Below are 42,003 nucleotides of genomic sequence, written 5' to 3'. Positions count from 1 at the left end.
TGTACTCACCCTCTCGGGCTTTCCTCCGGGCGCTTCCCTTCGGTATTTCGTGTTTCCGACTCTATCAGACCGTTTTACCGGCCGATTTCCTCGGGATCTTGCTTCGCTTTCCGGCCTTTCGGCTTTCCGGCGAGTCCGACTCTATCAGATCCTTTCGGGCCTGATTCCCAGTCAGGGGGCTTGTCTTCCCGGCCTGTTGGGCCGTTCCGACGAGTGAGACTTTAGCGGAATCCCGGCTCCCGAGCTAATCGGGGTCCAGGTCCTCCATTCTTTCGAACGGAGATTCCTCATTTCGCAAAAGCGCGCGCAAACAGTGTCACGACGACAGAGAGAAACCAGTCGTCGTGCGTTTGAGTGGGTCTTGCGGAATGGCTGTCCGGGGACCGACCGGGGTCGGCGCTCACGTCGGACAACTCGGAGCACACTACGGACCGGCCCGGGGCGTGTCAACTCCGTGCCCCGGGCCTGTGCCGGTGGCAGCTGTCAGCTGTTGTTGCCGGAGGCCAGGGCGCGGCTGCGGTCGCGGGCCGCTTCGAGGGCGGCGATGAGCGCGGCTCGTACGCCGTGGTTCTCCAGCTCGCGGATCGCGTTGATGGTCGTACCGGCCGGGGACGTGACGTTCTCGCGGAGCTTGACCGGGTGTTCGCCGCTGTCGCGGAGCATCGTGGCCGCGCCGATCGCGGACTGGACGATGAGGTCGTGGGCCTTGTCGCGCGGGAGCCCAAGGAGGATGCCGGCGTCCGTCATGGCCTCGACCAGGTAGAAGAAGTAGGCCGGGCCCGAGCCGGAGAGGGCGGTGCAGGCGTCCTGCTGGTTCTCCGGGACGCGGAGGGTCTTGCCGACCGAGCCGAAGATGTCCTCGGCGTGCGCCAGGTGGGCCTCGGTGGCGTGGGTGCCGGCGGAGATGACGGACATCGCCTCGTCGACGAGGGCCGGGGTGTTCGTCATGACGCGGACCACCGGGGTGCCCTCGGGGAGACGTTCCTCGAAGTACGTGGTGGGGATGCCGGCCGCGCCGCTGATGATCAGGCGGTCGGCCGGGACGTGGGGGGCCAGTTCGGCGAGGAGGGTGCCCATGTCCTGGGGCTTCACCGTCAGGATCAGGGTGTCGGCCTGCTTGGCGGCCTCCTGGTTGGTGACGGGGGTGACGCCGTGCCGGGTGCGCAGTTCCTCGGCGCGCTCCGGGCGGCGGGCGGTGACCAGGAGATCCTCCGGGGCCCAGCCGCCGCGGATCATTCCGCTGAGCAGGGCTTCACCGATCTTGCCTGTGCCGAGTACGGCGACCTTGTGGCTCATGGGCGTGGACCTCCCGTGGTGCGTGGCTTGCGTCGTCCCGTTCCGTGCATGGGGTCCTGGGCATCCTCGCATCGGGCGGGGCGGGGCCCTGCGGGTGTCCGGTGGGCGGACGCGGGTCAGGGGGTGCGGCGGCGCAGGGTGGCCGCGCCGACGACCAGGACCAGGACGGTGCAGCCGGCGACGATCAGGACGTCGCGGAGGTAGGTGGCGGTGGGGTCGGTGTGGCGCAGGACCTCGTTCATGCCGTCGACCGCGTAGGACATGGGGAGGACGTTCGAGGTCGCCTTCAGTACCGGTTGCATGGTGTCCCTGGCGGTGAACAGGCCGCACAGGAGGAGCTGGGGGAAGATCACCGCCGGCAGGAACTGGACCGCCTGGAACTCGGAGGCCGCGAAGGCCGAGACGAAGAGGCCGAGGGCCGTGCCGAGCAGGGCGTCGAGGAGGGCCACCAGGAGGAGCAGCCAGGCCGAGCCGGTGACGTTCAGGTCGAGGACCCAGAGGGCGAGGCCCGTGGCGAGCGCCGACTGGACGACCGCGACGGTGCCGAACGCGAGGGCGTAGCCCGCGATCAGGTCGCCCTTGGCCATGGGCATCGCGAGGAGGCGTTCGAGGGTGCCCGAGGTGCGTTCGCGCAGGGTCGCGATCGAGGTCACCAGGAACATCGTGATCAGCGGGAAGATGCCGAGCAGCGAGGCGCCGATGGAGTCGAAGGTGCGGGGGCTGCCGTCGAACACGTAGCGCAGCAGGAGCAGCATCAGGCACGGGACCAGGAGCATCAGGGCGATGGTGCGGGGGTCGTGGCGGAGCTGGCGCAGGACCCGGGTCGTGGTGGCGGTGGTGCGGTGGATGTTCATGCCGGTCGGCCGCTTTCTTCCGTCGGTCGCGTTCGGTCGGTTCAGCCGGTCCGGGCCGCGTCCACCAGGTGCAGGAAGGCCTCCTCGACCGTGTCCGTGCCGGTGGTGGTGCGCAGGGCCTCGGGGGTGTCCTCGGCCAGGAGTTCGCCGTCGCGCATGAGGAGGAGGCGGTCGCAGCGCTCGGCCTCGTCCATGACGTGGGAGGAGACGAGGAGGGTGGTGCCGTGGGTGCGGGTGAGGTCGTGGAAGAGGCGCCACAGGTCGCGGCGGAGGACGGGGTCGAGGCCGACCGTCGGTTCGTCCAGGACCAGGAGGTCGGGGGTGCCGAGGAGGGCCACCGCCAGGGAGACCCGGCTGAGCTGGCCGCCGGAGAGGGTGCCGGCCAGGGCGTGGGTGTGGGTGGTGAGGTCCACGGCGGCCAGCACACGGTCGACCTCCGCGCGGCGGCCGGCGGCTGCGGTGCGGCCGGTGCCGGGGAGGAGGACCGCGGCGAAGTAGTCCAGGTTCTGGTGGACGGTCAGGTCGAGATAGACGGACGGGGCCTGGGTGACGTACCCGACCCGTGGGCGCAGGCTCGGGTGGCCCGCCGGGTGGTCGAGGACGGTGAGGGTGCCGGTGACCTTGGCCTGGGTGCCGACGAGGGCGCGCAGCAGGGTCGACTTGCCGCAGCCGGACGGGCCGAGGAGGCCGGTGATCCGGCCGCGCGGAACGGTGAAGGCGAGGTCGCGCAGGACCCGGCGGGTGCCGCGGACGACCGAGAGGCCGGTGGCGTGGACGGCCGGGCGGGCTCCGGTGTCCCCGGTGCCGGGGGCTCGCCCGCCCGTGCGTTTATTCATCACCTGATGAATATCCCGCTCGCGGGTCGTGCCGTCAAGGTCATGGGCGGCGTACGACGGTGAGCTCCACGGCGTAGGCGTCGTCGACCGTGCCGTCGGGGAAGTGGCGCAGGAGGTGGGCGCGTTCGTCCTCCAGGACCGGTTTCGACCGCTCCGGGCCCAGCACGACGAAGTACGAGCGGCTGGCGAGATGGGCGAGGTGCAGGTCGAGCGGGATGCGGCGGGTCCAGTGCAGGCGGCGGAAGGCGGTGGTGGGCGGCAGGGGCAGGCCGAGGGAGGTGATGATGCGGGCGGCGTCGGAGCTGACGCCGTGGCGGTGGTAGCCCGGCAGGCGTTCCTGGAGGCGGCGTTCCTGGGCCGCGGACCACTCGACGTCCGGGTCGGGGACGTTCCACCACAGGGCGAGCGCGCCGCCGGGGCGCAGGACGCGCAGGGCCTCGGGGACCGAGCGGGCCGGGTCGGTCCAGTGCCAGGACTGGGCGTACGTGATGAGGTCCGCGGTGGCGTCGGCGAACGGGAGGGCGTCGCCGTAGGCGCGGACCAGCGGGACGTCGGGGAGGGCCGTGCGGAACTGGGCGCCCATGCCGGGTCCGGGCTCCACGGCGATGACGTCGGCGCCCCGGTCGCGCAGCAGGGCCGTGGCGATGCCGGTGCCCGCGCCGACATCGAGGACCCGTTTCCCGCGCAGGGAGGTGCCGGCCAGGTCCTCGACGGTGTCGAGGAGCGCGGGCGGGTAGCTCGGGCGGGCCGTGGCGTACTGGGCGGCGACCCCGTCGAAGGAGAGCGCGAAGTCGGAGTCCGGGCGGGCGTCCAGCGGCGTTTCGTCTGTCATGACGCCATCGTGTCCGTGCGCGGCGCCCGCTGTCAGGAGGCGGTCAGCCCTTGCGCTGCTTGCCGCCGGACTTCTTCCTGGCCGGGTTGCCGGTGCGCCGGGTCGTGCGGCGCTCGTACTGCTCGCGCGCGGTCTCGTACTCGCGGCGCCGCAGCTTCTCGCCCGGGGCCTCGGTCAGGCAGCGCAGGCCGTACGCGGCGAGGACGCCGACGAAGCCGATCGCGAGGAAGCCGCGCATCGACGCCTGCTTCTCGGGGTCGGGGCGTTCGGAGAAGCCGCCCCAGGTGCGGCTGAAGCCGAGGGCGCTGCAGATCGCGAACGCGGCGACGAGCAGCACGTTCACGAAGGAGCCCACGTCGGCCATGGCCAGGCCCTGGTAGGCGAAGCGCAGTACGAAGCAGCCGGCGACGGCCAGCACGAGGGCGCCGATGCCGACGCCTGCGCGGCGCAGCCCGTAGTGCCCGGTGCGGTCGACCCAGGTCGTACCGAAGAAACGGATCTCCTCGGGGCGGGGGCCGGGGGTGCTCGGAGTGGGGGTGCCGGTTTCGTCGCTCACGGGTCGATTATCACCGGGCCGGGCGCGCGGGTGCGTAGGGCCACCGCCCGCCCGGCCCGGTGCGGCCCGTCAGGAGCAGCGCGGTGCCACGTAACCGTCGCTGCCCGTCTTCACGTAGGAGTCCGAGACGTACTGGCCGCTGCCGATGTTGTCCCAGATGTTCGTGGTGCCGTAGGTGCCGGTGATCCACTCGCCGGGCTTCTGGCAGGTGATCGGCACGCTGGCGCCGAGCGGGAGGGTGCGGACCAGCTGGTACTGGGTGCCGGGGCCGCTGCGCACCTTGAGGCGGACGCCCGGGGCGACCGGGTAGCGGACGGCCGTGGCGGCGGCGCTCTCCACGGTGCTTTCCACGGCGCTCCCGGCGCCGCTCGTGTCCGCCGTGTCGACCATGTCGGCTATGTCGGTGTTCTCAACTGCCATGTGAATCTCCCCCGTTGACGTCCGTGACGCGCGTCGCGCCGTGCGACGCGCGCAGGCTAGCAAGCCCCTCCGGCATCGCACGCATCATCGACTAGGCTCCGTGCGTCGCGCTTGCGGACTCAAGTACACGGGGGTGGACGATGCCGCCGCTGCGCAGCACCGGACCCGGGCCGGAAGCGGAGCGTCCGGGGTATGCCGGTCGCTATCGCCTGGAGGAATGCCTGGGAACGGGCGGCATGGGCGTGGTCCATCTGGCCACGTCCCCCTCGGGGCTGCGGCTCGCCGTCAAGATCGTGCATGCCCAGTACGCGGCGGATCCCGAGTTCCGGGCCCGTTTCCGGCAGGAGGTCAGTGCCGCGCGCCGGGTCAGCGGTGCCTTCACCGCGCCGGTCGTGGACGCCGACCCGGCCGCCCGGCTGCCGTGGATGGCCACGCTGTTCATCCCGGGTGACACGCTCGCGGAGCGGGTGAAGCGGAACGGTGCGCTGGGCGTCGTCGAGGTGTGCAGGCTCGGGGCCGGGCTCGCGGAGGCGCTGCACGACATCCATCGCGTCGGTGTGGTGCACCGCGATCTGAAGCCGAGCAACGTGCTGCTCGCCGCGGACGGCCCGAAGGTCATCGACTTCGGCATCTCGCGTCCCGTGGACAGTGAACTGCGTACGGAGACCGGCAAGTTGATCGGCTCGCCGCCCTTCATGGCGCCGGAGCAGTTCCAGCGGCCGCGCGAAGTGGGCCCGGCCGCCGATGTGTTCGCCATGGGGGCCGTGCTCGCCCACGCGGCGAGCGGGCGCGGGCCCTTCGACTCCGACAGCCCGTACCTCGTCGCCTACCAGGTGGTGCACGACGAGCCGGAGCTGTCCGGTGTCCCCGGCCCGCTCGTGCCGCTGATCCGGCGCTGTCTGGCCAAGGATCCGGCCGAGCGGCCCTCCCCCGCCGAGATCATGGACTCCCTGCGGCAGCTCCCGGAGGAGCTGCCGGCGTCGGTGCCGCTGATACCCGCGCAGCGCGGGCCGGGCCCGGGTGAGCGGGCACGGCCCGACACCGGCAGCACGCGGGTGCGGACGCGGCCGGGTCGTCGCCCGGCGGAGACCGGCACCGGAACCGGTTCCGGTGCGGCGGCGAAGCGCGGGCGGCGGCCACGGGTGGTTCTGGCCGCCGCGATCGGTGTGCTGCTCGTCGGCGGTGTCGCGGCGCTGGTCACCGGCGCGCTGGCCCCTGACGGTCAGGAGGGCCCGGCGGCACAGGGGCCCGCCGCCTCCGCGGACGCCTTCACGCCCTGGAGCGTCCGGCTCGACGCGTCGGGCGGCACTCCGCCCGTCTGCACGGCGGGCGCGGGCGCGCTGTACTGCGTGACGGACGACGGCGTCGTCGCCCGGCTCGATCCGGCGGACGGACGGATCCTGTGGCGGCACCGGGCGGGCGGGGCGCCGCAGGCACCCACGACGCTGTCCGGCGGGCTGCTGCACGTCGTCGCGGACGACCGGCTGACGGCGCTCGATCCCCGTACGGGCACGGCGCGCTGGACCCGTGACACCGCCGGCGTCGACGCGGTCGAGACGTCGGCGGGCACCACGCTGCTCATCGCGGCGGACGGCACCGTGCGAGCCCTGGACAGTGCGACCGGGCGGCCGCTGTGGACCCGGAGCCTGGGCGGCGGGGGGACGGAGTGGCTGGCCGACGGCGCGGGGACGTTCTTCCGGGTGCGGACCTCGCAGGACGGCTCGGCGACCGACGTCAGCGCGGTGTCCGCGAGCGACGGGCGGGTGACGTGGTCGACCCGCGCGGCGGGCGATCTGCACCCCTTCGCGGCCGGGGACGGCGCGCTGCACCTGCTCTCGCTCGACCTGCGGCAGCTGGCCGACGGCGTGGTCAGCGTCGACACCCGGACCCACCAGGCACACCGGGTCGCGCTGGACCCGCCCGTCGATCTGGCGGAGGCCGCCGAGAGCGGCGGGACCGTCCACGTCTACGCGGCCGGCGGGCGGCTCGTCGCCGTCGATCCCCGGCCGGGCACGCCGGGGAAGGACGCGGTGCGCTGGCAGCGGGACACCGGGGTCAGCCGGCCCTCCCGCCCCGTGGCGGCGGACGGCGTCGTCTTCTACACGGCGCCCGACGGGCGGCTGCTCGCCGTGTCGGCCCGCACCGGCGCCCCGCTCGGGCAGACCCGGCCCCGGCCGTCGGCGCACCCCGACCAGACGCTCGGGGATCTGCCGACGCCCGTCGTGAGCGGCGGGAAGGTGTTCGCGGGCGCGCCCGACGGCACCGTCTTCGGGAAGGACGCGGCCCGTCCCGAAGACTGGTGACGCGGTGCGTCAGCCGGTCAGCCCAGCTTGGACACGTCGCGGACCGCGCCCTTGTCGGCGCTGGTGGCCATCGCGGCGTACGCGCGCAGGGCCTGGGAGACCTTGCGCTCGCGGTTCTTCGGGGCGTACACCCCGTCGAGGGCGGCGCGGCGGCCGGCCAGCTCCTCGTCCGCGACCAGCAGTTCGATGGTGCGGTTCGGGATGTCGATGCGGATGCGGTCGCCGTCCTCGACGAGCGCGATCGTGCCGCCGGAGGCCGCCTCGGGCGAGGCGTGGCCGATGGACAGGCCCGAGGTGCCGCCGGAGAAGCGGCCGTCGGTGACCAGGGCGCAGGCCTTGCCCAGGCCGCGGCCCTTCAGGTACGAGGTCGGGTACAGCATCTCCTGCATGCCCGGGCCGCCCTTGGGGCCCTCGTAGCGGATGACGACGACGTCGCCCTCCTTGACCTGCTGGGTGAGGATCTTCTGGACGGCCTCCTCCTGCGACTCGCAGACGACGGCCGGGCCCTCGAAGGTCCAGATCGACTCGTCGACGCCGGCCGTCTTCACGACGCAGCCGTCCTCCGCCAGGTTGCCCTTGAGGACCGCGAGGCCGCCGTCCGCGGAGTAGGCGTGGGCGACGTCGCGGATGCAGCCGCCCGCGGCGTCCGTGTCCAGGGTGTCCCAGCGCTCGGACTGCGAGAAGGCCTCGGCGGAGCGGACGCAGCCGGGGGCCGCGTGCCACAGTTCGAGGGCTTCCTCGGAGGTCGAGCCGCTGCGGATGTCCCAGGTGTCCAGCCACTCCTTGATGGAGGGGGTGTGGACGGTGGTGACGTCCTCGTTCAGCAGACCGCCGCGGTACAGCTCGCCGAGGATCGCGGGGATGCCGCCGGCGCGGTGCACGTCCTCCATGTAGTACGTCTTCGAGCCCGCGACGTTCGGCGCGACCTTGGCCAGGCAGGGGACGCGGCGCGAGACGGCGTTGATGTGGTCGAGGTTGTAGTCGACCTCGGCCTCCTGCGCGGCCGCCAGCAGGTGCAGGATCGTGTTGGTGGAGCCGCCCATGGCGATGTCGAGCGCCATCGCGTTCTCGAACGCCGCGTGCGTGGCGATGTTGCGCGGCAGGACCGAGGCGTCGTCCTCGCCGTAGTAGCGCTTCGTCAGCTCGACGGCCGTCGCGCCCGCGCGCTCGTACAGCGCCTTGCGGGCGGTGTGCGTGGCGAGCACCGAGCCGTTGCCCGGGAGGCTCAGGCCGATGGCCTCGGTGAGGCAGTTCATCGAGTTGGCGGTGAACATGCCGGAACACGAGCCGCAGGTCGGACAGGCGTTCTCCTCGATACGGAGGATGTCCTCGTCGGAGATCTTGTCGTTGACCGCCTCCGACATGGCGTCGACCAGGTCGAGCGTGCGGACCGTGCCGTCGACCAGGGTGGCGCGGCCGGACTCCATCGGGCCGCCCGAGACGAAGATCGTCGGGATGTTGAGGCGGAGCGCCGCCATCAGCATGCCGGGCGTGATCTTGTCGCAGTTCGAGATGCAGACCAGCGCGTCCGCGCAGTGGGCCTCGACCATGTACTCGACCGAGTCGGCGATCAGGTCGCGCGAGGGCAGGCTGTAGAGCATGCCGCCGTGGCCCATCGCGATGCCGTCGTCGACCGCGATCGTGTTGAACTCACGGGCGATGCCGCCAGCCGCCGTGATGGCGTCGCTCACGATGCGGCCGACCGGCGCCAGGTGCGTGTGGCCGGGCACGAACTCGGTGAACGAGTTGGCGACGGCGATGATCGGCTTCCGGCCGATGTCCGCACCGGGTACACCGGAGGCGCGCATAAGGGCGCGGGCGCCCGCCATGTTGCGGCCGTGGGTGACTGTGCGGGACCTCAGCTCGGGCATCGCCGCTCGCTCCTTCAGTTCGGGCCTGCGGAGCAGGCCTACAGACCTTCAGACCTTCAGACAGAAAAGACTGGTTCACGAGCCTACGCCGCCCCTCCGGGATCCGGACCAGGTGTCCGGATGGCGGGACGGCCGTCTCAGAGATCAGTCCGGATGATCTCTACGGTCCCGTGAGGTGCCGCTGGACCACCGGCGCGAGCCGGGCGATGAGGTCCTCGGCGTCGGCGGACGCCAGCGGCTCCGCCTTGATCACGTAGCGGAGCATCGCCGTCCCCACCAACTGCGCGGCGGCCAGCGAGACCCGTAGCTCGGCCTCCCGCTCGGGCACGTCGAGGCGGCGGGCCAGCCGGGAGAGCAGCTGGGCCGCGATCAGGCGCCGGAAGACGGCGGCCGCGGTCTCGTTGTTGACGGCGGAGCGGACGATGGCGAGCAGCGGGGCCCGGGTGGCCGGGTTCTCCCAGACCCCGAAGATGAAGCGGGTCAGCCGCTCCCCGACCGCTTCGAGCGGCCCGTCCTCCACCGCGGCGGGTGCTTGCAGCGCGGGGGCGAACGCCACCTCGATCGACGCGGCGAAGACCTGTTCCTTGGTGCCGAAGTAGTGGTGCACGAGCGCCGGGTCGACGCCGGCCGCCTTCGCGATGCCGCGTACGGACGTCTTCTCGAAGCCGCGCTCGGCGAACTCCTCGCGGGCCGCGGCGAGGATCAGCTCGCGCGTGGCCGGGCCGGTCTCCGTGCGCGTACGGGGCGGGCGGCCGCGGCGGCGCGGGGGTTCCGGCGTCGGGCTCGGGTCCGGCGTCGGGCTTGGAGTCGGATGCGGGCTCGGGTCCGGGGGCGTCATGGACGCGGCACCCGGACCGCGGAGGCCAGGTGCAGGCGCGTGAAGGCCAGGGCCTCGGCGAGGTCCGCCTCGCGCTCGGCGCTCGACATGGCCCGCCGGGTGTTGACCTCGATCACGACGTGGCCGTCGAAGCCGCCGGTCGCGAGGCGTTCGAGAAGCTCGGCGCAGGGCTGGGTGCCGCGGCCGGGGACCAGGTGCTCGTCCTTGTTGGACCCGTTGCCGTCCGCGAGGTGGACGTGGCCGAGGCGGTCGCCCATGCGGTCGATCATGTGCATCGCGTCGGTGCGGGCGGTCGCCGTGTGGCTGAGATCGACGGTGAAGTGACGGTAGTCGTCCTTCGTGACGTCCCAGTCGGGGGCGTACGCGAGCATCTCGCGGTCCCGGTAGCGCCACGGGTACATGTTCTCAACGGCGAACCGGACGTCCGTCTCGTCCGCCATCCGCCAGATGCCGCCGACGAAGTCGCGGGCGTACTGGCGCTGCCAGCGGAAGGGTGGGTGGACGACGACCGTCGAGGCGCCGAGCCGTTCGGCCGCGCTCTTCGCTCGCTGCAGCTTCGTCCACGGGTCGGTGGACCAGACGCGCTGTGTGATCAGCAGACACGGGGCGTGGACGGCCAGGATCGGGATCTGGTGGTAGTCGCTGAGGCGGCGCAGGGCCTCGATGTCCTGGCTGACGGGGTCGGTCCAGACCATGACCTCGACGCCGTCGTAGCCCAGGCGTGCGGCGATCTCGAAGGCCGTCGCCGTGGACTCCGGATAGACCGAGGCCGTCGACAGGGCGACCTTCGCATCCGGGATGCGCACCACTGGTTCTGCCACGGGGACAGAGTACGGGCCTTCTCGATGGGGTGGGGAGGCGGTCCTTCGGGGGTGGGGGGCGCTTGGCTGGAACCGGGGGTGGGGTGGGCCGGGGTGTGGGGCTTGCTGGGGTACGGCTTGCTGGATGCGGGGCCGGGGGCGCCGGGGCCGGAGTGCGGGGCGTGCTGGGGTGCGGGGCGCACTGAGGTACGAGGCTGCCGGGGTGCGGGGCCGGGGTCCGGGGCGTGCTGGGGTGGGCGGCCTGCCGGGGTGCGGGGCCGGGGCCGGGGTGCGGGTTGTGCGAGCGCTTGCCCCGCGCTGGGGGCCGCCTTGCCCACCCTGCCGCCCTTGGCGGCAGATTGCCCAAGGCGGCGGCGGGGGGGGGCAGCCGGGTTGCCCGAAGCGGCGGCGGGGGGCAGTCGGGTTGCCCGAAGCGGCGATGGAGCGGCCCAGTTACCCGCGGTGGCGGGAGGACGGCGCCGTTGGCCGCGGTGGCGGGAGGGCGGCACCGTCGTCCGCGGCGGGAGGGCGGCACCCTTGTCCGCGGCGGCGGGAGGGCGGCCAGTTACCCGCGGAGGCGAAAGGGTGGCGCCGTTGGTCGCGGTGGTGGGGTCGCGTGGTCAGTTCGGTTGGGGGTGGGGAGGCATGTGGTCCAGGTGGCGGAGGATGACGCCCTCTCGGAGGGCCCAGGGGCAGATTTCCAGGGTTTCCACGCCGAAGAGGTCCATCGCGCCCTCCGCGACCAGCGCCCCGGCGAGCAGCTGGCCCGCGCGGCCCTCCGAGACACCGGGGAGTTCCGAGCGTTCGGTCTCCGTCATCGCGGCGAGCCGCGGCACCCAGTCCTCCAGGGATCTGCGCTTCAACTCCCGCTGGACGTAGAGCCCTTCGGTGGAGCGGGCGGCCCCGGCGAGCCGGGCCAGCTGCTTGAACGTCTTGGACGTGGCGACGACGTGGTCCGGCGCCCCGAACCGGCTGAACTCCCCCACCGTGCGCGCGATCTGCGCCCGCACGTGCCGCCGCAGCGCCTTCACGTCCGCGGGGTCGGCCGGGTCGCCGGGCAGCCAGCCCGCCGTCAGCCGCCCGGCGCCGAGCGGCAGCGACACCGCCGCGTCCGGCTCCTCGTCGATCCCGTACGCGATCTCGAGGGAACCGCCGCCGATGTCGAGGACGAGGAGCTTGCCCGCGGACCAGCCGAACCAGCGGCGGGCCGCCAGGAAGGTGAGCCGGGCCTCCTCCGCACCGCTGAGCACCCGCAGTTCGACGCCGGTCTCGTCCTTGACGCGGGACAGCACGTCATCCGCGTTGGTCGCCTCGCGCACCGCCGACGTGGCGAACGGCAGCAGGTCCTCGACGCCCTTGTCCTCGGCGGCCTCCAGGGCGCCTCTGACCGTGCCGACGAGGCGCTCCACCCCGTCGGGGCCGATCGCGCCGCGCTCGTCGAGGAGTTGGGCCAGCCGCAGCTCCGCCTTGTGCGAGTGCGCGGGCAGCGGCCGGGCACCCGGGTGCGCGTCCACCACCAGCAGATGGACCGTATTCGAACCCACGTCGAGGACACCGAGTCTCATGTACGGAACGCTACTGCGCCCGTGAGGTCCCCTGGCAGGGAAGGTCCGACCGAACTCCTCCGCGCGCTTACTCTGGAACGGTGCCAAAGACGAAAAAGGCCAAGGCCGACAAAAGCGGTAAGAGTGAGAAGAAGGCCAAGTCGGCACTGCTGAAGCAGGGCCAGGACTTGAAGCAGGACGAGAAGGCCATCGACTTCCCGCGTGCCTGGGTCGAGTTCCCCGATCCGGCCGACGACGAGCAGGTCTTCCGCTGTGATCTGACATGGCTGACCTCTCGTTGGTCGTGCATCTTCGGCAGTGGCTGCCAGGGCATCCAGGCGGGACGCGCGGACGACGGCTGCTGCACGCTGGGCGCCCACTTCTCGGACGAGGACGACGAGAAGCGCGTGGCCGGGTTCGTGGCCCGGCTCACTCCCGACATCTGGCAGCACCACGACGTCGGCACGGAGACCGGCTGGGTGTCGAAGGACGAGGACGGCGAGCGGCAGACCCGCCCGTACAACGGCTCGTGCATCTTCCAGAACCGCCCGGGCTTCAAGGGCGGCGCGGGCTGCTCGCTGCACATCCTCGCCCTCAAGGAGGGGCGCGAGCCGCTGGAGACGAAGCCGGACGTGTGCTGGCAGCTGCCGGTCCGGCGGACGTACGAGTGGATCGACCGGCCGGACGACACGCGCGTGCTCCAGGTCTCGATCGGCGAGTACGACCGGCGCGGCTGGGGCCCGGGCGGCCACGACCTGCACTGGTGGTGCACGTCGGCGACCTCGGCGCACGGCGCCGGCGACCCGGTGTACGTCTCCTACGGCCCGGAGCTGACCGAGCTGATGGGCGCCGAGGGGTACGCGAAGCTGGTCGAGCTGTGCGAGGAGCGGCTGGCCGCCCTGCCCAAGGGGCTCCCCCTGCTCGCCCCGCACCCGGCGGACCCCGCCTCCTCCTGACCTCACCCGCCCCGGGGCCTCAGGGGGACTGCGTCGGCGCCGTCGAGTCCCCCGGGCCCGGGCTCGCCGTGTCGGACGGAGTGGGCTCGGGCTCGCTCGTCGCCGGGTCGCTCGGCGTCGGGGTGGGGTCCGGGTCGGACGTGCCGGGGTCGCTGGGCGTCGGCGTGGGGTCCGGCTCGGACGGCGATCCCGAGCCGCCGCCCGGATGTCCCGAGCCGTGGCCGGGGCCGGGGTGGTGGTGGCCGCCGCCCGGACGCCGCCCGTAGCCGTCGAGGGAGATGACCGCCCCGGACGGATCGACGGCGATGCGCGCGCTCCAGTGCCCGGCCGGCTCCCGGTCGTGATCGACGTACACCCGGATCGTGCTCGAACCGCCGGGCTTCAGCGTGCCCGACGTCTGGCTCAGCCAGAGCCAGGAGGCGCCGGTCGACGCCGACCAGTGCACGGGCGCGCTGCCGGACGCGGTCAGCGTGATGAGCGTCGCGCCGCCGCTGGGCTGGGCCGTCACGGTGAGCCGGCCGGGGCCCGAACTCGCGCGCGTGGGCGGCGAGATCACCTCCACGGAGACGTCGGGCGAGCGGCTGCCCGCGGTGAAGCGGGGGTCGGGGGTGGTGCTGGCGTTGCCCGCGTTCTCGTAGCCGAATCCGCCGTTCTCCCCGGCTCGCTCGCCGTCCAGGCCGCCCGCGTCCTCGGCCTCGCTGGCGCTCACGGAACGGCCGTCGCTGCCCTCGCCGGTCAGCGGAGCGCCCCGGTAGGCGGCCCACAGGGCGAAGACGGGGGCGGCGACGACGGTCGCGACGACCGTCGTGGTGAGGGCACGCGCGCGCAGCCGGTCGCGGCGGGCCGCACGGTCCTTGGGGTCCATCGGGAAGCCGCGCCGGTCGAAGCGCGGAGCCCGCAGGTGCGCGCCGTGGGCGGCGTGCATCGCGTGGTGCAGGGCGGCGCGCGGGGCCTCGGCGAGCGGCAGCGCGGCGGGGGTGACGGAGGTGCCGGGCCAGGCGCCGGGGACGGCGCGCTCCGCGGTGCGGCGGCAGCGCGGGCAGTCGTCCACATGGCGCACCAGCTCGCGGCGGAGCGCGGCGGACAGCAGCAGCTGGTGGTCGCCTGTGAGGCGGTTGACGCTCGGGCAGGTGCCCGTCTCGACGACGGCGAGGGCGGCGCGGGTGCGCTCGACCTCGCAGGCGGCGACGGAGAGCAGCTCGCGCGTGGCGCCCGGGTCGGAGCCGAGCACGGCGGCGACCTCGGCGGCGGACAGCCGGTGGCGGACCGCGAGCTCCAGCGCCTCGCGCTGCTCGGGGGTGGTACCCGCGGCCTCCGGCCAGGCCAGCAGCGCCAGCTGCTTGCGGCGCTCCTCCTGGAGGAGGCCGTCCTGCGGCGCGTCCGGGGCGCTCGGGGTGTCCGGGGCGGATCCGGCCGCGTGCGCCCGCTGCCTGCGGCGCTTGGCCTCCGCCAGGCGGTGCAGGCAGGACCAGCGGGCCAGCGCGTACAGCCAGGCCCTGCGGTCGCTCTCCGCGTCGGGGCCGCGGGAGCCGCGCCGCTCGGCGAGGGCGAGGGCGTCCCCGAGGGCGGCGATCGCCTCGTCGTGGTCGCACAGGACGGAGAGGCAGTAGGTGAACAGGCCGTCCAGACACGGCTCGTAGCGCGCGGGCGGGCGCTGCTCGGCAGCGCGCGGCACCGGCCGCCTGGCCCCGGCGCGATGCGCCCGGTGTGCGCCGGTGGTGTGTGTCGGGGTTTCCGGCCTGCTGCTTGTCACCTGTGCGACCGTAGGCGGCGGCCAGTGCCCCTTCCGCCCCCTTGAGCACTTTTAATCCTTACGGGTGAAACGATCCCTCAAAAGAGGACAGGAACACCGGATTCCACGCTGACGCCCTGGCGGCCGACTGTCAGTGGCGCCCGCTACGGTTTCGCCCATGGCTGCCCGTACCAAATCCGCGAACAGCGGCAAGCAACGACCGTCGTACCGCTGCACCGAGTGCGGCTGGCAGACGGCCAAGTGGCTGGGCCGCTGCGCCGAGTGCCAGGCCTGGGGGACGATCGAGGAGTACGGCGCCCCGGCGGTGCGCACGACGGCGCCCGGCCGCGTCACCACCTCCGCGCTGCCCATCGGCGAGGTGGACGGCCGGCAGGCCACGGCCCGCACCACCGGCGTGCCCGAGCTGGACCGGGTGCTCGGCGGCGGCCTGGTGCCCGGCGCGGTGGTGCTGCTCGCGGGCGAGCCCGGCGTCGGCAAGTCCACGCTGCTGCTCGACGTCGCCGCGAAGTCGGCGAGCGAGCAGCACAAGACGCTCTATGTGACGGGCGAGGAGTCGGCGTCCCAGGTGCGGATGCGCGCGGACCGCATCCACGCCATCGACGACCATCTGTACCTGGCGGCCGAGACGGACCTGTCCGCCGTCCTCGGCCATCTGGACGCGGTGAAGCCGTCGCTGCTGATCATGGACTCCGTACAGACGGTGGCCTCGCCGGAGATCGACGGGGCGCCGGGCGGCATGGCCCAGGTCCGCGAGGTGGCCGGAGCGCTGATCCGCGCCTCCAAGGACCGCGGCATGTCCACACTCCTCGTGGGCCATGTCACGAAGGAGGGCACGATCGCGGGCCCGCGCCTCCTGGAGCACCTGGTCGACGTGGTGCTGAACTTCGAGGGCGACCGGCACGCGCGCCTGCGCCTGGTCCGCGGCGTCAAGAACCGGTACGGGACGACGGACGAGGTCGGCTGCTTCGAGCTGCACGACGAGGGCATCACGGGCCTGGCCGACCCGAGCGGCCTGTTCCTGACCCGGCGCGACGAGCCGGTGCCGGGCACCTGTCTCACGGTCACCCTGGAGGGCCGCCGCCCGCTGGTCGCCGAGGTGCAGGCGCTCACCGTCGACTCGCAGATCCCCTCTCCCCGGCGCACCACATCGGGCCTGGAGACCTCCCGCGTCTCGATGATGCTGGCGGTGCTCGAACAGCGGGGCAAAATCAGCGCCTTGGGCAAAAGGGACATCTACTCCGCGACGGTCGGCGGTGTGAAGCTCACCGAGCCCGCCGCGGACCTCGCGATCGCGCTGGCGCTGGCCTCCGCGGCGAGCGACACCCCGCTGCCCAAGAACCTGGTGGCGATCGGAGAAGTAGGCCTGGCGGGCGAGGTCAGACGGGTCACGGGCGTGCAGCGGCGGCTCGCCGAGGCGCACCGTCTCGGCTTCACCCACGCCCTCGTACCGGGCGATCCGGGCAAGGTCCCGGCCGGTATGAAGGTCCTGGAAGTCGCCGATATAGGGGACGCCCTGCGGGTGCTGCCGAAGAGCCGTCGGCGAGAGGCCCCACGGGAGACGGAGGACCGCCGGTAGACTTTGCCCAGGTCTCGCCCGTGCGTACGAACGCGACGGACGAAGGCGAAGAACCCCAGGGCACCCCAAAAGCCTGCGATCCGGAGGAGTGCAGTGGCAGCCAACGACCGGGCGACAGCTCCCGGCAAGTCCGGCGGGAGTTCCGGTGCGGACACTCTGATGCGCGCCTCGCTGAGCGCGGTGGCGCCCGGTACGGCCCTGCGCGACGGCCTGGAGCGCATCCTCCGGGGGAACACCGGAGGTCTCATCGTCCTCGGCTCCGACCGGACGGTCGAGTCGATGTGCACCGGCGGTTTCGTCCTGGACGTGGAGTTCAGCGCCACGCGCCTGCGCGAGCTGTGCAAGCTGGACGGCGGCATCGTGGTCTCCTCCGACCTCAGCAAGATCCTGCGGGCCGGTGTGCAGCTGGTGCCGGATCCGACGATCCCCACCGAGGAGACCGGCACCCGGCACCGCACCGCCGACCGCGTCAGCAAGCAGGTCGGCTTCCCGGTGGTCTCCGTGTCCCAGTCGATGCGGCTGATCGCGCTGTACGTGGACGGGCAGCGGCGGGTCCTGGAGGACTCGGCGGCGATCCTGTCCCGGGCGAACCAGGCCCTGGCGACCCTGGAGCGCTACAAGCTCCGGCTCGACGAGGTGGCGGGCACGCTCTCCGCCCTGGAGATCGAGGACCTGGTCACGGTCCGGGACGTCACCGCGGTCGCGCAGCGCCTGGAGATGGTGCGCCGCATCGCCACGGAGATCGCCGAGTACGTGGTGGAGCTGGGCACCGACGGCCGCCTGCTGGCGCTCCAGCTCGACGAGTTGATCGCGGGCGTGGAGCCCGAGCGGGAGCTCGTCGTACGGGACTATGTGCCCGAGCCGACCGCCAAGCGCTCCCGCACGGTCGACGAGGCGCTCTCGGAGCTGGACTCGCTGCACCACGGCGAGCTGCTCGAACTGCCCATCGTGGCGCGAGCGCTGGGGTACACGGGGTCTCCGGAGGCGCTGGACTCGGCGGTCTCGCCGCGCGGGTTCCGGCTCCTGGCCAAGGTGCCGCGGCTGCCCGGGGCCATCATCGACCGTCTCGTGGACCACTTCGGCGGGCTGCAGAAGCTGCTCGCCGCCAGTGTCGACGACCTCCAGACCGTGGACGGGGTCGGGGAGGCGCGGGCCCGCAGCGTGCGCGAGGGGCTTTCGCGGCTCGCGGAGTCTTCGATCCTGGAGCGGTACGTGTAGCTCCGCCGGCTGGGCGGGGGCCTGGTTCAGGGGGCCTTTTCACGGCTGACGGCCGGTGGCCGCTTCTCGCGCGGTTCCCCGCGCCCCTAGTCGTCCTTCAGGACGAACGACGTCTGGGTGCCCGTCAGTTGAGGGGCCTTCACCTCCACCAGGTAGGTGCCCGCCGTCGCCGTGCCCGCCGCCGGGGTCGCGCACTGCGGGGCGCTCGGGCGGCGGTCCCAGGTGAGGGTGTGGGTGACCTTGCCGCCGGCCGGGACGCGGAGCAGCAGGCCCCCGGCGTTGCCGGACGGGCAGTCCTTCGACGACCAGAACTCCTTGTCGCCGTCCGCCTTGGTGATCGTCACGACCGCCGTGCGCGGGCCGAGATCGACCTTGCAGGACGTGTCCGTGGAGTTCTTCGCGGCCAGCTCGATCCGCGGCTTCTCCCCGGGCGCGTACGAGTTGTGGAGGCTGCGCACCGACAGGGTCACGCCGCCCGCCGTGCAGTCGGGCAGTTTGGAACCGGCCGGGACCTGGTCGCCCGAGGCCGTACCGCCGCCGCTGCCCGCGCCGTCGCCGCCCGCCGAGTCGCCCGAGCCGTCGCCGGAACCACTGCCCGATCCGCTGCCGCCGGAGCCGCCCGATGTGTCGCGCCCGCCGGGGTGTTGGCTGATCGCGGGGCCGGAGCCGGAGGGGCCGGGCGTGATGGACTCCGTCGGGTGCTTGCCGTTCGCACCCCCCGCTCCGTTGTTCCCGCCTCCGCCGCCCAGGTTGACGATCCAGAGGACCAGCAGCGCGAGCAGCGCCACAAGGGACGCCAGAACTGCCCTCCGGCGCCAGTAGATGGAGGAGGGAAGCGGCCCGATCGGATTGCGCAGAGATCCCACGGCTCAAACCTTACGAGAGATCGGGCGGTTGTCCGGTGTCCACCCGCCGCACCGGACGGCAAGTTTTCAGGATCATCATCATGCCCCCGTCCGGCGCGGACACACGGCGACCCCTGTCTTTCGTCAGGTGGGGGCCGCGACGGCCGCCAGATGTGGCACTCACCTTGTATTGCATACTGTCCGGCACCATGGGAACCATTGACTCCGATCTCTATCGCGACATCCTGCAGTTCGCCCACGACACTCCGTCGTGGTTCCAGCACCTGATGGAGGTGTGGACCGAACTGGGGCTGCTGCTGTTCGCCGTGCTCTTCGTCGTCGCCTGGTGGCGGGCGCGGCGCGGTGATCCGCGGGCCCTCGCCGTCGCGGTGCTCGCTCCGCTGGGCACCGCCGTGGCGTACGTGATCAGCGAGGTGGCCAAGTCGGGGATCGACGAGGACCGGCCCTGCCGGGCGGTGAGCGGGGCGCTGGCACCGCTGATCGACTGCCCCGCCTACGGAGACTGGTCGTTCCCTTCCAATCACTCCACCATCGCCGCGGCGGCGGCCGTGGGGCTCGCGCTGGCCTGGCCGAAGATCGGCTGGCTGACGGTGCCGATGGCGATCATGATGGCGTTCTCCCGGGTCTTCGTGGGGGTGCACTACCCGCACGACGTGGCGGTGGGCCTGCTGCTCGGCACCTTCGTCGCGATCCTCTTCTCGCGGCTGTGCGCGTCGTCGGGGGCGCGGCTCGTCGAAACGATGCGCGGGTCGCGGAACGGTCTGGTGCTGTGGTTCGCGGGACCGGGTCCCGCCAACCGCGCCGCGGGGGCCGGCACGCCGCCGCGCCGCGGGGCGCATCGCCGCTGATCCCGGACATCGTGTGCCGAGCGGGCCTGCTGACGTGACGTCATCTCACGTCAGCAGGCCCGCTTCGTACGCCACGATCGCCGCCTGGACGCGGTTCCTGACCTCCAGGCGGTCCAGGACGGCGCTGACATAGGCCTTCACCGTGCCCTCGACCAGGTGCAGACGCGCGGCGATCTCCGGGTTGGACAGACCGGCGCCGACCAGGCCGAGGACCTCGCGCTCGCGCGGGGTCAGCGCGTCGACGCGCTGCCGGGCGGCGGCCTCGCGGGCCAGCCGGCCGCCGCCGAGACCGTCGATGACGTGCCGGGCCACTCTCGGCGACAGGAACGCGGCGCCGTCCGCCACCGCCCGTACCCCCGCCATCAGTTCGTGCGGGTCGCCGGACTTGAGCAGGAAGCCGGTGGCGCCGCCGCCGAGCGCCCGCGCCACGTACGCGTCCTCGGAGAACGTCGTCAGCATCGCCACCGCCGTGCCCGGCACCGTCGCCGTGATCTCCTGCGCCGCCGCCAGGCCGTCCAGGCGCGGCATGCGGATGTCGAGCAGTGCCACGTCGGGGCGGTGCGCCTGGGCGAGGGCGACCGCCTCGCGGCCGTCGGCGGCCTCCGCGACGACCTCGAAGCCGCCGCCCGCCGCGAGGATCGCGGCGACACCGGCCCGGATCATCGCCTCGTCGTCGGCGAGCAGCACCCGGATCGGTCCGCCGTCGGGCCTGCCGGGGGTGTTCACCGTGCCCATTCGCGCTCCTCTTCCTGTATCTGGTCGGCGGTGCCCGCCCTGGGGATGGCCGTCTTGTCGATGAGTTCACGGCGGGTGCCGCCCGTGGCGAAGCAGAGCCTGAAGTGCTCGACGGGCACGAAGAGTTCACCGCTCGCCCGGTAGTAGCGGCAGTCCGCGCCGGCGGGCGGCGGGGTGGGGGCGCGGTCGACGGGCGGGTCGGTGATCTCGCGCGCGGGCAGCCGGGACCGCGCGTCGGCCAGGGGCGTGCCGAGGCGCAGCTGCGCGTACGCCCGCGGGGTGAGCACGGAGTGCGTCTTGGTGTACGCGTACCAGGTGAACGCCCCGCCGATCAGGACGGTTCCCGCGGCCGCGGCCGCGCCGAACGCGAGTCCCACGCGGCGGCGCGCGGTGCGGCGGGCCTGCGCGAATCCTTCGGGGGCGGCCGTGCCGGGGGCGGCGGGGGCCTTGGAGCCGGGCGCGGGCACGCGGGCCGTGACCCGGAAACCGCCCTCGTGAGGGCCCGCGTCGAACGCGCCGCCGAGCGCGGTGATCCGGGCCCGCAGACCGAGCAGCCCGGTGCCGTTGCCGCGCGCGGGCGGGGTGCGGGGCGGTCGGGTGTTGGTGACGGTGACGACGGTGGCCGTGCCGTCGGGGCGGGCTTCCACGGTGACGGGGGCGCCCGGCGCGTACTTGGCGGCGTTGGTGAGGGCTTCCTGGACGACGCGGTAGGCGGTGCGGTCGGTGGGGGCGACGGCCCCCAGGAGCCTGACCGGGAGGCCAGAGTCCGCGGCCCGCCCGATCAGGTCCGCCACGCTCTCGCCGGCCGGGGAGAGCGGAGCGGGCTCGTCGTCCTCCTCGCGCAGCAGGCCGATGATGCCGTGCAGCCGGTCGGTGGCGTCGGAGGCGGCCGAGCGGAGTTCGGCGGCGGCCGTGCGGTGCTCGTCGGCGAGGCCGGGGGCGACCTGGAGGGCGCCCGCGCGCAGGGCGATCAGGCTGAGTTCATGGCCCAGGGAGTCGTGCATGTCCTGGGCGATCCGGGCCCGTTCGCGCAGCCGGGCCCGGTCGGCGACGATCCGCTGCTCGCGCTCCAGCTGCCCGGCCCTGGCCCAGCCGGCGGCGGTCAGCTCGCGGCGCTGACGCCAGTACCGGCCCACGAGCCAGGGGAACACCGCGCCGAACAGCAGCGTCCCCATGAGCACCAGCCACTCCGCGGCCGGGTCGACCTGCCGGACGGCGATCTTCGCGGTCCCGGCGACGGCGAGCACCGCGAAGACGGCCGGGGCCCAGCGGCGCGAGGAGCCGGGCGGGCGCAAGCCCATGAGGTACGCGAAGACGGCGAGCGCGATCCCGTACGAGAGGGTGAACAGGGACGAGGCGACGACGAGCCCCGGCAGGGCCGAGAGCAGGAAGGCGGTCGCGGGCAGTCTGCGGTGCAGGGCGGTCGCGGCGCCGAGCACCGCGATCCCGGCGAGCTGCCACCAGCCGCTGCCGGGTTCGCTCAGGCGCAGCCGCTCCACGGCGAACACCGGCAGGCACAGCGCCGCCCAGAGCGCGAGGTCCTGGAGGACGGCGACACGGCGTCGGGGGTTCACTCGGTCGACGGTACAAGCGCGGCCGCCGCGGCCGCCCCTGCCGATCGTCAGGTCCTCGCCCCGGCGCGGGTCCGGGCCCGGCGGCCCGGTAACAATCCACGGCCGCCGGGTGACGGCCCGGGCGGCGCCCGCCCCGGGCCCGCCTCCGGTCGTGGCAGGATCGGCGGTGCCATGACTGCGCCCACGAAGACTCCCGAGAACGCACCCGCCGAGCGGACCGATCTTCACGAACCCGTCATCGACTGGTTCTCCGAGCACGCCCGCGACCTGCCCTGGCGTCGCCCAGAAGCCGGCCCGTGGGGCGTGATGGTCAGCGAGTTCATGCTGCAGCAGACCCCGGTGAGCCGGGTCCTGCCGGTCTACGAGCAGTGGCTCGCGCGCTGGCCGCGCCCCGCCGACCTGGCCGAGGAGGCCCCCGGCGAAGCCGTCCGTGCCTGGGGCCGGCTCGGCTATCCGCGCCGCGCCCTGCGGCTGCACGGCGCGGCCGTCGCCATAACGGAACGGCACGGCGGCGACGTACCGACCGGCCACGCCCAGCTGCTCGCCCTGCCGGGCATCGGGGAGTACACGGCCGCCGCGGTCGCCTCGTTCGCGTACGGGCAGCGCCACGCGGTGCTCGACACGAACGTGCGGCGGGTCTTCGCCCGTGCCGTCGCGGGCGTGCAGTACCCGCCGAACGCGACGACCGCCGCCGAGCGGAAGCTGGCCCGCACGCTGCTGCCGGAGCAGGACGACACCGCCGCCAGGTGGGCCGCCGCCTCGATGGAGCTGGGCGCGCTCGTGTGCACGGCGAAGAACGAGGAGTGCCACCGCTGCCCGATCGCCGCGCTGTGCGCGTGGCGGCTCGCCGGGAAGCCCGCGCACGAGGGGCCGCCGCGGCGCGGACAGACGTACGCCGGCACGGACCGTCAGGTCCGGGGCAAGCTGCTCGCCGTGTTGCGGGACGCGGTCGCTCCGGTTCCGCAGGCGGCGCTCGACCGGGTCTGGGACGAGCCGGTGCAGCGGGCCCGGGCGCTGGACGGCCTGGTCAGCGACGGTCTGGTGGAGCCGCTCGCGGGCGGTCTGTACCGGCTTCCGGCGGGCTGAGGGCGGCCCGGCCGGCCGGAGGGTCTCAGACGATTCTCAGCTCCGTTACAGAACCGACGGACAGCCGTGCGTTCGTCGAAGGCTGGAACGGACAGTGCCGTGACAACGCCTCCGTAGCTTCTTCTCATCACCGCACGCGACCAGTGCGGACCACGGGGAGCAAGCGGGAAACGGGAGGCGGTTCATCATGGCGCACGGCGGTGAGGTGCTCGAGTTCGAGGAGTACGTCCGGACGCGGCAGGACGCTCTGCTGCGCAGCGCCCGGCGCCTGGTGCCGGACCCCGTGGACGCCCAGGACCTGCTGCAGACGGCGCTCGTGCGGACGTACGGGCGGTGGGACGGGATAGCGGACAAGCGTCTTGCCGACGCCTATCTGCGCCGCGTCATGATCAATACGCGGACCGAGTGGTGGCGGGCCCGGAAGCTGGAGGAGGTCCCGACCGAGCAGCTTCCGGAGTCGACGATCGACGACTCCACCGAGCAGCACGCGGACCGCGCCCTCCTGATGGACGTCATGAAGGTGCTGGCTCCGAAGCAGCGCAGTGTCGTGGTGCTGCGACACTGGGAGCAGATGTCCACAGAGGAGACGGCCGCCGCCCTCGGAATGTCGGCCGGAACCGTGAAGAGCACGCTGCACCGGGCCCTCGCCCGGCTCCGCGAAGAGCTGGAGAACCGGGACCGGGAGGAACTGGTGGCGGGCGCGCTCGACCGGCGTGAGGAGCGGGAGCGTTGCGCGGCCTAACCGGGTCCGGGGTGGGGCTCCGTGGAGCCTTGGGGAAGATCTTGCGACAGGCCCTTCGGGCGGTGAAGGCGGGGAGACCGGTACTGGCCGGGCTCGCCGCCCTCGGGCTTTTCGCCGGGGCGCTCGTGGCCTGCTCGGCGGGTGGCACCGGCGCCCGCGACGAGGGGCCCGCCCGCACCGAGCCGGCGGGGTCGACCGCGCCGGCCGGCACGGTGAGTCCCGAGCCGGACTCCGCCGCCGCTTCCCCGTCCCCGTCGCCGACCCCCGCGTCGGTGAACGCGGTGCGGCTGGTGAAGAGCGATCCGAAGGTCAGCGCCGACATCAAGCGCGACCTCAAGCCGTGCGTGGCCAAGGAGTACCCGGTCGACGTGAGCTACGGCAACCTGACCGGCGGTACGGCCAACGACATCGTGGTCAACGTGATGACCTGCGGCGATGCCGTCGGCATCGGCACGTACGTGTATCGCGACGACGACGGCTCGTACAAGAATGTCTTCCAGGCCGAGGAACCCCCGGTGTACGCGGAGATCGACCGAGGTGATCTCGTGGTCACCAAGCAGGTGTACGAGAAGGGCGACTCCGTGGCCTCACCGTCGGGCGAGGAGATACTCACGTACCGCTGGAGCGGCGGCCGCTTCACCGAGGTGGAGCGCACGCACAACGACTACAGCCACGCGGTGGACGGGGAGTCGCCGGCGCCCGCGCAGGACGGCTGACGGGCCGGCGGACGGCCTTGACCGGTACGGGAACGGAAGGGACAGCACCAGATGGCTGAGCGCAGGGGCGAGCAGACCCACGTCCTGTTCGTCGAGGACGACGACGTCATCCGCGAGGCCACCCAGCTCGCCCTGGAGCGGGACGGTTTCGTGGTCACCGCGATGCCGGACGGGCTCGCGGGCCTGGAGGCGTTCCGCGCGGACCGGCCCGACATCGCGCTGCTCGACGTCATGGTGCCGGGGCTCGACGGGGTCTCGCTGTGCCGCCGGATCCGGGACGAGTCGACCGTTCCGGTGATCATGCTCTCCGCGCGCGCGGACTCCATCGACGTCGTCCTGGGGCTGGAGGCGGGGGCCGACGACTACGTGACGAAGCCGTTCGACGGGGCGGTGCTCGTGGCCCGGATCCGGGCCGTGCTGCGCCGCTTCGGGCACGCGGGCGGTCCGGCGGCGGGCGGCTCCGGCGGTGCGGAGGCGGCGGACGCCGAGTCCGGTGCCGTGCTGCACTTCGGCGATCTGGAAATCGACACGGAGGGCATGGAGGTGACGAGGGGCGGTACTCCGGTGGCGTTGACACCGACCGAGATGCGGCTGCTCCTGGAGTTCTCCTCGGCGCCCGGCACGGTCCTCTCCCGCGACAAGCTGCTCGAGCGCGTGTGGGACTACGGCTGGGGCGGTGACACCCGCGTCGTCGACGTCCATGTGCAGCGACTGCGCACCAAGATCGGCCAGGACCGGATCGAGACGGTCCGCGGCTTCGGCTACAAACTGAAGGCTTGAGCCGACTCGACGGCACGGGCCGGGCACGACCTGGTGGAACGGGATGGGACAGCAGATATGAGGGGGCCGGCGGGCAGGCCCGGGACGGCGCGGTTGCGGCATCTTCTGCCGCGGCGGCTGCGGCGCAGCCTGCGCAGTGGCGTGCGCTGGAAGATCAGCGTGGCGATCGCGCTGGTCGGTGCGCTGGTGGCGATCGCGCTCAGCCTGGTCGTGCACAACGCGGCACGGGTCTCGATGCTGGACAACGCCCGGGACGTGCAGGACGAGCGGATCCAGTTCGTGCAGCGCCAGTACCAGGCGCGCGGCGGCAATCTGCCGGTCGGCTTCAGGGTCGGCGATCCGGCGCTCCCCGCCGAGCTGCGCGCCAAGGTGCTCGACGGCCGCCGCGCCACCTATGTGTCCGAGCCGTCCGACGGGGTGCCGGACATCTGGGCCGCGGTGCCGCTCGCCAACGGCGACATCCTCTCGGTGCACACCCGTTTCACCGATCGCAGCGCGACCGTGATGAAGGACCTCGACCAGGCGCTGATCATCGGCTCCATCGCGGTCGTCTTCGGCGGCAGCGCGCTCGGCGTCCTGATCGGCGGCCAGCTCTCGCGGCGGCTGCGCAAGGCGGCCAGCGCGGCCCGGGACGTCGCCCAGGGGCAGACGCACGTCCGCGTACGGGATGCCATCGGCGGGGTCGTGCGGGACGAGACCGATGACCTCGCGCAGGCCGTGGACGCCATGGCCGACGCGCTCAAGCAGCGTCTGGAGGCCGAGCGCCGGGTCACCGCGGACATCGCGCACGAGCTGCGCACCCCGGTCACCGGGCTGCTCACCGCCGCCGAGCTGCTGCCGCCCGGGCGGCCGAGCGAGCTGGTCAAGGACCGGGCGCAGGCGATGCGCACGCTCGTCGAGGACGTGCTGGAGGTGGCCCGGCTGGACAGTTCGGCGGAGCGGGCCGAGCTGCAGGACATCATGCTGGGCGAGTTCGTGAGCCGCCGGGTCGCGGCCCGTGCCTTCGACGGCATCACGGTCAGCGTCATACACGAGTCCGAGGTGACGACGGATCCACGCCGTCTCGAGCGCATCCTGTTCAACCTGCTGGCGAACGCCGCCAAGCACGCGCGGCCGCCGATAGAGGTCAGCGTGGAGGGCCGGGTGATCCGGGTCCGCGACCACGGGCCCGGGTTCCCCGAGGACCTGCTGGAGGAGGGGCCGAGCCGGTTCCGCACCGGCGCGGCCGACCGTGCCGGGCACGGGCACGGACTCGGGCTGACCATCGCGGCGGGCCAGGCCCAGGTCCTGGGTGCCCGTCTCACGTTCCGCAACGTACGCCCGCCGGGCGCCGATCCCGGTACCCCGGCCGAGGGCGCGGTGGCGGTTCTCTGGCTGCCCGAACACGCCCCGACCAGCACCGGCAGCTTCCCGATGTTCCGCCTGCCCGACAGTTCGTGAGGCGGGTCAGCTCCCCTGCGCGATGAGGGAGTCGGCGAGCCGTACCGCCTCCGCCTCGCCCAGGGGGGCGTGCCCGAGCAGGAACCGGTACCAGAAGACCCCGTAGACCTGATCCACCATCAGATCGAGGTCGCGGTCGGCCGGCAGCTCGCCGCGCCGCTGTCCCCGCTCCAGCACCTCGCGCAGCGCGGTCCGCCGCGCGCCGGTGAACTCCCTCATCAGCTCGGCCAGCCTGGGGTCGTGCGCGGCCTCCCGTACGAGACTGCGCAGGGCCGGGGCGACCGGTGCGCGCTGCGCCCCCTCGAACGTCGCGGCGACCACGGCCCGGAGGTCCGCTCGCAGCGTGCCCGAGTCGGGCACCGGCGCGGCCTGTTCGGCGCGGTCCGTGAGCGCGTCGAGCAGTACCGCGCCCTTCGAGGGCCACCACCGGTACAGCGTCTGCTTGCCGACCCCGGCCTCCTTCGCGATGGCGTCCACGCTCACCGCGGCGCCGTCCGCGTCCGCGAGCAGCCGCAGAGCGGCGTCGAGGACGGCACGGCGTGCTTCCTCGTTGCGCCGTCGTCCGGTGTGGGCCCGCTGTTCCCCGGTCATCCGTTCGCTCCTCTCGGCTCAGCTTCGGCAGGCTCCCGAAACAGCTTGACGAGACTATCAGTCTCGACAATACTCACTTTATCGAGACCGCCGGTCTCGTCAAGGATTGAGTCCCAGGGAAAACGAGGACAGGGTCACCATGGCTTCTTCAGCACCCTCCACCACTCCCACCCCGCACGTCGTCGTCATGGGCGGCAGCTCCGGCATCGGCGAGGCCACGGCCGCCCTGTTCGCCGCCGACGGCGCCGCGGTGACCATCACCGGCCGCGACCGGGCCAAGCTCGACGAGGCGGCCGCCCGCATCGGCGGCAAGACGACGACGCACCGCATGGACGCCACCGACCAGGGCGACATCGACGCCTTCTTCACCCCGCTCTCGCTGACCGCACCGATCGACCACCTGGTCGTCGCGGTCAGCGGGGCGGCGGGCAGCGGCCCCTTCGCCGAGCTCGACCTCGACGACCTGGCGCACGGCTTCGACGCCAAGTTCTGGCCGCACCTGCGCATCCTGAAGGCGGCGCTGCCGCACCTGACGGAGCGCGCGTCGGTCACCCTGATCACCGCCGCCTCGGCCCGCGCCGCCTTCCCCGGCACCTCGGGCCTGGCCGCGATCAACGGCGCGCTGGAGGCGATGATCCCGCCGCTCGCCGTCGAGCTCGCCCCGCGCCGCGTCAACGCCGTCTCCCCCGGCGTCATCGACACCCCCTGGTGGAGCCGGGTCCCCGAGGAGCAGCGCAAGGAGCTGTTCGCGGGACTCGCGGCGACGACCCCGGTGAACCGCGTCGGCCGGCCCGAGGAGGTGGCGCAGGCCATCAACTCCCTTGCCACGAACGGCTTCATCACGGGTGTGGTGCTCGACTGCACCGGTGGGGCGAACCTGCCGACGGGCCGCTGAGCCCGGCTCTTCCGGGCTAATCTCGCGGCCATGACAGCACCGCATCCGGCCGAGCAGCCGCCTGCCATATCCGAACTGCCGCCCGCCACCGGCGAGTTGCCGCGCCGAGTCACCTGGTTCGAGCTCTTCGGGGATCTGGTCTTCGTCGCCGCGGTCGGCCAGGCCACCCACCGGATCGCCGGACATCCGGACGCGGCGTCGATCGCCGCGGCGGCGGCCCTGTTCGTACCGCTGTGGTGGACCTGGGTGCTCTACGCGGTCCACGCCAACCGCGCGGACCGCGACCGTACCGCCCAGCGCCTGATCACCACGGCCGGTCTCGCCGCGGTGAGCGGCATGGCCGTCCACCTCGGCGCGGTCGGCCACGCCGACGGCGCCGACACCGGATTCGTCGTCTCCTACCTGTGCGCACGCGCCGGCGTCGCCGCGCTGTACGCCTGGGACCTGCGCCACGAACCCCGGCTGCGCCGCATCGTGATGACGTACACGACCGGCTCGGCCGTCACCGCGACGGTCTGGCTGACGGCCACGCTCGCGCTCGACGGGACGGCCCGGTACGTCATGTGGGGCGTCGCCATGGCGGGCGAACTGCTGCTGCCGCTGCTCGCCGGGCGGCGCCTGGCCGACAGCCCGAGCCACGCGGAGCATCTGCGGGAACGGTTCGGCCTGTTCACCATCATCGTCCTGGGCGAGTCGGTGCTCGGCTACACCAACGGCCTGGTCGCGGCCCACACGGCGCCCGCGGCCACACTCCGCGGGGCGGCGGCGTTCGCGCTCACGGCCGGCCTCTGGTGGTCGTACTTCAGCGCGTCGGGCACCCGTCCCGGCGCCCACGAGCAACTCGCCGCGGGAGGACGGCAGATGCACGGCTTCGTCTTCGGGCATCTGCCCGTGCAGTTGGGCCTCGCGGTCACCGGCGGCGCGGTCGGCGCGGCGGTGGCGACCACCGCCGGGCATCTGAACGCCCCGCTGGCGGCGTGCGTCCTGGGCGGCACGGCCCTGTTCCTCACGGCGACGGCCTCGGTGCGGGCGGCCTTCACCGGCGTACGGGAATCAGTGGTCCTGATCCGTCTGGCCACGGCGACGGCGACCTTGTGCCTGCTTCCTCTGGCGCCGCGTCTGCCGGTGGCGGCGACGTTGGCGCTCCCGGCCGCGCTGCTGGCGGCATCGGTGTGGGCGGAGACCCCCGGCCATGGACGCCGGGTCGCGGAAGCGGTCTGAAGCGGAAGCGCTCTGAAGGGGAAGCGGTCCGACGGGGGCGGGGCTCAAACAGCCCCGCCCCCGTCGGAACTCAAACCGCCTCCACCACGGCGTCCCCCGCGACGGCGGCGCCCTGCTCCTTGTCGGCAGGACCGGCCCCGCGCAGCGCGACCTCCTTGACGAACACGGCCGCGATCAGCGCCACGACAGCCACCACGGACCCGAGCAGGAACGCCACATGCGTCCCGGACGACACCGCGAACTCGTAGGCCTCCCGCACCGGCGCCGGCAGCTTGGCGAGACTGGCGGCGTCCAGCTGCGCCGACTGCTCGGTCACCTTGCCGCCCAGCGACCCGGCCCGCTCGGCCATGACGTCCTGCACCTTGCTGTTGAACAGCGCGCCCATGATGGCGACACCGAACGACGAACCCAGCGTCCGGAACAGGGTCGTGGACGAGGACGCGACGCCCATGTCCTTCATCTCGACGCTGTTCTGCGCGACGAGCATGGTGATCTGCATCAGGCAGCCCATACCGGCACCGAGCACCGCCATGTAGACGCCGGACATGAACCGCGAGGTGTCGGTGTCCATCTGCGCGAGCAGGAACAGCCCGCCGATCATCAGCACGCTGCCGACGACCGGGAACACCTTGTACTTGCCGGTGTTGGTGGTGACCCGCCCCGCGACGAGCGAGACGACCATCATCGACAGCAGCATCGGCAGGAGCAGCAGCCCGGAGTTGGTCGCGGACGCGCCCTGCACGGACTGCTGGTAGAGCGGCAGGAAGAGCACCGCGCCGAACATCACGAAACCGGTGATGAAGCCGATCACCGACATCAGGGTGAAGTTGAGGCTGCGGAAGATGTGCAGCGGCAGGATCGGTTCGGCGGCCCTGGTCTGCGAGAACACGAACCCGACGAGCGCGGCGACCCCGAGCCCGATGAGCTCCATGATCACGGCGGAGCCCCACGCGTACTCGCTGCCGCCCCAGGTCGTCACCAGCACGATCGAGGTGATGCCGACGGTCAGCAGCGCGGCGCCGAGATAGTCGATGGAGCCGCCCGACCGCTTCTTCGGCAGATGCAGCACGGCGGTGATCATGACCAGCGCGACGGCGCCGATCGGCAGGTTGATGTAGAAGGTCCAGCGCCAGCCGAGGTGGTCGGTGATGGTGCCGCCGACGAGCGGCCCGCCGATCATGGCGAGCGCCATGACGCCGGCCATCATGCCCTGGTACTTGCCCCGCTCCCGGGGCGGTATGAGGTCGCCGATGATGGCCATCACGCCGACCATCAGACCGCCGGCGCCGAGACCCTGGACCGCCCGGAAGGCGATCAGCTCGGTCATGCCCTGGGCCATGCCGCTGAGCGCGGAGCCGATCAGGAAGATGACGATGGAGGTCAGGAAGGCGCCCTTCCTGCCGTACATGTCCCCGACCTTGCCCCAGATGGGCGTGGAGGCGGCGGTGGCGAGCGTGTACGCCGTGACGACCCACGACAGATGCTCGATGCCGCCGAGGTCACCGACGATCGTCGGCATCGCGGTGCCCACGATCATGTTGTCGAGCATGGCGAGCAGCATGGCGATCATCAGCGCCATCAGCACGACGCGCACACTGCGCGGCTGCGGCTGTTTCACCTGCTCCCCGCTGCCCGCCGCTTTCGCTGTCTGTGCCATGTCCCCCACGCTCCCACTTACTTGCCGACCGGCTAGTTCCCTACAATGGGGAAGGTAGGACGACAACTAGCCGGTCGTCAAGTAAGTTTTCTCCCAAGAGCCGAGAGCCAAGAGCGGGCGAGCAAGGGGCACAGATGGTCACGGGCAGCAGCAAGCCGCAGCAGCGCCGCGGGGACACCCGCCAGCGCATCCAGGACGTGACCCTCGAACTGATCGCCGAGCAGGGCTACGAGAAGACGTCGCTGAGAGAGATCGCCGAGCGTCTGGGCGTCACGAAGGCGGCGCTGTACTACCACTTCAAGACCAAGGAAGACATTCTCGTCAGCCTCTTCAGCGATCTGGTGACGCCGATCGACGAGCTGATCGCCTGGGCCAAGGAGCAGCCGCACCCCGTCCCCCTGGAGACCAAGCGGGAGATCCTCACCCGCTACGGCCGGGAGCTGCACAAGGCGGCGCCGCTCTTCCGCTTCATGCAGGAGAACCAGGCGCAGGTGCGCGAGCTGAGCATCGGCGAGAACTTCAAGGACCGGATGCACGACCTGCTCGCCCAGCTGCTCCCCGAGGAGGTCTCGCTGACCGACCGGGTGCGCTGCTTCAGCGCGCTGTTCTCCATGCACGCCGGGATGTTCGTCCTCAAGGACGTCGAAGGCGACCCCGAGGAGAAGCGTCTCGCCATCCTCGAGGTCGCCACGGACCTGGTCACCCAGGCCCACAAGGGCTGAGGGCCCGTCGCGTCAGACGGTCACGCCCTGCGCCTTGAGGAAGGCGACGGGGTTGACCGCGGAGCCGTAGTTCGGCGTCGTGCGGATCTCGAAGTGCAGGTGCGGGCCGCTGGAGTTGCCGGTGCTGCCGGACAGCGCGATGTGCTGGCCCGTCGAGACCGACTGACCGACGTGCACGTCGACCCGGGACAGGTGCGCGTACTGGGAGTACGTGCCGTTGCCGTGCTTGATCACGATGGCGTTGCCGTACGCGGGGCCGTCACCGGCGCCGTTGCCGCCGGTCTTGACGACGGTGCCGCCGTGCGCGGCCACGACCGAGGTACCGGTCGGGACGGCGAAGTCCTGGCCGGAGTGGTGGCCGGTGGCCCACATGCTGCCGCCCTGCGCGTAGCCCGCGGAGAGGGTGTAGTGGGCGACCGGGTCGACCCAGGAGGCGGCCTTCTTGGCGGCGGCCTGCTTCACGGAGGTGGCGGCCTTGGCCTGCGCGGCGGCCTGGGCCTTGACGGAGGCGGCGGCCCCGCTCGGCAGGGCGGCGGCCTGCCCGTCGGCGGCGACCGCGGCCCCGGCGCCCAGCGCCGCCGTCATTCCGAGGCCTGCGGCCACGACGGCGGCACGGCTGCGGAGCTTCGACGTACCGGAACGGAGGGACTGGGTGCGCTTCGACATGGAGGGAGACCTTGCTTCGGGGACGTGGGGAGACCCGGCGCACCGCTTGGTGCCACCGGGTCGGCCATCCCTGTGTAACCCGCTCCCCCGACCCCGCCCAAAAGCCTCATCTACTACCCACACTCGTACAACTGCCACAAAACGTTGATCCCTTGACAGTGGTCGATCTTCGCCCGAAATTCGTCCGACTTATCCCCCGATCTCATGTTTAAGGCCTCTTCACGAGCGCACCCCCAGGCCCCACGGCCACCTCCACCCCGCCGTTCCAATGAAACGGACAATTCACCCGAACCCGTCGACGGTGTAACAACCACCCCACACCCCCGCCGATCTCCTACCGTCCCTAGTACGCCCTTGTGACCCTGTGCGTCATGTCACCGAAGGGCAAGATCGAACCTCGCGCGAGTGTGATCGGGGCTACGCTCCCGAGCCATGGATCCCGCTGTGCTCGGCACCCGGCTGGCATCGAGCGCGCTCGTCCCCGCGCTCCGGAAGCTGATCGTCCAGGAGGGCCCGGGAGCCGGCCTCACCGACCGGCCCGTCCGCCTCTCGGGGCTGGTCTCGTTCCGCGGCGAGAAGCGCGCCCTCACCGGCGACGACCTGCTCCGCCTCGCCCGCCGGACGGTGACGGCGGCGCTCGACGGCCCGGGCGAACCGCCGTTCCCCGCCGCCGAGACCGAGGCGGTCGCGCACGCGCTGGCCGACACCCTGCACGCACTCGGCGACCTCGCCATGGACGACGTACAGGCCGTGCACCTGGGCCACTCCGCGCTGGCCCGGGCCCTGCGCCGCGCCGCCCCCGACCCCGGCCTGTCGGCCGACGCGGACCACTTCCTCGACACGGTCACCGGGTGGGCGTGCGAGCACATCCTGCAGTTCTTCACCCAGCGGTCGACGTTCGTCGCGCGCACCCTCGTCGAGCAGAGCCGCGGCCAGCGCGAGCTCCTCGCCAGGACGGACGAGCTGATCCGCCGCACCCCGCCCGCCGACGCCCCGGACACCGCCTTCGAGCGGCGCTACCTCTCCTACGTGGCCGACCACCACCGGCACCTCACCATCTACGGCATCGATCTGCGGGACGCGCCCGAGCGCTGGCCGCTGGAGGTGGCCTATCTGAGTCTGGAGGCGACGACCGGGATCCCGTACCGGGAGGCGCCCTACATCGGTCACCAGGAGGAGTCCTCGACGCGGATCCGCGCCGAGGACGCGTTCGACGACGATCACGACCGGGTGCTGCTGCGCGGCGAGGCGGGCTCCGGCAAGACGACGCTGCTCCAGTGGCTGGCGGTCACCGCGACCGACCACGTCCCCTTCGTCCTCCCGCTGCGCACCCTCGTCCGCGCCGCGGCACTGCCCGCCCCCGCCGCCTTCCTCTCCTCGGTCGGCTGCCCGCTGACCGCGCCCGACGGCTGGGCCGAGCGGGTCCTCGCCACCGGCCGCGCGCTGGTCCTGGTGGACGGGCTCGACGAGATCCCGGCCGCCGACCGGCACCGCGTCCGCTCCTGGCTGACCTCGCTGATCGACGCGTACGACGGCAACCGCTGGCTGCTCACCTCACGCCCCACCGCGGTCCGCGCCGACTGGCTCGCCGACGCCGGCTTCCGCGAGGTGCTGCTGCCGCCGATGCGCGGCACCGACGTCGCCACCTTCGTGCACCGCTGGCACACAGCCGCCGACGCGGGCGCGTACGAGGGCGCGCTCCTGGACGCGCTGCGCACCAAACGCGACCTGGCCCGGCTCGCCACCAACCCGCTCATGTGCGGCCTGATCTGCGCGCTGCACCGCGAGCGGCGCGGCTATCTGCCCACCGGCCGCAAGGAGTTGTACGACGCGGCCCTGTCGATGCTGCTCACCCGGCGCGACCGGGAACGCGGCATGACCGGCGTCGACCTGGGCGAGGAGGCCCAGCTCGAACTCCTCCAGCACCTCGCCTACGCGCTGATCCTCAGCGGCCGCACGGAGATGAGCCGGGCCGCCGCCGAGGCGGCCCTGGAGCGCCGCCTGCCGTCGGTCGCGTCCGCGTCACCCCTCGGCGACGCGCCGGCGGTCCTCTCCGCCCTGCTGCTGCGCAGCGGTCTGCTGCGCCAACCGGCCGACGGGGTCGTCGACTTCGTGCACCGTACGTTCCAGGACTACCTGGGCGCCCGGCACGCCGTCGAGGAGGGCCACGCGCTGCCGTTCGTCCAGCGCCTCGCCGACGACACGCAGGGCGAGGACGCGATCCGGATGGCGGTGGCCCACGCCCGCCCCGGCGAACGCCCCGCGCTGCTCCACGAGTTGCTCTCCACCGGCACCCCACGCCTGACCCTCCTCGCCCTCGCCTGCCTCGAACACGCGACGACGCTCGCCCCCGAGGTGCGGGCGGAGGTGGAACGGGCGGCCGCCGCCCTGATCCCGCCGCGCACGACCGACGCCGCGAAGCAGTTGGCCGAGGCGGGCCCCTTGGTACTGGAGCTGCTGCCCGGCCCGGAGGGGCTGAGCGACGAGGAGGCCCACGGGGTGACTATCGCTGCTTCGATCCTGGGCTCACGGGAGCCGGTGGGGGCGCTGGGGGTGCTGCGGCGGTTCCGTGGACACAGCTCGCTCGATGTGCGGCGGCAGCTCGTCGGCACCTGGTCCCGGTTCGACGCCCAGGAGTTCGCCGACGAGGTGCTGGCCCATGTGGACACCGAGGAGCTGGTGCTCCGGGCCGAGACACCCGGGGAGATCGCCGCCCTGCGCACGCTGCCGCCCTGCGCCGAGCTGGCGCTGCGGGGAGCACACCGGCCGGACACCCTGATCTCCGCGATTCCCGCCCCTGCGGCCGTGACCTACCTCTCCGTCCGCAGCAACCCGTACCTGCACGACCTGGGCGTCCTCACGGCGTTCCCGTCGCTGAAGAGCCTGTGGGTCGAGGAGTGCCCGCAAGCGGTGGGTCTCGGCCGGCTGGCCGGGCTGCGACTTGACCGGCTCGGGCTGGCGCGCTGCCGCGACCTCGAAGGGCTGGAGCGCCTGGACACCCTCACCGGACTGTCCGTGCTCGACTTCCCGCTGCCGGGCACGTCGCTCGCCGACAGCCTGTCGCCGGACGCGCCCCTGGAGTTCCTCTTCCTGGGACGGCACTCGACGGACGGAACGGGGCTGCGCGGCCTGCACCACTGGCCCACGCTGACCCGGCTCAGCCTGGGGCCGGTCACCACGGCGCCCACACCGGAGGACTGGGAGAGGGTCGCCGCGCTTCCGGCTCTGACCAGCCTCTACCTGAACAGTGTCTTCTTCCGCGACCATCAGGCGTCGCTGCGGACGCTGCCCGAACTGCCCAGGGTCACGACCGTCGTCCTGAGCGATGTGCACGGCGACGAGGACATCCGCGTACTGTCCGGGCGCCTGCCTCAGGTGCGGGAGCTGCACCTGCTGGCCGCCGCGGGCGCGCAGCTCACCCCGCGCCGGTACACGCCGGCCTTCCCCGGCGCAGAGGTACGGGTCTTCCCGCGCTGACCCACCCCCGGACACACGAGAAGGGGGCCGGTGCTTCTCAGCACCGGCCCCCTTCTCACTGGCTCACCCCGGAGGGGCTACGCCTCCTTGCTCAAGTTCGGACCGCCACCCGCGGCCGCGTCCTCGATCGGCGGGACGTCGGGCAGGGCCGACTTCTCCTCGCCGCGGAAGGTGAAGGTCTTGTTCTCGCCCTCGCCCTCCGTGTCCACGACCACGATGTGGCCGGGGCGCAGCTCGCCGAAGAGGATCTTCTCCGAGAGCGTGTCCTCGACCTCGCGCTGGATCGTGCGACGCAGCGGCCGCGCGCCGAGAACCGGGTCGTAACCCTTCTTCGACAGCAGCTCCTTCGCGGACTGGGAGAGCTCGATGCCCATGTCCCGGTCCTTGAGGCGCTCGTCCACCTTGCCGACCATCAGGTCGACGATCTGGAGGATGTCGTCCTGCGTCAGCTGCGGGAAGACGACGACGTCGTCCACACGGTTGAGGAACTCGGGACGGAAGTGCTGCTTGAGCTCGTCCGACACCTTGTTCTTCATGCGCTCGTAGTTGGTCTTCGTGTCACCCGTGGCCGCGAAGCCCAGGTTGAAGCCCTTCGAGATGTCACGGGTTCCAAGGTTGGTCGTCATGATGATGACCGTGTTCTTGAAGTCCACGACGCGGCCCTGGGAGTCGGTCAGGCGACCGTCCTCCAGGATCTGCAGCAGCGAGTTGAAGATGTCCGGGTGGGCCTTCTCCACCTCGTCGAAGAGGACGACGGAGAACGGCTTGCGGCGCACCTTCTCGGTGAGCTGGCCGCCCTCTTCGTAGCCCACGTAGCCGGGGGGCGAACCGAAGAGACGCGAGACCGTGTGCTTCTCGCTGAACTCCGACATGTCGAGGGAGATCAGCGCGTCCTCGTCACCGAAGAGGAACTCGGCCAGGGCCTTCGAGAGCTCCGTCTTACCGACACCGGACGGACCGGCGAAGATGAACGAACCACCCGGGCGCTTCGGGTCCTTCAGACCCGCACGCGTACGACGGATCGCCTTCGAGAGCGCCTTGACGGCGTCCTTCTGGCCGATGACCCGCTTGTGGAGCTCGTCCTCCATGCGCAGCAGACGCGAGGACTCCTCCTCGGTGAGCTTGAAGACGGGAATGCCGGTCGCGGTCGCGAGGACCTCGGCGATCAGCTCGCCGTCGACCTCGGCGACGACGTCCATGTCGCCGGCCTTCCACTCCTTCTCGCGCTTGGCCTTCGCCGCCAGCAGCTGCTTCTCCTTGTCGCGGAGAGACGCCGCCTTCTCGAAGTCCTGGGAGTCGATGGCCGACTCCTTGTCGCGGCGCACGCCCGCGATCTTCTCGTCGAACTCGCGGAGGTCCGGCGGCGCGGTCATCCGGCGGATGCGCATCCGGGAACCGGCCTCGTCGATCAGGTCGATCGCCTTGTCCGGCAGGAAGCGGTCCGAGATGTACCGGTCGGCCAGCGTCGCGGCCTGGACGAGGGCCTCGTCCGTGATCGAGACGCGGTGGTGGGCCTCGTACCGGTCACGGAGACCCTTGAGGATCTCGATCGTGTGCGGCAGCGACGGCTCGGCGACCTGGATCGGCTGGAAGCGGCGCTCGAGGGCCGCGTCCTTCTCCAGGTGCTTGCGGTACTCGTCGAGCGTGGTGGCACCGATGGTCTGGAGCTCACCGCGGGCCAGCATCGGCTTCAGGATCGAAGCCGCGTCGATGGCGCCCTCGGCGGCACCCGCACCCACGAGCGTGTGCAGCTCGTCGATGAACAGGATGATGTCGCCGCGGGTGCGGATCTCCTTGAGGACCTTCTTCAGGCGCTCCTCGAAGTCACCGCGGTAGCGGGAACCGGCGACCAGCGCGCCCAGGTCAAGCGTGTAGAGGTGCTTGTCCTTGAGCGTCTCGGGCACCTCGCCCTTGACGATGGCCTGGGCGAGGCCCTCGACGACGGCGGTCTTGCCGACGCCGGGCTCACCGATCAGGACCGGGTTGTTCTTGGTACGGCGCGACAGGACCTGCATCACGCGCTCGATCTCCTTCTCGCGCCCGATGACCGGGTCGAGCTTGGACTCACGAGCGGCCTGCGTCAGGTTGCGGCCGAACTGGTCGAGGACCAGGGACGTCGAGGGCGTGCCCTCGGCAGGCCCGCCGGCGGTGGCGGTCTCCTTGCCCTGGTAGCCGGAGAGCAGCTGGATGACCTGCTGCCGCACCCGGTTGAGGTCTGCGCCCAGCTTGACCAGGACCTGGGCGGCGACGCCCTCGCCCTCACGGATCAGGCCGAGCAGGATGTGCTCCGTGCCGATGTAGTTGTGGCCCAGCTGAAGGGCCTCGCGGAGCGACAGCTCCAGGACCTTCTTGGCACGGGGGGTGAAGGGGATGTGCCCGGACGGGGCCTGCTGGCCCTGACCGATGATCTCCTCCACCTGCTGGCGGACCGCCTCGAGCGAAATCCCGAGGCTCTCCAGGGCCTTAGCGGCGACACCCTCGCCCTCGTGGATCAAGCCCAGGAGGATGTGCTCGGTGCCGATGTAGTTGTGGTTGAGCATCCGGGCTTCTTCCTGAGCCAGGACGACAACCCGCCGCGCGCGGTCGGTGAACCTCTCGAACATCGTTAATCGCTCCTCAGAGCGGTCAGGCAGTAAGGGGTCGGTCCCCTCCCTGTCCTTCCGCAGCTTAGTCCCGCAAGCGGGGACCGCTCATTCCAACTGCCGACACCCGGCCTTCTTACCGGGGGATCTCCTGCCCCGAACGCCGACATCCTCTCCAACCCGATGGTGCGAGACGATGTTCCCGCAGGCCAAGCGGATAGCCACACCGCCACTACGCCGATGGCGAACGCGGGCTCTCGCGGCCGAGCGTGTCGACCCTCCCACTAGGGATGTCTTACCCGCAGGGACTGACACTCCATGCGGCGCACGCCGGTTCCCTCCGCTACGGGCGAACATCCTTGCCCCGCCGAACACCCCTTTACGCCCCCATTTCGGACACGGAGTGCATTCAACCAACGACCCTGCGTAACTTGCGGGTGCTCCCGGCGGTTGCTCCTGGCATGGTCGCCCCCTTCCCCGCCCCGCGCCGGCCGCTCGACGCCGTGTCCACGGTCCAGCAGTGGTACGAGGACGAGCTGGGCTGGGCCACGGCGTCCGGCCCCGACGGGGTGCGGCTGCGCACGGGCCTGCGCTTCGACGTACTGGAGATTCCGGCCGACGCCGGGTTCCGGATGCTGCACAGGTGCGATCCCCGGTCACCGGTGGCGTTGAACGGGGAAACGATGCAGCTCCTGGTGGCCGCCGGCAGCGCGGACGAGGTGCCGGGGCTGCTCGACTGGCTGGAGTGGGGGGATCTGCCCCTGGACCTCGTCGCCGTCGGGTCGGGCGGATTCATCGACGCGCCGACGCCGCCGGGCCGAACCGGCTCGCAGGAGGCCGCGGCGTGGGTGCGGCCCCCGGAGCCCGGACGCCAGGTGGAGCCGGTGCTGCCGGCCCTGACGAGCCTGTCGGCCGTCTCGACCTGGTCGGTCGCTGGGGGCGGTGGGGGCGCCCCCGATCTCGTACGACTCGTGGACACAGCTGCGACCCACTGTCAGCGGGCCCGGCTGCGCCGCGCACTGCACGTACCGACCCGTCAGCCGTTGGCCTTCTCGTAGGCCTCACGGATGGAGGCGGGGACGCGGCCGCGGTCGTTGACCTCGTAGCCGTTGTCCTTCGCCCACGCGCGGATCTGCGCGGTGTCCTGGTTGCCACCGGACGCGGCGCGCGCCTTGCCCCGGCCACCGGCGGCGCGGCCACCGGTGCGACGGCCACCCTTGACGTACGGGTCGAGGAGACCACGGAGCTTGTCCGCGTTCGCGGTGGTGAGGTCGATCTCGTACGTCTTGCCGTCGAGCGCGAACGTCACGGTCTCGTCCGCCTCGCCGCCGTCGAGGTCATCGACAAGAAGGACCTGAACCTTCTGTGCCACCGGATTTCCTTTCATCGATATCTGAAGGGCCGACCCTGCGACCGCGGCCGCTGATTCGCCGTCCCCTTGTTATATGCAGTACTGCAGTACGTCGGAAAGCAAACCGCTTTTGCCGGAAAAACACAAACCCCTGGCTGAGATCCGGGAGAGATCCGGGAGTTGAAGCTGCCCAGCGCGACCGAAAACATGCGCGTTTCGGACATAGGACCCGGTCCGTTGCCGCTTGCCGGAATATCGGTCCGCGGCGATCACAGATGCAGAAGCATCCGGCTGTTACCCAAGGTGTTCGGTTTCACTCGTTCGAGACCGAGGAACTCCGCGACGCCCTCGTCATAGGAACGCAGCAGCTCGCTGTAGACATCGGTGTCAACCGTATCGACGGGTGTCTCACCGATCTCCACGAAGCCGTGGTTGGCGAAGAACTCGACTTCGAAGGTGAGGCAGAAAACCCTGCGAACACCGATCCAGCGCGCGGTCTGCAGCAGCTTCTCCAGCACCTGATGGCCCACGCCCGATCCCTTGACCAGTGGATTCACCGCGAGAGTGCGGACCTCGGCCAGGTCTTCCCACATGATGTGCAGGGCTCCGCAGCCGACGACCTCGGCGTTGTCGTCGCGTTCGGCGACCCAGAACTCCTGGATGTCCTCGTAAAGCGTCACCGTGGCTTTGTCGAGCAGGATCCCCTGACGGCTGTAGGCGTCGAGGAGTCGGCGGACCTCCGGTACATCCGCGGTGCGGGCCCGGCGTACGGTGACGGCTTTCGGGGCGGAGGATTCGGGGACCGGGACGACTTCGGGGCGCTCTGCTGGCATGTCCGGACGCTATCGCCCGCGCTCCCGAGCCGCTTCTCCGGGTGGCGCGACTTCGGTCGGTACGACTTCGACCGTGGCTTCGGGTACGGCTTGCGGCTCGGCTTCCGGCCCGGCTTCGGGCTGCACGATGCGCATGGCGTCCCTGAGCGCTTCGCGCTGGCGCGGCGACATCATGCCGAAGAAGGCGACGAGGGCGGCGGCGGGGTTGTCGCTCTGCGCCCAAGCGTCGTTCATCAGCGCGGCCGAGTAGGCGGCCCGGGTGGAGACCGCCTCATATCGATAAGCCCGGCCCTCCGCTTCCCGGCGGACCCAGCCCTTCTGATGGAGATTGTCCAAAACGGTCATGACCGTCGTGTAGGCGATGGACCGTTCCTGCTGGAGGTCCTCCAGCACTTCTCTCACCGTCACCGGGCGGTTCCAGTTCCACACCCGTGTCATGACTGTGTCTTCGAGTTCTCCCAAGGGGCGCGGCACGAACAGCACAATAGTGGGAGAAGTCGGCAATTCACCGGCGGACGTGGCGAGAGATCTCGATCAGCGTCAATCAATGCCAAAAGGGGCGCCCACCTGGGCGCCCCTGTCCAGGGCCGGAGCCCGCGGTCAGCCGGCCTCGGGCTGCCGGGCGGCCTCGGCGCGCGCGAGGGCGGCGTCGACGGCCGCGTCCTCCTTGGCCTTCTTGTCGCCGCCCTGCGACTTCACGATCGTCACGATCAGGCCGATGAAGAACGCGGCCATCACTACCGGGGGCACGAGCGCGGAAACGTATTCCATGCCTCCCAGAGTAGCTAGCCCGCGACCAGCCGCTGCGGCGGGGCCGGGGGCTGGGCGGGACGGCGCTTGGGCGGGAAGACCTCGGCCGGGGTCGGCACGGGCCGCTCCGGGTTCGCGGGGCCGGGTCCGGCGGGCCGGTCGGCGGCGGAGAGGCCGCCGGGCAGGGCCAGGAGCCGGGCACGGGAGGCCGGGACGCGGGGGCGGTGCCGTGCCTCGAGGCGGGCGCGCACTCCCTGTTCGGCCAGCGCGCGGCACCGGTCGAGCAGGGCCGCCGCCGTGGCGTTGCCGCGCAGGGCGCGCAGCGCCGCGAGGTCGTCGGCGCCGGGCTGGTGGCCCGCCGCCAGGGCGTCCTGGAGCAGGCTCAGATAGCCGGTGACCGTGCCGGGCAGGGCGGCCCGGTAGCGGTCGAGGTCGGCGAGCAGGAACGCCCGCATGCGGGCGCTCTCGCGGGTGGCCTCGTCGACCGACTCCGCGAGGCGGAGGCATTCCCGGACGTCCGTGTCCGAGGCGGGGCTGGGGTGGAGGGCGAGGGCGAGGGCGCGTCGGAGCACACGCAGCTCTTCTGCGCCGAACGCCATGCCGCCGCGGTTTCCGTAGGGCGTGGGCATGGGGTGACGGTACGACTTATTACGGGCATATCGGGTTAACCGGCAATTCTCCGGCGCGCCATCGCTCCGCTCGGGCCGGAGTCGTCCGGGGTGTCGTTCGGGTGCGGCTCTCGTCGTGGCCGGTCGCGCAGTTCCCCGCGCCCCTGAGCCTCCAGCAGCCAGCCGTCCCTCATGGCGAAGATGCTGGTC

38 protein-coding genes are annotated in these 42,003 nt (G+C 72.1%); 15 read left to right on the top strand and 23 right to left on the bottom strand.

What is annotated here, in order from left to right; all coding sequences use genetic code 11:
- Positions 1-483 precede the first annotated feature (483 nt).
- The 6 genes from proC to ABZ930_RS34730 form a co-directional block, all read right to left on the bottom strand.
- On the bottom strand, positions 484-1,296 hold the full coding sequence (gene proC / locus ABZ930_RS34755; RefSeq protein ID WP_111662698.1) for a pyrroline-5-carboxylate reductase: 813 nt from the start codon (positions 1,294-1,296) through the stop codon (positions 484-486).
- Positions 1,297-1,412: 116 nt separating this feature from the next.
- Positions 1,413-2,150, bottom strand: a complete 738-nt coding sequence (locus tag ABZ930_RS34750; protein WP_361557139.1) for an ABC transporter permease — start codon at positions 2,148-2,150, stop codon at positions 1,413-1,415.
- Positions 2,151-2,191: 41 nt separating this feature from the next.
- On the bottom strand, positions 2,192-2,986 hold the full coding sequence (locus tag ABZ930_RS34745; protein WP_361557136.1) for an ABC transporter ATP-binding protein: 795 nt from the start codon (positions 2,984-2,986) through the stop codon (positions 2,192-2,194).
- Positions 2,987-3,026: 40 nt separating this feature from the next.
- Complete coding sequence (locus ABZ930_RS34740; RefSeq protein WP_361557133.1) at positions 3,027-3,818, bottom strand: class I SAM-dependent methyltransferase; 792 nt, start codon at positions 3,816-3,818, stop codon at positions 3,027-3,029.
- Between the two features lie 43 nt (positions 3,819-3,861).
- The gene (locus ABZ930_RS34735) at positions 3,862-4,374 is read right to left on the bottom strand and encodes an EamA/RhaT family transporter (protein WP_361557130.1); all 513 of its coding nucleotides are present in this window, start codon (positions 4,372-4,374) and stop codon (positions 3,862-3,864) included.
- A 69-nt stretch (positions 4,375-4,443) separates the two neighbouring features.
- Complete coding sequence (locus ABZ930_RS34730) at positions 4,444-4,764, bottom strand: peptidase (RefSeq protein ID WP_361557146.1); 321 nt, start codon at positions 4,762-4,764, stop codon at positions 4,444-4,446.
- 170 nt (positions 4,765-4,934) lie between these two features.
- Here ABZ930_RS34730 and ABZ930_RS34725 point away from each other — a divergent pair, with 170 nt between their 5' ends.
- Positions 4,935-7,097 carry a serine/threonine-protein kinase gene (locus ABZ930_RS34725; RefSeq protein WP_361557127.1) on the top strand — a complete coding sequence of 721 codons (2,163 nt, stop codon included), beginning with the start codon at positions 4,935-4,937 and terminating at the stop codon, positions 7,095-7,097.
- A gap of 17 nt (positions 7,098-7,114) precedes the next feature.
- Here the strand turns inward: ABZ930_RS34725 and ilvD are convergent, their stop codons facing one another.
- The 4 genes from ilvD to ABZ930_RS34705 form a co-directional block, all read right to left on the bottom strand.
- On the bottom strand, positions 7,115-8,968 hold the full coding sequence (gene ilvD, locus ABZ930_RS34720; RefSeq protein ID WP_361557124.1) for a dihydroxy-acid dehydratase: 1,854 nt from the start codon (positions 8,966-8,968) through the stop codon (positions 7,115-7,117).
- 160 nt (positions 8,969-9,128) lie between these two features.
- On the bottom strand, positions 9,129-9,806 hold the full coding sequence (locus ABZ930_RS34715) for a TetR family transcriptional regulator (RefSeq protein ID WP_361557121.1): 678 nt from the start codon (positions 9,804-9,806) through the stop codon (positions 9,129-9,131).
- Positions 9,803-10,627: a sugar phosphate isomerase/epimerase gene (locus ABZ930_RS34710; protein ID WP_361557118.1), complete on the bottom strand. Its 825-nt coding sequence runs from the start codon at positions 10,625-10,627 to the stop codon at positions 9,803-9,805. Before ABZ930_RS34710 ends, ABZ930_RS34715 begins: the two co-directional genes overlap by 4 nt.
- Positions 10,628-11,226: 599 nt before the next feature.
- Positions 11,227-12,171 carry a Ppx/GppA phosphatase family protein gene (locus ABZ930_RS34705; RefSeq protein ID WP_361557115.1) on the bottom strand — a complete coding sequence of 315 codons (945 nt, stop codon included), beginning with the start codon at positions 12,169-12,171 and terminating at the stop codon, positions 11,227-11,229.
- A gap of 80 nt (positions 12,172-12,251) precedes the next feature.
- Between ABZ930_RS34705 and ABZ930_RS34700 the strand changes: the two genes are divergently transcribed.
- Complete coding sequence (locus ABZ930_RS34700; RefSeq protein ID WP_361557112.1) at positions 12,252-13,106, top strand: hypothetical protein; 855 nt, start codon at positions 12,252-12,254, stop codon at positions 13,104-13,106.
- A 19-nt stretch (positions 13,107-13,125) separates the two neighbouring features.
- Here the strand turns inward: ABZ930_RS34700 and ABZ930_RS34695 are convergent, their stop codons facing one another.
- Positions 13,126-14,859, bottom strand: coding sequence for a hypothetical protein (locus tag ABZ930_RS34695; RefSeq protein WP_361557109.1), 1,734 nt, complete (start codon positions 14,857-14,859; stop codon positions 13,126-13,128).
- Between the two features lie 157 nt (positions 14,860-15,016).
- On the opposite strand from ABZ930_RS34695, the gene radA reads away from it, so the two are divergent.
- On the top strand, positions 15,017-16,435 hold the full coding sequence (gene radA, locus ABZ930_RS34690; RefSeq protein WP_361557106.1) for a DNA repair protein RadA: 1,419 nt from the start codon (positions 15,017-15,019) through the stop codon (positions 16,433-16,435).
- Positions 16,436-16,528: 93 nt separating this feature from the next.
- Positions 16,529-17,653 (top strand): DNA integrity scanning diadenylate cyclase DisA, encoded by a 1,125-nt coding sequence (disA, locus tag ABZ930_RS34685; protein ID WP_361557103.1) that lies wholly within the window; start codon positions 16,529-16,531, stop codon positions 17,651-17,653.
- Between the two features lie 86 nt (positions 17,654-17,739).
- Here the strand turns inward: disA and ABZ930_RS34680 are convergent, their stop codons facing one another.
- A complete protein-coding gene (locus tag ABZ930_RS34680) occupies positions 17,740-18,519 on the bottom strand; it encodes a hypothetical protein (protein WP_361557100.1) in 780 nt (259 codons plus the stop codon).
- Between the two features lie 188 nt (positions 18,520-18,707).
- On the opposite strand from ABZ930_RS34680, the gene ABZ930_RS34675 reads away from it, so the two are divergent.
- Positions 18,708-19,367 (top strand): phosphatase PAP2 family protein, encoded by a 660-nt coding sequence (locus tag ABZ930_RS34675; RefSeq protein ID WP_361557097.1) that lies wholly within the window; start codon positions 18,708-18,710, stop codon positions 19,365-19,367.
- Positions 19,368-19,412: 45 nt separating this feature from the next.
- Here ABZ930_RS34675 and ABZ930_RS34670 read toward each other — a convergent pair whose 3' ends face one another.
- Together ABZ930_RS34670 and ABZ930_RS34665 are read right to left on the bottom strand one after the other, a co-directional pair.
- Entirely contained in the window at positions 19,413-20,102 is a 690-nt protein-coding gene (locus ABZ930_RS34670; RefSeq protein ID WP_361557094.1) for a response regulator transcription factor, read from the bottom strand.
- Positions 20,090-21,676 (bottom strand): histidine kinase, encoded by a 1,587-nt coding sequence (locus ABZ930_RS34665; protein ID WP_361557091.1) that lies wholly within the window; start codon positions 21,674-21,676, stop codon positions 20,090-20,092. Before ABZ930_RS34665 ends, ABZ930_RS34670 begins: the two co-directional genes overlap by 13 nt.
- A 171-nt stretch (positions 21,677-21,847) precedes the next feature.
- Between ABZ930_RS34665 and ABZ930_RS34660 the strand changes: the two genes are divergently transcribed.
- The 5 genes from ABZ930_RS34660 (at position 21,848) to cseC (ending at position 26,440) form a co-directional block, all read left to right on the top strand.
- Complete coding sequence (locus ABZ930_RS34660; RefSeq protein ID WP_361557088.1) at positions 21,848-22,762, top strand: A/G-specific adenine glycosylase; 915 nt, start codon at positions 21,848-21,850, stop codon at positions 22,760-22,762.
- A gap of 187 nt (positions 22,763-22,949) precedes the next feature.
- Positions 22,950-23,504 carry a SigE family RNA polymerase sigma factor gene (locus ABZ930_RS34655; RefSeq protein WP_111662715.1) on the top strand — a complete coding sequence of 185 codons (555 nt, stop codon included), beginning with the start codon at positions 22,950-22,952 and terminating at the stop codon, positions 23,502-23,504.
- 83 nt (positions 23,505-23,587) lie between these two features.
- A complete protein-coding gene (locus ABZ930_RS34650; protein ID WP_361557143.1) occupies positions 23,588-24,220 on the top strand; it encodes a hypothetical protein in 633 nt (210 codons plus the stop codon).
- 51 nt (positions 24,221-24,271) lie between these two features.
- Positions 24,272-25,000 (top strand): two-component system response regulator CseB, encoded by a 729-nt coding sequence (gene cseB / locus ABZ930_RS34645; RefSeq protein ID WP_361557085.1) that lies wholly within the window; start codon positions 24,272-24,274, stop codon positions 24,998-25,000.
- A 93-nt stretch (positions 25,001-25,093) separates the two neighbouring features.
- Positions 25,094-26,440, top strand: coding sequence for a two-component system sensor histidine kinase CseC (gene cseC, locus ABZ930_RS34640; protein ID WP_361557082.1), 1,347 nt, complete (start codon positions 25,094-25,096; stop codon positions 26,438-26,440).
- A 6-nt stretch (positions 26,441-26,446) separates the two neighbouring features.
- On the opposite strand, the gene ABZ930_RS34635 is transcribed toward cseC, so the two are convergent.
- A complete protein-coding gene (locus tag ABZ930_RS34635) occupies positions 26,447-27,031 on the bottom strand; it encodes a TetR/AcrR family transcriptional regulator (RefSeq protein ID WP_361557079.1) in 585 nt (194 codons plus the stop codon).
- A gap of 139 nt (positions 27,032-27,170) precedes the next feature.
- On the opposite strand from ABZ930_RS34635, the gene ABZ930_RS34630 reads away from it, so the two are divergent.
- Positions 27,171-27,926, top strand: coding sequence for an SDR family oxidoreductase (locus ABZ930_RS34630; RefSeq protein WP_361557076.1), 756 nt, complete (start codon positions 27,171-27,173; stop codon positions 27,924-27,926).
- A gap of 30 nt (positions 27,927-27,956) precedes the next feature.
- A complete protein-coding gene (locus ABZ930_RS34625) occupies positions 27,957-29,147 on the top strand; it encodes a low temperature requirement protein A (RefSeq protein WP_361557073.1) in 1,191 nt (396 codons plus the stop codon).
- Positions 29,148-29,217: 70 nt separating this feature from the next.
- On the opposite strand, the gene ABZ930_RS34620 is transcribed toward ABZ930_RS34625, so the two are convergent.
- Positions 29,218-30,804 (bottom strand): MDR family MFS transporter, encoded by a 1,587-nt coding sequence (locus ABZ930_RS34620; protein ID WP_361557070.1) that lies wholly within the window; start codon positions 30,802-30,804, stop codon positions 29,218-29,220.
- Positions 30,805-30,938: 134 nt separating this feature from the next.
- Here ABZ930_RS34620 and ABZ930_RS34615 point away from each other — a divergent pair, with 134 nt between their 5' ends.
- Positions 30,939-31,526, top strand: a complete 588-nt coding sequence (locus ABZ930_RS34615) for a TetR/AcrR family transcriptional regulator (RefSeq protein WP_361557067.1) — start codon at positions 30,939-30,941, stop codon at positions 31,524-31,526.
- A 12-nt stretch (positions 31,527-31,538) separates the two neighbouring features.
- Here ABZ930_RS34615 and ABZ930_RS34610 read toward each other — a convergent pair whose 3' ends face one another.
- Positions 31,539-32,192 (bottom strand): M23 family metallopeptidase, encoded by a 654-nt coding sequence (locus tag ABZ930_RS34610; protein ID WP_361557064.1) that lies wholly within the window; start codon positions 32,190-32,192, stop codon positions 31,539-31,541.
- Between the two features lie 432 nt (positions 32,193-32,624).
- Between ABZ930_RS34610 and ABZ930_RS34605 the strand changes: the two genes are divergently transcribed.
- Entirely contained in the window at positions 32,625-35,669 is a 3,045-nt protein-coding gene (locus tag ABZ930_RS34605) for an NACHT domain-containing protein (RefSeq protein ID WP_361557062.1), read from the top strand.
- A 77-nt stretch (positions 35,670-35,746) separates the two neighbouring features.
- Here ABZ930_RS34605 and ABZ930_RS34600 read toward each other — a convergent pair whose 3' ends face one another.
- Positions 35,747-38,272 (bottom strand): ATP-dependent Clp protease ATP-binding subunit, encoded by a 2,526-nt coding sequence (locus tag ABZ930_RS34600; RefSeq protein ID WP_351461119.1) that lies wholly within the window; start codon positions 38,270-38,272, stop codon positions 35,747-35,749.
- 440 nt (positions 38,273-38,712) lie between these two features.
- Here ABZ930_RS34600 and ABZ930_RS34595 point away from each other — a divergent pair, with 440 nt between their 5' ends.
- A complete protein-coding gene (locus ABZ930_RS34595; protein WP_361557060.1) occupies positions 38,713-39,309 on the top strand; it encodes an SCO3374 family protein in 597 nt (198 codons plus the stop codon).
- Here the strand turns inward: ABZ930_RS34595 and ABZ930_RS34590 are convergent.
- From ABZ930_RS34590 to ABZ930_RS34570, 5 genes are all read right to left on the bottom strand, one after another.
- The gene (locus tag ABZ930_RS34590) at positions 39,288-39,623 is read right to left on the bottom strand and encodes an Lsr2 family protein (protein WP_361557057.1); all 336 of its coding nucleotides are present in this window, start codon (positions 39,621-39,623) and stop codon (positions 39,288-39,290) included. The genes ABZ930_RS34595 and ABZ930_RS34590 overlap by 22 nt on opposite strands.
- A gap of 248 nt (positions 39,624-39,871) precedes the next feature.
- A complete protein-coding gene (locus ABZ930_RS34585) occupies positions 39,872-40,435 on the bottom strand; it encodes an amino-acid N-acetyltransferase (RefSeq protein ID WP_361557054.1) in 564 nt (187 codons plus the stop codon).
- Positions 40,436-40,444: 9 nt separating this feature from the next.
- Positions 40,445-40,909, bottom strand: coding sequence for a BlaI/MecI/CopY family transcriptional regulator (locus ABZ930_RS34580; protein WP_361557051.1), 465 nt, complete (start codon positions 40,907-40,909; stop codon positions 40,445-40,447).
- A 126-nt stretch (positions 40,910-41,035) separates the two neighbouring features.
- Positions 41,036-41,206 carry a hypothetical protein gene (locus ABZ930_RS34575; protein WP_181512516.1) on the bottom strand — a complete coding sequence of 57 codons (171 nt, stop codon included), beginning with the start codon at positions 41,204-41,206 and terminating at the stop codon, positions 41,036-41,038.
- 14 nt (positions 41,207-41,220) lie between these two features.
- Positions 41,221-41,814, bottom strand: a complete 594-nt coding sequence (locus ABZ930_RS34570) for a hypothetical protein (RefSeq protein WP_361557047.1) — start codon at positions 41,812-41,814, stop codon at positions 41,221-41,223.
- Positions 41,815-42,003: the final 189 nt, after the last annotated feature.

The organism is Streptomyces sp. NPDC046716, assembly GCF_040645755.1.
GTDB lineage: Bacteria > Actinomycetota > Actinomycetes > Streptomycetales > Streptomycetaceae > Streptomyces.
Note: the sequence above shows the minus strand (reverse complement) of the source record. Positions and strands in the feature narration are given on the sequence as shown.

Excerpts from the sequence above, each read along its gene's own strand:
- ABZ930_RS34620 (WP_361557070.1), bottom strand. The coding sequence starts at position 30,804 with ATGGCACAGACAGCGAAAGCGGCGGGCAGCGGGGAGCAGGTGAAACAG.
- radA (WP_361557106.1), top strand. The coding sequence starts at position 15,017 with ATGGCTGCCCGTACCAAATCCGCGAACAGCGGCAAGCAACGACCGTCG.
- ABZ930_RS34585 (WP_361557054.1), bottom strand. The coding sequence starts at position 40,435 with ATGCCAGCAGAGCGCCCCGAAGTCGTCCCGGTCCCCGAATCCTCCGCC.
- ilvD (WP_361557124.1), bottom strand. The coding sequence starts at position 8,968 with ATGCCCGAGCTGAGGTCCCGCACAGTCACCCACGGCCGCAACATGGCG.
- ABZ930_RS34730 (WP_361557146.1), bottom strand. The coding sequence starts at position 4,764 with ATGGTCGACACGGCGGACACGAGCGGCGCCGGGAGCGCCGTGGAAAGC.
- ABZ930_RS34570 (WP_361557047.1), bottom strand. The coding sequence starts at position 41,814 with ATGCCCACGCCCTACGGAAACCGCGGCGGCATGGCGTTCGGCGCAGAA.
- ABZ930_RS34705 (WP_361557115.1), bottom strand. The coding sequence starts at position 12,171 with ATGAGACTCGGTGTCCTCGACGTGGGTTCGAATACGGTCCATCTGCTG.
- ABZ930_RS34675 (WP_361557097.1), top strand. The coding sequence starts at position 18,708 with ATGGGAACCATTGACTCCGATCTCTATCGCGACATCCTGCAGTTCGCC.
- ABZ930_RS34740 (WP_361557133.1), bottom strand. The coding sequence starts at position 3,818 with ATGACAGACGAAACGCCGCTGGACGCCCGCCCGGACTCCGACTTCGCG.
- ABZ930_RS34615 (WP_361557067.1), top strand. The coding sequence starts at position 30,939 with ATGGTCACGGGCAGCAGCAAGCCGCAGCAGCGCCGCGGGGACACCCGC.
- ABZ930_RS34635 (WP_361557079.1), bottom strand. The coding sequence starts at position 27,031 with ATGACCGGGGAACAGCGGGCCCACACCGGACGACGGCGCAACGAGGAA.
- ABZ930_RS34750 (WP_361557139.1), bottom strand. The coding sequence starts at position 2,150 with ATGAACATCCACCGCACCACCGCCACCACGACCCGGGTCCTGCGCCAG.
- ABZ930_RS34670 (WP_361557094.1), bottom strand. The coding sequence starts at position 20,102 with ATGGGCACGGTGAACACCCCCGGCAGGCCCGACGGCGGACCGATCCGG.
- ABZ930_RS34745 (WP_361557136.1), bottom strand. The coding sequence starts at position 2,986 with ATGAATAAACGCACGGGCGGGCGAGCCCCCGGCACCGGGGACACCGGA.
- ABZ930_RS34715 (WP_361557121.1), bottom strand. The coding sequence starts at position 9,806 with ATGACGCCCCCGGACCCGAGCCCGCATCCGACTCCAAGCCCGACGCCG.
- ABZ930_RS34625 (WP_361557073.1), top strand. The coding sequence starts at position 27,957 with ATGACAGCACCGCATCCGGCCGAGCAGCCGCCTGCCATATCCGAACTG.
- ABZ930_RS34725 (WP_361557127.1), top strand. The coding sequence starts at position 4,935 with ATGCCGCCGCTGCGCAGCACCGGACCCGGGCCGGAAGCGGAGCGTCCG.
- ABZ930_RS34605 (WP_361557062.1), top strand. The coding sequence starts at position 32,625 with ATGGATCCCGCTGTGCTCGGCACCCGGCTGGCATCGAGCGCGCTCGTC.
- ABZ930_RS34660 (WP_361557088.1), top strand. The coding sequence starts at position 21,848 with ATGACTGCGCCCACGAAGACTCCCGAGAACGCACCCGCCGAGCGGACC.
- cseB (WP_361557085.1), top strand. The coding sequence starts at position 24,272 with ATGGCTGAGCGCAGGGGCGAGCAGACCCACGTCCTGTTCGTCGAGGAC.
- ABZ930_RS34655 (WP_111662715.1), top strand. The coding sequence starts at position 22,950 with ATGGCGCACGGCGGTGAGGTGCTCGAGTTCGAGGAGTACGTCCGGACG.
- ABZ930_RS34610 (WP_361557064.1), bottom strand. The coding sequence starts at position 32,192 with ATGTCGAAGCGCACCCAGTCCCTCCGTTCCGGTACGTCGAAGCTCCGC.
- proC (WP_111662698.1), bottom strand. The coding sequence starts at position 1,296 with ATGAGCCACAAGGTCGCCGTACTCGGCACAGGCAAGATCGGTGAAGCC.
- ABZ930_RS34595 (WP_361557060.1), top strand. The coding sequence starts at position 38,713 with ATGGTCGCCCCCTTCCCCGCCCCGCGCCGGCCGCTCGACGCCGTGTCC.
- ABZ930_RS34630 (WP_361557076.1), top strand. The coding sequence starts at position 27,171 with ATGGCTTCTTCAGCACCCTCCACCACTCCCACCCCGCACGTCGTCGTC.
- ABZ930_RS34600 (WP_351461119.1), bottom strand. The coding sequence starts at position 38,272 with ATGTTCGAGAGGTTCACCGACCGCGCGCGGCGGGTTGTCGTCCTGGCT.
- ABZ930_RS34575 (WP_181512516.1), bottom strand. The coding sequence starts at position 41,206 with ATGGAATACGTTTCCGCGCTCGTGCCCCCGGTAGTGATGGCCGCGTTC.